Genomic DNA, 55,032 nt, shown 5'->3' on the forward strand with positions numbered 1-55,032 from the left:
ATCTCCCCCCTTGTGGGGGAGATGTCCGGCAGGACAGAGGGGGGCGCCGTAGAGCGCGAACGTGCATGATTATTTACCCGCGTACTTGTCCGTGGCCCGGATCAGCCGGTCCAGAATCCCCGGCTCCGAATAGGCATGGCCGGCACCCTCGATGAGGTGGAAATCGGCCTTCGGCCAGGCCTTGTGCAGCGCCCAGGCATAGCGCGCCGGGCACGGCATGTCGTAGCGGCCGTGGACGATGGTGCCGGGGATATCCTTGAGCTTCCAGGCATCGCGCAAAAGCTGCCCCTCTTCCAGCCAGCCGGCATGGACGAAATAGTGGTTTTCGATGCGGGCGAAGGCCACCGCATAGTCGTCCTGGCCGAACGGCGTGCTGGTCTCAGGCTCCGGCAGGAGCGTGATCGTCTCGCCTTCCCACAGGCTCCAGGCAAGGGCCGCCTCGACCTGAGCCTTGCGATCGGAGCCCACCAGCCGCTTGCGATAGGCGGCCATCATGTCGCCGCGCTCGGCTTGCGGGATCGGCGCGAGGAAGCGCTCCCACTTGTCGGGGAACATCTCGGAGACGCCGAACTGATAGTACCATTCGAGCTCGGCGCGGGTGAGCGTATAGATGCCGCGCACGACGAGCTCGCTGACGCGCTCGGGATGGGTTTCGGAATAGGCCAGCGCCAGCGTCGAACCCCACGAGCCGCCGAAGACCAACCACTTGTCGAAGCCGGCCATCTCGCGCAGCCGCTCGATGTCTGCGACGAGGTGCCAGGTGGTGTTGGCTTCCAGCGAGGCATTCGGCGTCGACTTCCCGCAGCCGCGCTGGTCGAACAGGATGACGTCGTAGAGTTTCGGATCGAACAGGCGCCGATGTTTCGGCGAAATCGTGCCGCCCGGGCCGCCATGCAGGAACACCGCGGGCTTGGCGCCCTTCGTGCCGCAGCGTTCCCAATAGACGGTATGGCCGTCGCCGACATCGAGCATGCCGCTCTCGAACGGTTCGATCTCGGGATAAAGCGTGCGCAAAGAACTGGCGTGCATCGTCATAGTTTCAGGCCCTGCTGCGGCCAGTTAGCCGTCTCGTGGTCGGGATGCTGGAAGGAGATGATCTGCTCCTGCCGTCGATAGTAGTCGGGGTCGTCGTGGACCGGCGCCTCGAATATCTTTTCCACCCAGGGCAGCCGCACCGCGTAGTTGACCTGGATCTGCGGCGCCAGATCCGAGCGGTCGTCGAAGGCGCCGATGGCGATCTCGAGCGCGCCCGGCTGGCGGTAGGTCAGCGGCGTGCCGCAGCGGCGGCAGAAGCCGCGGTCGATGTTGACCGAGGACTGGAAATAGCTCGGCTCTTCATGGGTCCATTCGACGCTGTCCTTCGGCACCGTCACCAGCGCGCCGAAGAAATTGCCAAACTGTTTCTGGCACATGCGGCAATGGCAGATGGATGGGCGTCCGAGCTTGCCCTTGATGCGGAAGCGCACGGCGCCGCACTGGCAGCCGCCGGTTCGAACTTGGTCGGTCATGGTTTTTCCTCCAGCGGCCATTGGTCGGTGTCGTGATCGGGATGCTGATAGGAGACGAGTTCGGCGAGATAGGGCGCCGAGCCGATATCCGCCATCGTGTCCTCGCCCGGCAATTGCGGAATGCTGTCGACGTAGGGGAGCTTGGCCTCGGTCCCCCACTGGATGGTCGGCGCGATGCCCGATGGGTCGTCGAAGGCGGCGATCGCCAGTGCCACGCCGTCGGGCGCCTCGAAGGTCAGCGGCGTGCCGCATTCGGCGCAGAAACCGCGCCATGCCGCGCTCGACGAACGGAAGCGCTTCGGCTCGCCGCGCGTCCAGTCGAGCCTGGCGCCACGCACCGAGACCAGCGGCAGATAGAAATTGCCGCTCGCCTTCTGGCACATGCGGCAATGACAGATCGAGGCGTCGCCGAGCGTGCCCTCGACGCGGAAGCGCACCGCCCCGCACTGGCAGCCGCCCGTATAGACCGGCCGGTTGTCGAGGCTCATGACTGACTCCTGGCCATGGGCTCACTCCGGATCATGGCAGACCGCCTCGACATTGTTGCCGTCGGGATCGAAGACGAAGGCGCCGTAGTAGTTCGGATGGTAATGCGGGCGCAGGCCCGGCCCGCCATTGTCCCTACCGCCGGCGGCAAGAGCGGCGGCATGGAAGGCGTCGACCTCGGCGCGGCTGCGCGCGGTGAAGGCGACATGCTGGCGGTCCTTCGGCTTCTCCCTGCCGGCACTCACCCAGAACACCGGCCGGTCGCGGCCATAGCCGCCGACCTTGGCGCCACCGGTATATTCCTGCGGCACCATGTAGAGCAGCGAAGCGCCCAGCGGCGCCATCGCCTTGTCGTAGAAGGCCTTGGACTTTTCGAAATCGGAAACGCTGATGCCGAGATGGTCGATCATGGAACGAGCTCCTGCGTTGCTTTCTCCGGCACGTCGGCGCCGGCCAAGCCGGCCGCAATCACGATGTGCTGGCAGACATTGTCGATATCGCGGATCACGTCGTCGTTCCAGAAGCGCAGGATCGCCGGCGCATGCGTCCTGCCATTCAGGATTGCGGAGATTGGCGCTCTACGGCGCCCCCCTCTGTCCTGCCGGACATCTCCCCCACTTGGGGGGAGATTAGCAGCCTCCGCGCCGCGCTCAATCCTGCGACGTCGGAGATTGGCGAAATCGCCAGCGACGTCCGATCTCCCCCCTTGTGGGGGAGATGCCCGGCAGGACAGAGGGGGGCATTGTCCCGCCATCCTCTCCATTCTCGCAATGGAAGCCACTATCCTCACCGCTTCACCTCCCAGGTCGTCACGCGCTCGCCGGTGACCGGGTCCTTACCGTCTTTCAGTTGCACGCCCTGCGCCAGGAGTTCCTCGCGGATGCGGTCGGCCTCTGCCCAGTTCTTGGCCGCGATCAGCGCCAGGCGGTCGGCTATCGCCTTGGCGATGGCTTCCTCATCCACCTTGGCCGCGCCGACGTCGAAGCCGAGGAAGGCGAGCGCGGCCTTAAGCGAAGCGGCAGGCGCATTCTCACCGCTGCCGCTGAATTCGATGGCCTCGCCGGCAAGCTGCGTCAGCCGCTGGAAGGCGGCGTAAGTCGCGAGGTCGTCGGACAATGCTTCGACCACATCGGCCGGCAGTTCCCTGGCCGCCGCGGGCGCCAAGTCCGCCGCACGCTTCCATTTGCGCAGCGTGTTTTCCGCCTCCTCCAGCTTGCGCACGGAAAAGTCGATCGGCTCGCGGTAATGCGTCATCAACATCGCCAGCCGCAGCACCTCGCCCGGCCATGTGCGACCGCCGAAGGTCTCGGTCTCCAGCAGCTCATGGATAGAGTAAAAATTGCCGAGGCTCTTCGACATCTTCTGGCCCTCGACCTGCAGGAAGCCATTGTGCATCCAGACATTGGCCATGACCTTGGTGCCGTGGGCGCAGCGCGACTGGGCGATCTCGTTCTCGTGGTGCGGGAAGATCAGGTCGAGGCCGCCGCCGTGGATGTCGAAAACCTCGCCGAGATAGGCGGCCGACATCGCCGAGCATTCGATATGCCAGCCCGGCCGGCCCCTGCCCCACGGGCTTTCCCAGCCGGGCTCTTCAGGTGTCGACAATTTCCACAGCACGAAGTCACCGGGGTTCTTCTTGTGCGCGTCGACGGCGATGCGGGCACCCGCCTGCTGCTCGTCGAGGTTGCGCTTCGACAGCTCGCCATAGTCCGGCATCGAGGCGGTGTCGAACAACACCTCGCCGCCGGCGACATAGGCATGGCCGCGCTCGATCAGTTGCCCGATCAGCGACAGCATGTCGGCCTTGCCGTCGGCGCGGGGCGCGACGAACTCGGTGGCGCGCGGCTCGAAGGTCGGCTCCAGGCAGCCGAGCGCCGCGACATCCTTGTGGTACTGGTCGGCGGTCTTTTCGGTGACCTTGCGGATGGCGTCGTTGAGCGACAGCTTCCCGGCCGCGATCTCGGCGCCGAAATCCCGGAGCGCGCGGGCATTTATCTTGTCGTCGACATCCGTGATGTTGCGCACATATGTGACGTGGCTTTCGCCGTAAAGTTGGCGCAACAGACGGAACAGCACGTCGAAGACGATAGCCGGCCTGGCATTGCCGATATGGGCAAAGTCGTAGACGGTCGGGCCGCAGACATACATGCGCACGTTTTTCGGATCGATCGGAACGAAACGCTCCTTCGCCCGCGTTAGCGTGTTGTAGAGGCTGAGGCCCTTCGATGCGTCAGACATGCGGTCCCGGTCCTTGATTTGGGTTCGCTGGAACCAGGCCTGCGCCAAGGCGTAAATCGGGCTCCAGCCTGCTGGCCGGGGCGTTTGTCCAATCTAGGGAAAGATGAGGCGAAAACGTCCGGACCAGCGAGAGGCTAGTCAATAATGCAAATGCCACAAATGGCGAAAGACGTTTTCATGGGCGGCTTTATCGCGCCCGCCGGTGTTGCCGTCAAGTCGCTCCGTTCGGGAAAGATGTCGTTGGATCACAGGTAAAGACCGGCCGAAACATTTTATTAAACATGTCGGCACAGTGATGAAACATTCGCCGGCTAGACCGCCAAGGCGTCACGATTTGGTCCGAATCGACCATCAAACGCCGACACGGAAATGTTACCAGGGAAGAGAACAATGCCTCGAAGCAAGCAGGAACAAAGCCGACCGCCGCAACAGCCGCTCACCAAGCACTACCGCGCGATCGGCCCGGCGGCCATCGTCGCGGCCCTTCTTCACACCGCGAAGAAGAAGAAGCCGGCGCAGAAGATCGTTTCGCCGCGCGCCGCCTGAAGCGGCAAGACCGGCGCAGTCTCCCATGATGGGAGCGCCGGCGATGAGGGCGCCTCCAATGCGCGCCCTGGAGATGAAGGCCTCCGCTAGCCGCCTTCGTCAGCTAGTAGCCTTCGTCAAAATAGGGTCATCTGGTTTTCGTCCGCGCCGGGCTTCTGGCGCCTGACCTTCTCGGGCTGAGGCCCGACAATGCCCCGCTCCTGAATCTCCGGCCCGGTGTTGGCGACCTTGTTGACAAGGTCGGAAACCGGGACAGCCTCGAAGAAATCGGGTTCGGCGGGCTTCAAAAGGTCGAGCACGTCGCGCGGCTCCTGCGTGCGGCAATCCAGCCAGCGGGCGAAGTCGCGCTCTTCGATCACCACCGGCATGCGGTCGTGGATATGGGCGATGCCGGCATTGGCGCGCGTCGTCAGGATGGCACCGGTATCCATCTCGGAGCCGCCCGGCTCAGAATAGGTCTCGACCAGGCCGGCGAAAGCGATCACCCCGCCCCGCTTCGGCCGGATCCAGTAGGGCTGGCCCTTGGCGCTGCCCGACTGCTGCCATTCATAGAAGCCGGAAGCCGGCACCAAGGCGCGGCGATGGCGCATGGCGGTCTTGAACGAGGCCTTGTCCAGTACCCCTTCCGAGCGGGCGTTGAAGAGCAGCGGAAATTCCTTCGTGTCCTTGACCCAGGCCGGGATCAGGCCCCAGCGCACCAGCATCGCCTGACGGTCCGGCAGGTTGGAGCCGGGCGCGCGCGGCGGACCGGCGAGCGCCATCAGCACGGGCTGTGTCGGGGCGATGTTGTAGCGGGCCGGAAATTCCTCCAGCTCCGCCAGGCCGAGAAAGGCGGCGGTCTGGTCCGGTGTGGCGGTCAGGGCAAAGCGTCCGCACATGAACTCGGCTCGTCGATTTGATTTCTCGTGAAAGTGGCGATGGAACAGCCACGCCGCAACCGCTAAAGCTGGATCCGGCCAATCGGTCCACAACAGGCTGCAGAAACGCATGGAAGCACGCAAGATAATCCCCGCCGTCTCCGTCGCCGTCGTGCGCGGCATGACGGTGTTGCTGGTCAAGCGTGCGCGGCCGCCCTCGCAAGGGCTCTACGCCTATCCCGGCGGCAAGGTCGAACCGGGCGAGACGCTGGAAAGAGCGGCGGCGCGCGAGCTCAAAGAGGAAACCGGGCTTGAGGCGAAGGATTACCAGCCGCTGCGCGACATCCATATCGACGGCAGCGGTGAGAACCATGCCGTCGACTATCTGCTGACGGTGTTCGGCGCGGCCTATGTCGGCGGCGAGCCGGTGGCCAGCGACGATGCCGAGACGGCGGCCTTCTATACGCTGGCGGAAATGGCGGATATGCCGCTCACCGATGAGGTGTTTTCGGTGGCCGAGGAGTTGCTTGGACCTGCGCAAGGCGCCAAGCGGTGACCATCCAAAATGGCCTTGCAGGCGACAAAATGTTTCGCCACAAAGCCTTGCTCTTCCATCGCAAGGCCCCCGATGAACCGCGCCTCACCCCTCCTCGCCGCGTGCCTCGCCGTCAGCATGGCCGTCACGGCGCGGCCGGTGCTCGCCGCCGAGGCGCCGTTCGAGCCCGGGCTGATGCGGCTCGCCGAGGTGCTCGGCTCGCTGCATTTCCTGCGCAACCTCTGCGGAGAGAAGGGCGACCAATGGCGGGTCGAAATGGAAAAGCTGCTCGAGTCTGAGAACCCCGATCCCGACCGGCGCGCCCGCTTCATCGCCTCCTTCAACCGCGGCTACCGCTCCTTCAGCGGCACCTACACGCGATGCACGCCTTCGGCCACCGAGGCCATTGCCCGCTACATGAAGGAAGGCGAGACGCTCTCGCGCGACATCGCTTCCCGCTACGGGAATTGAGGATCGGCCCAGGGCCTACTATCCGGCTTGAGCACAATTTTGGGGGAATCGACTCCAATGTGATCCGCCTTATTGTGCCAGGCCGCGCCTTGGTGCAATGATGTGTTGCGCTTGTGCAACAATGTTAATGAAACGTTAGTGCACAATTGCGGAATTAACTCAAACTGAAGGTTTTGGTGCCGCAAGCCGGTCTAATCGGCTAAGGTCGGCTTGGATTGAGCGCAGCCTTGCTCAGAATTTAGATTGCGACCGCAAAAATGTCGTATTTACAAATACTTATCCGAGGCTGCGGATGAACTGGCAGGTCAAGCCTGGTCCCTTGCGGGACCGTCGCTTGAAAAAGGTGGACATCGCAATGGAACATGGTGTCAGCGACATCGACGCGTTGGTCAGAGAAGAAAAGCGCCTGACCGCCGTGGAGAGCCACAGCGAAGCCTGGGCGGAAGGATTGTCGGCCGGCATCGAGCCCGAAATCATCGCTGAGGCGGCTCTGGAAACCGCCTTCGGCGAGATGCTGCGCGCCAATGGCGAGACGTCCGCGCTGGCCCTCCTCGACCGCATGCGCGAAAAGGTGATCGCCGGCGCTTTCGAGCCGGAACGGCTCAAGCACTAACCCGCCAGCTTTTGCGCCTTTTGACGGCGGCGTGCCGTTTGGGCATCATGCGCTGGTGCCTTAACAGCTCAAAACGCTGTCCGGACCGAGCGAGCCCGGGAACCATGGAGAGGCAAGGGGTGAGATTTTCGTTGGCAGGCCGGCCGCGTAGGCTGGCCCTCGGCATCTGGATTGCCGCTTCCTGCTGCGCTGTTCCGCTGGCAATCTGCCTTACCAGCACACCTTCCTACGCGCTGAGTGAGATCCAACGCCAGGATTTGCCTTCGCCGGTCACGCCGCCCGCCAACCATGACAACGCCGCGCCGGGAACCACCGTGCCGATGCCCGATCCGCCGGGCACGAAACCCTCCGACAACGGTCAGCCGGCCGACACGGACAAGAGCGAACCCGAGGCTCCCTCCGGCAGCGGCGGCATCACCAGCCCGCGCGCCGATCCGGACGCGCCGCCGCCACCGGTCGTCTATGACCTCGACAAGCTTCCCGAACCGGTCAAACGCATGCACGGCCTGATCATCGAAGCCTGCAAGAGCGGCGATATCGAGAAGCTCCGGTCGCTGATCGGCTCAGGCGATTCCATGACGCAGCTGTCGCTCGGCGACATCGACGGCGACCCGATCACCTTCCTCAAGGGGCTGTCCGGCGACGGCGACGGCCAGGAGATCCTCGCCATTCTGGAAGAGGTGCTCAGCGCCGGCTATGTCCATGTCGACACCGGCACGCCGCAGGAACTCTATGTCTGGCCGTATTTCTTCGCGCTGCCGCTCGACAAGCTCGACCCGAGGCAGCGCGTCGAGCTGTTCAAGCTCGTCACGGCGAGCGACTATGACGACATGAAGCAGTTCGGCGCCTACATCTTCTACCGCGTCGGCATCACGCCCACCGGTCAGTGGCTGTTCTTCGTCGCCGGGGATTGAGGCAGGAGATCATTCCTTGTCGATATCGGCCTCCGGCCATATGCGAGCGGCTTCCTCTCGCAAGGCCGAAATCGCATCGGTCCCCACCGTGACATCCATTTGCAAAACCTCGGCTGCGTCACGCAACTCGCCTTTGTCTTCAAGCCTGTCTACCACCCAGGCGACCTTGCGCCGGATGTCTGATCCGTAAGAAGTTTGAGCCTTATCGAGGCCATCGGTCGGGATTTTCCCATAGGCCTTGACCAACATCCCAAGATCGAAGGCATCTCGATAAGCGGTTGCGCGATCCTGGCATCGGTCGGCATTCGCCAACAGCTTCTCGGCAAACATGTCTGGGAGAACGAGGGCAGGTATCCCCAAATCCTCGTCGAAACGACCTCGCAAATCGATGCGGCCTTCGCGGACAACTTCGAACCGGATCGGTTGGCCTTTGAGGCGCACGACTGTCCTCAGGCCATACTGATCGATCTGAAAATCTCGAACGATTTCGACGGGTTCGGGGAAGAAGGCCCTGACACCAAGCTCCGAGGCTCGTGTCCGCAGTTCGCGATAGCCGTTGGTGTCCGCGCAAAGGAAATCCAGATCCAACGACCGTCGATATTCGCCAAGTTTCATGACAATGGCCGTCCCGCCGCCAAACCAGCATTGGGCGGCGGTCAGGAAGTCATGGTCCATCAGTCCAAGCGCTTCGGCAATGATCCTGTGTTCCGGTTTTCTGAACTCCTTCATAACCTCAACTCGCGGTGTTTCCTGTTTGATGTGTGGTAGCGAGAAGAAAATCGAGGAAAGGAAGGCCGGATTTCAGGACGTAGTCAGAAGGATGCCGCGGCCGAACTTTTCAGTCAGCTTCCTTATAAGCAGCTTCTCCCGCGCTGTAAGGCGCTTTTGATCGACAAAGCGCCAATTGCGTTCGTAAAGTGCGAATGCCTCTTCCGCCGGGATCGGGCGCGCGGCATCGCGGTTCCAAGCGAGTGCCTGGAGCTGCGGGAACTCTGCAGGAACAATCGGCGCAATGTTTGCGGGCATAGCCAGCCAAACATAATGCAGCGCGCTTAAGAAATCCAACGTGACCTAAGCCGGCAGCGCCTCTGAAAACTCCACCGCCCTGCCCTGGCCGGGCATGACGATCTCGCCTTCCCACATCACCCTGTTGCCGCGCACGATGGTGCCGACCGGCCAGCCGGTCACCTCTTTGCCATCATAGGGCGTCCAGCCGGCCTTGGAGCCGGCTTGCGCGTTGGTGATGGTCTCGCGGCGCTTGAGGTCGACGACGGTGAAGTCGGCGTCGTAGCCGGCGGCGATGCGGCCCTTCCGCGCCATGCCGAAGATGCGCTGCGGGCCGTGGCTGGAGAGATCGACGAAGCGCTGCAAGGTGAGCCGGCCGGCGTTCACATGGTCGAGCATGATCGGCACCAGCGTTTGCACGCCGGTCATGCCGGACGGCGAGGCCGGATAGGGTTTCGCCTTCTCGGCCAGCGTATGCGGCGCGTGGTCGGAGCCCAGCACGTCGACGATGCCTTGCGAAATGCCGTGCCAGACGCCGTCGCGATGGCGCGCCGCGCGCACCGGCGGGTTCATCTGGATCAGCGTGCCGAGCCGCGCATAGTCGTCCGCCGAAAGCGTCAGATGATGCGGCGTCGCCTCGCAGGTGGCGACATCCTTGTGCTGTTCGAGGAAGACGATCTCCTCGGCCGTCGAGATGTGCAGCACATGGATGCGCGCGCGTGTCTGTCTTGCAATGCGCACCAGGCGCTCCGTGCAGCGCAGCGCCGCGATCTCGTCGCGCCAGACGGGATGGGACGAGGGATCGCCTTCGACGCGCAGGCCCAGCCGTTCGCGCAGGCGGAACTCGTCCTCCGAATGGAAAGCGGCGCGGCGGCGCGTGTTCCTCAGGATCGAGGCGACACCCTCATCGTCCTCGACCAGCAGATCGCCGGTGGACGAGCCCATGAAAACCTTGATGCCGGCGGCTCCCGGCAGCCGTTCCAGATCGCCGACAACGCCGGCATTGTCCCGCGTGCCGCCGACCCAGAAGGCGAAGTCGCAATGCATGCGGCCAGTGGCGCGCCGCACTTTGTCGGCAAGGGCCGCCTCGCTGGTCGTCAGCGGGTTGGTGTTCGGCATCTCGAAGACCGCGGTGACGCCACCCAGCACCGCGGCGCGGGAGCCGGTCTCCAGGTCTTCCTTGTGCTCCAGCCCCGGCTCGCGGAAATGCACCTGGCTGTCGACGACGCCGGGCAGGATATGCAGGCCGCGGCAGTCGATCGTTTCGCCGGCGGAGGCTTGGCCTAAATCGCCGATCGCGGCAATGCGCCCTGCCCGCACGCCGACATCGCGTCGGCCTTCGCCGTCATGGTTGACCACCGTGCCGCCTGTCAGGATGAGGTCGAAGGTGGTTGCCATGGACGGGTCCAATCTCTTGCGGGGGGAGTGAGGCCGGCTTACGTAATGACCATCATTTTTGCAAGATCAGGCCGCTCATGCCCTTTGCCCTGCTGAAAGACCGCGCGCTCATTTCCGTATCGGGCCCGGATGCCGAGCATTTTTTGCAAAACATCCTCACCACCGATCTCGAAACGCTCAGCCCCGGCGAAGCGAAGCCTGGCGCGCTGCTTTCGCCGCAGGGCAAGATCCTGTTCGACTTCCTGATCTCGCGCGCCAGCGGCGACGGCTTCCTGTTGGAATGCCGGGCCGACATAGCGGACGATTTCGTGCGCCGGCTGATGCTTTACCGGCTAAGAGCCAAGGCCGAGATTGTCAAGCAGGATCAGGCGCTTGTCACGGTCGCGTGGGGCGACGATTCAACCGCCTCATATTCTGATTCAACATCGCTTGCAGACACCCGCTTCCGCGATGCGGTCGTGAGGCGCGCCTATGACGGCGCAGTAAAGGACGGCGGCGATGCCGACGCGTGGCAGGCGCTCCGCATTGGCCACGGTATCGCCGAAAGCGGTTCCGACTACCAGCTCGGCGACGCTTTCCCGCATGATGTCTTGCTCGACGAGACCGGCGGCGTCGGCTTCAAGAAAGGTTGCTATGTCGGCCAGGAGGTGGTCTCGCGCATGCAGCACCGCGGCACCGCCAGGCGTCGTGTGCTGATCGCCGTCGCCGCCGGGTCGCTGCCCCCAGCCGGCACGGAGGTGACTGTCAATGGCCGGCCGCTCGGCACCCTGGGTTCGGTAAGCGGCGGACGCGGCCTCGCCATAGCGCGCATCGACCGCGTCAAGGCGGCGCTCGATGCCTGCGATGCGATCATGGCCGGCGAGACAGCGATCATCCTTGCCATCCCGGCATGGGCAAAATTCACCTTTCCGCAGGACGCAGTCAGCGCGGAGGAGGCCTGATGGCGGCCGACCGCGCCGGGGCGCCGCCGCGTGCCTGGCAACGCATGCTGTCGGGCCGGCGGCTCGATCTGCTCGATCCCTCGCCGCTCGACATCGAGATTGCCGATATCGCGCACGGTCTCGCCCGCGTCGCCCGCTGGAACGGCCAGACCAGCGGCGAGCATGCCTTTTCGGTGGCGCAGCATTCGCTGCTGGTCGAGGCGTTGTATGGCGAGCTGGTGCCGGCGGCTTCGGCCGAGGCACGGCTGACGGCGCTGCTGCACGACGCGCCGGAATATGTCATCGGCGACATGATCTCGCCGTTCAAGTCGGTGATGGGCGGCTCCTACAAAGATTGCGAGCTGCGCCTGCAGCGCGCCATCCATCTGCGTTTCTCGCTGCCGGCCGAGCTCGGCGCCGCCTTGCGCAAGGACATCAAGCGCGCCGACCAGATCGCCGCCTACTACGAGGCGACACTGCTCGCCGGCTTCTCGACGGCGGAGGCGACCGAGTATTTCGGCCGGCCGCGCGGCTTTTCCGCCGACCGCTTCGACTTCACGCCGCGCTCGGTGACCTGGGCGCAGGCCGCATTTCTGAGGCGTTTCTCGGTGCTTGAGTCCAAACGGCAGGCTTTTCTTGCCGCCAATTCAACTGTGTAAAAGAACGCTAAATTAACCGGCGGCCGCGACAGTGACGTGTTCAGTCACGGTCAGCAGGCGCGCTCATGCCCGTCGCTCATGTCAAGACTGGTTCGGCCGCAGGCAAGCGGAAAGCAACCCGTATCGGCCCGGCTCGACGAATTGCCGAAGAACTCCGCGCGCAGAACGAGCGCTTTTCGGCCGCCGTCGAGAACATGTCGCATGGGCTGTGCATGTTCGACGCCGACGAGCGGATGATCATCTGCAACCGAAACTACATCGACCTCTTCCGCCTCGACGCCAGGGTGGTGAAGCCCGGCATCCGCTTCTTCGACATCCTGCAACATAGCGTCGATATCGGCATCGCTTCGCAAAGTGCCGCGGAGCTTTACGCCGTCCGCAAGCCCTATATCGACGGCGCCAGGCCCTCGACCTATGAGGAGACGCTGTCTGATGGACGCATCATCGTCATCTCGCACCGGCCGCTGGCTTCCGGCGGCTGGGTGTCGATCTACGAGGATGTGACGGAGCAGCGGCGCGCCGAAGAGGAGCTGAAGGAGCAGCATCGCCGTTTCGACGCCGCTTTAGCCAACATGTCGCAAGGTCTGCTGATGTACGACGCCGACGGCAAGATGATCGTGCGCAATCAGCGTTTCCTGGAGCTCTACAAGGTCACCGCGGCGGACTTCCCTTTTGGCACGACGCATCGCGACGCGCTCGAACGACTGCTGGAGCTCGGCATCTACACCCCGATCGACGTCGACAGCGAAGTCGCCAAGACCGAAGCCTGCCTGCGGGCGGGGCAGATGCAATCGACTTACCGCTATCTTGCCGATGGCAGGACGTTTCTGGTTGTACGCCAGCCGATGGCCGGCGGCTGGGTGGTGACCTTCGACGATGTCACCGAACGACGCCGCACCGAAGAGCGCATGACGCATCTCGCACATCACGACACGCTGACCAACCTGCCCAACCGCTCGATGTTCCGCGAGCGGCTCGACCAGGCGCTGAGCGAGGCCAAGGTCGCGCCGATGGCGATCTTCTCGCTCGATCTCGACCGCTTCAAGGCCGTCAACGACACGTTCGGGCATCCGGCAGGCGACTGGCTGCTGAAATGCGTGGCCGAGCGCCTGCGGCGCTGCCTGCGCAGCGAGAAGGACGTGGTGGCGCGTTTCGGCGGCGACGAATTCGCCATCATCCAGTCCAACGTCAGAGGCGCGGCCGATGCCGAAAAGCTTGCCAAACGCGTCGTAGAGGTGATCGGCAAGCCCTATCGCGACAAGGGCCGCGAGATGCATGTTGGCGTCAGCCTCGGCATCGCGCTCTACCCCGGCGACGGGCAGGACGCCGACACGCTTTTGACTAATGCCGACATGGCGCTTTACCGGGGCAAGAGCGAAGGACGCAATGTCTACCGCTTCTTCGAGCCCGGCATGGACGCCATGGTGCGTGAACGACGTGCACTTGAGATCGATCTCGAAGCGGCATTGCCTAAACGCGAGTTCGAGCTGGATTTCCAGCCGATCCTCGACATCGCTTCCAGCGACATCGTCGGCGCCGAGGCGCTGATGCGCTGGCGCTCGCCGTCGCGCGGGCGGGTAGCGCCGGAAGACTTCATCGCGGCGGCCGAGGAGACAGGGCTGATCGTGCAGCTCGGCGATTGGGCGCTGCGCAAGGCCTGCAGCGCGGCGGCGGGCTGGCCGAGGGACGTGCGCATGGCGGTCAATGTCTCGGCGGCCCAGATCAAGAGCGGTGGCTTTGCTCGCAGCGTGATCTCGGCGCTCGCCTTTTCCAGTCTGCCGGCCAGCCGGCTCGAGCTCGAAATCACCGAAACGGTGATGATGGACGAAAGCGATACGGTGCTGAGAACGCTCCGCCAGCTGCGCGGGCTCGGCGTGCGCATCGCGCTCGACGATTTCGGCACCGGCTATTCCTCGCTCGGCTATCTGCGGCGCTTCCCGGTCGACAAGATCAAGATCGACCGCTCCTTCATCCGCGACCTCGACAAGCGCGACACGGCGGCGATCGTCCGCACGGTGATCGGACTTGGCACCGAGCTCGGCATCACCGTCACCGCCGAAGGCGTCGAGACCGAAGCGCAGCTCGACATGCTGCGCAAGGCCGGCTGCGGGGAGGCGCAAGGTTTTCTGATCGGCGTGCCGGCCAAGGCATCCGAGATGAGCCGGCTGCTGCGCTCGCAAGCGTCGATGCGCCGATCCGGCTGACGCCGAACATTTCTGCCGGCGGTCAGCGCAGCGTCTCTAAAGCGCGTCGCGATCTTTCAGATTCGCTCCATGCGCTTTAGGTTTCTGATTACACGCATGTCTTTGTCCCGAAACCGGTTCCCACTTTCGGGAGACATGCTTTAAGTATTTCTCGTGGAAGCTCACATAGCCGGGCTCGACCACCTTGAGATGCCGCTCGATCAGCCGATGGAACGCCGGCAGCTGATGGAACGGCACGCCCGGGTAGGCGTGGTGCTCGGCATGGTAAGGCATGTTCCAGGCGAGCTTGCGCACCAGCCAGTTGGTGAGCGTCGTCCTGGTGTTTTCCAGCATGTTGGCGACGAAGGGGCAGCGGCCATGCTCGGCCAGCAGGTAGAGCCTGAGGAAAGGCTGCCCGAGCAGCGCCGGCACGATCCAGACATAAAGCAGCACCGTCGCCTTGAGCCAGACGGCTAGCGCCGCCACGACGACATAGAAGGCGATCATTACCCGCGCCTCGGTCTGCACCTTCGGCAGGCCCTTTGGCGGCACATAGCCGTCGCGGCAGCGGCCGCTGGCATTGGTGTAGAGCGTTTTGACGTGGCCCCACCACACCGGCAGGCCCGAGACATGGACGATGTACTGCCGCAGGGTCTCGGGCTTCGGGAAAGCCAATTCCGGATCGTTCTCGGGGTCCTGGGTGAAACGGTGATGGGCGAAATGAAAATAGCGGAACCAGTCGGCGGGCAGCGCGATCGCCAGGCTGCACAGCCGCGCGACGGCGTCGTTCAGCCACTGCGTTTCGAAGGCCGTCCTGTGCACCGTTTCATGCAGAAGGGTGAACAGGAACACGATCAATATGCCCTGTGGCAGCGTCAGCAGCGGCCAGAACGGCACCTTGGCCGCGATCAGCGCGCCGACAACAATGATCGCGCCGAGATGGACGGCGAACTGGATGAGGCCCGGCCCATCCGACTTGCCGGTCAGCCGGCTGCGCTCCTCATTGGTTAGCGAGGCGATGACATCGCGATGGTCGACGGATTCATTGCGGTCGATGGCGTTCATGAAGCTACCGTACCGCAGAAAGAAACCTTTCGAAAAATGAGGATTTCTGCAAAATAGATAAGCTAAACTTATCTTTCTAGGTTGCCATGGTCGCACTTCCATCGCTGCGGGGACTTCAGGCCTTCGAGGCTGCGGCGCGTACGGGCAGCTTCGCCGCGGCCGCGGAGGAGCTGTCGGTTTCGGCGGCGGCCGTCAGCCAGCTCATCCGCACCGTCGAGGAGCAGATGGGCCGCAAGCTGTTCCACCGCGTCAACCGGCGCGTCGTGCTCACCGAGGCCGGCATCGAGATGCTGCCCAGGCTCACCATGGCCTTCCAGGAGATCGGCAGCGTCGCGCGCGGTGGCGATGCGTTCCGGCCGAGGCTCGTCATCTCGGTGCCGCCGTCGATGGCGATGGGCTGGCTCTCCGAGCGTCTCGCCAGCTTTGTCGCAAGCCACGGCGCGGCGGATATTTCGCTCAGAGGCGACGACGACCCGGTGCCGTTCGAGCATGAGCTGATCGACATCCGGCTTTCCTACGGCCCGCACTATCGCGAGCACCCGACCGAGGAGATTGTCCGGGACGCCGTCTATCCGGTCTGCGCGCCGGGTCTCGCCGCAACCAAGTCCGAAAACCTCGCCGGCCTGCCGCTGATCCACACCGACTGGGGACCGACCGGCGCCTCGTTTCCGTCCTGGCGCAATTGGTTCGAGGCGGCGGGCATCGAGCCAGGCCGGGCGGCACGGCGCGGCCTTTCCGCCAACTCGTCGCGGGCAGCGCTCGACCTCGCCATATCGGGGCTGGGCGTGGCGCTGGCGCAAGGGATCTACTGTGCCCAGGCGCTGGAAGACGGCCGGCTGGTCCGGCCCGTCGCCCGCGCGCTGGAGCTGCGCCAGCCCTATTGCCTGACCATCCCCGAACGCAGCGCAAGGCGCGATGTGGTGACGGCATTCCGTGAATGGCTGGTCGAGGAATGCCGGCGCGCGGTCAGATCGCCGGCGCTTGGTGCAGATTGGAGATAGCCGCCTGATGAAACTCCCTCAGATATTGTGTACCCAGAAAATACAATCCGTTGACTTGCCCCGGCGCTGGTGCGATTCTCCGGCCATGGAATCGTTTGCTAGAAACACCGGAGGTGTGCCGTGAAGGGTAGCAAGGGTAGTCTTTACGACGATCTGAAGCGCCGGATCCTGACGATGGAACTCGACCCCGACGCGGATCTGGATGAGGTTGCGCTCAGTGAGCGCTACGGTTTGTCGCGTACCCCGGTCAGGGAAATCTTCCGCCGTCTGGAAGGCGAAGGCTACATCGAAATTCGCGCGAACCGGGGAGCGAGGGTCGTGCCGATGAACCATTCGACGCTTCGGCAATTCTTCCTGGTCGCGCCCATGGTCTACGCCGCCATCGGCCGACTGGCGGTGCAAAATTTCAAGCCTTCACAGATGACCGATTTGAAGGACACGCAGGAGCGTTTCCGGGACGCAAGCAAGTCTGGCGATGCGCTTGCCATGGTCGTCGAGAACAACAGGTTTCACGAGATCATCGGCGAGATGTCCGCCAATGTCTATCTTCAGCCAAGCCTCGGCAGGCTGCTGATCGACCACGCCCGTATCGGCCATACCTTCTTCCGCCCGCGCAACAACGACATGCGCAAGCGCCTCCAGACGGCGGTCGAACACCATGACGGCTTCATCTCGGCCATCGGCGCGCATGATGAAGACGCCGTTGTCGACCTGGTGTTCGAGCACTGGGAGCTGTCGCGCGAGAATATGGAGATGTTCATCGCGCCACAGGGAATGAAGGCGGACGCGCTGGTCGGCGATTCCTGACGGGGCCATTCGGGAAGCGATTGCGGCCGACACCAAGCAATGCTGGCCGCTAAGGCTCGGCAGCGGCCGCGAACCTTCCTCCGCGGCCGCCATTTCAGGCCGCCGATGCGTCAGGCCTGTTCCAGCCAGACCTTCTGCAGATCCATCTGGAAGGTCGGGTGGATGGCGTAATTCATCACCTTCTTGCTCATGTGATTGTAGAGCTTCTGCCAGTAGGGCTGAATGATGATGCCCGAGTCCTGGATGATGGTCTCGATATCCTTCATCACCTCACGCCGCTTTTCGGGGGCGCTCACCGACAGGGCCTCCTTGAGCTTCTTGTCGAACTCCGGATTGGAATAGCCCGTCTCGTTCCAGGCCTCGCCAGTGCGAAAGGCCAGCGCCAGAACCTGGACGCCCAGGGGGCGCATATACCAGACGGTCAGGGAGTAAGGATATTTCGTCCAGTCGTTCCAGAAGGTCGAGCCCGGCATTACCGTGCGCTTGACCTTGATGCCCGCGTCGCGAAGCTGGGCGGCAATCGCATCGCCGGTGCTCTTGTTCCAATCATCGTCGACGGTGATGAGCTCATGCTCGAAGTCCGCCTGGCCCGCCTCGGCCATGAGCTTCTTGGCCCCTGCCGCGTCGCGCGCTTTCTTGGGCAAGGGGTAGTATTCGGGGTGAATCGGGCTGACGAAATGATTTTCGCCCACCGTGCCGCGCCCGGCATAGCCGAGTTGCAGTACGACGTTGTTGTCGACAGCCATCTGGAGCGCGTTGCGCACACGCTTGTCGTCGTATGGTTTCTGCGTGACGTTGGTGCGCGCCACCAGCGTCGTCGCGGTCTGGATCTCTGTCTGGTGAAGCCCAAGCCCGTCCAAAATCTCGACGTAGTCCGCTCCGGTTTCATTGTTGAGATCGACCTCGCCAGCCTCGAAGGCGCTTACCATTGCGTTTGGATCGGTGCCGTAGTCGATGAACTCGATGCCATCCAGCATCGCCTCGCCGCCCCACCACTTGCCGCTCTCACGCCGCTTGACGACGGCCTTTTGGCCGACGTCGTAGGAGACGAGCTCGAATGCACCGGTGCCAATCGGCTTCGTGACCGGGTTGGCGCCGTCAGCATCAAAATTCCGGTGCACGATCAGGCCCGGATAGTCGGTGATGTTGGCGATGATGGCGATGTCCGGGTCGCTCGGCGAGAGCTTGACCGTGTAGTCATCGACTTTGGTAATGGCACCTTCGCGCGCCTTGCCGGTCTTCGGGTCGACCAGGCTGTTGACGCGTGCCGCCATGGAATTGCCCGACGCGCTCTTGTCGCACCAGCGGTTGAAGTTGTAGGCGACATCGTCGGCGTTGAATGTATCGCCGTTGTTCCAGGTCACGCCCTTGCGGACGTGGAGCAGGTATTCAGTGGCGTCGCCGTTGACTTCCCAGCTCTCCAGGAGCACCGGCTCGAAGGTGAATTCGCGGGTGTAGCGGACCAGCGGCTCCAGCCAGGTGCGGCTGATGTTGGCCATCTCCACCCAGTCGTAGGTACGCGGGTCCTTCTGTTGCTTCACGACCATGGCGACGCGGAGCGTTCCACCCTTCGTGCCTTCCTCGGCGAATGCCGGTGACGGCAATGCCAATCCAACCATGCCGTAGGCCAGCGCGGCCGATGCACCGAAGGTGCTGGCAAGCGCGAGGAATTCGCGTCGATCCACAAGACCCTTGCGAACGTCCTTGGCCATTCGCGTTATTGTCTTCGGCACGCGGGTTCCGCCACTTTTGAAAAACTTCATTTCGAGTGCTCCCTTTTTGATGATTGTTGGTCGTTCACGCATTGCAACCAACCGTTGAATTCGAGGTTCAACGGCCGATCAGATGGACTGGCCCAGGACCCTCCCCTCGTAGATTGCCGCCACGGCGAGCCGCGGCGCCAAGGCGTCGCCGATCACCTTCGGCTTCAGCGCGGGTAGCTGCTCATCGAGATCGTCCCGCAGCCAGGTATCCGAGACGTTGGTGGTCGCAAGGACGAGGGTATCGGCCTCGATCAAGCTTTCGGTGCCATCGAGATGGCACCTGACCGTGGCGCCGTCGCCATGCCATTTCGTGACAACCGCGTCTGTTACCCAGTTGCCGCCCGCACTTTTCAGCCGAGCCCGGCCAACGCCGTCGCTTTCCGTCCGCTGCAGGTAACGGCCGAGAACAGGCCATGCGGTGACAACGGTCACGCGATGCCCCCGCGCTACGATCTCGAGTGCCGTGCCAAGCCCGCGCCAGTCGCCCGTGTCGTCGATCAGAAGGACATGGTCGCCGAGACGCGCGGTCTTCGTCATCACGTCCTCGACGGACCAGACATTCGGCAGATCCACGCCTGGCAGGCGTTCCTGTCCCGGTAGACCGCGCTGGAACCCGGTTCCGGCCGGCTGCGAGCCAGTCGCCAGGACGATTTCGTCGGCGGCGTAGCCAGCGATCTCCGCGGCGTCGAGCGGCGTGTTGAACAGCACGCGAACGCCCAACCTGGAGAACTGTCGTTCATACCAGCCGATCAGCTCCAAGATTTGCGTTCGGCGCGGCTGCAACCCAGCCAGCCGGAACTGGCCTCCGAGCTGCGAGCCAGCTTCCGCGAGAGTGACGCTGTGACCGCGTTCCGCGGCGACGCGAGCCGCTTCGAGACCGGCCGGGCCGCCTCCCACGACCAGCACGCGCTTCGGCGTCTCGGTCGGCCCGAAGCGGTCGCCGCCCCATTCGAATTCGCGGCCGGCCGAAGGATTGACGAGACACGAGATCCAGTAGTCCCGCGAGCGTCTGCCCCAGCACATCTGGTTGCATGAGATGCATCCGCGAATGTCCGCGTCGCGGCCGCTGGCGACCTTGTTGACCCAATGCGGATCGGCGATCTGGCCGCGCACGATGCTGACCATGTCAGCCTGGCGCGACGAGATAACCTCGTTGGCATTCTCCGGCGTCCGGATGTGGCTTTCCGCCTGGACGCGGGTGTGTTTGCAGACCTCTTTCAGCGCCTGGGCGTTGGGGGCGCCCAGCTTGTCGGCAAACAGAAAGGTCGGCATGACGGACGAGTGGTCGAAATAGCTGCCCGTGCCGCAACTGATGTAATCGATCAGGGCGCGCGTATCGTGATAGGCGGCAATCTCCTGAAGGAGCTGCGTGTTCATGCCGACGTCGACGGAGGCGTCGATGCTGGAAGCGAGGCCGATGATAAAATCCTCGCCAACGGCCTCGCGAATGCGCGAGGTGATCTCGGTCGAGAAACGCATCCGGTTTTCGAACGAGCCACCCCAGCGGTCGTCACGCCGGTTCGACCATGGGAGCCAGAATTGCTCGATGAGGGAGTTGTAAGGGCCGAACAATTCCACGCCATCGAAACCGCACTTCTTCGCCCGGACGGCGGCGCGAACGAAGCTTTCGATTATCTCCTCGATCTCGGATTCCCGCATGCGGTGGCTGCCGTCCCCGTCGTGGTAAGACGGCAAGCCCGATGGCGACCAATTGGCCGAGTAGGAATTGTCGTAATCCCCATGCTGGCCGACATGGTAAAGCTGGTGAACCATCACCGCGCCTTCGGCCTTGCATGCATCGGTGATCGCCCTGAAGCCTGGGATCACCGCATCGTCGTCGTGGCGGAAATTGCCGCGCGTCAGCCGAGCCGTAGGATGGACCGGCATGGGCTCGACCACGATCATGGCCGCGCCTCCCCTGGCCCGCTCCAGGTAGTAGCCCAGGTGCCGCGCCCCAGGCAGACCATCTTCGGCCATGTTGGCGGTGTGAGCGCCGAAATTGATCCGGTTGCGCAGCGTCTTGTGGCGCAGTTGGAGCGGCTCGAGGATTCTCGGGAAAGCCGGCTTCAGCGTCATCTCAGTTGAGCGCTCACCTGATTGGGATGATCGAACATTAGCGGTTTGCGAAATTCACGAATTGTGATTTCGATACGTTTTTCATAAGAATTGGATAGACTTCGCGAACGAGGAGCTTGCTTTGACGGCTGCACTGAAGGCGCCTGATCGCGTAGGGCTTCCCTACCTGAAGATCGGCATCATCCTTTGCCCGAGCTTCACGCTGACGCCGATGGCGAGCTTCGTGGATGCCCTTCGGCTGGCCGCCGACAGGGAGGATCAGAGCCGGCAGGTCTATTTCGCCTGGGATTTCATTTCGGCAGGGCAGCATCCAGTGCGTGCGAGCTGCGGCCTTGAGATGGTTCCGACCGGAAATCTAGACGATCCAGGCGCGTACGACTGCGTAGCCGTTTGCGGCGGGCTGCTGCGGGATATGGAGAGCATCCCGACGGGGACGTATGACTATCTGCAAGCTGCGAACAAGCGTGGCATTCCGATCATCGGTTTGTGCACGGGCAGCTTCGTGTTGGCGCAGGCGGGCCTTCTCAAGCATCGGGAATGCGCTTTGCACTTCGATACATTGGGCGAGTTCGTGTCCAGATTCCAGAATGTCAGCCCGGTCACCAGCCAGAACTATGTCATCGACGGCAACATCGTCACCTGCCCGGGGAGCATCGTGGCCATTGAAGTCGCGGCCTTTCTTATTGCCCATTACAGCAATGCCGGCAGGGCTCAGAAGGCCCTCAACTATCTTCTCTTCAAACCCGAAGAGCCCAGGATTGTCCTCAGGACGAAACCTTACGAGGAGCCGCTCGGGGCGGCGTCGCGGCTGACCGTGGAGGCCGTGAAAGTGATGGAGACGCGCATCGACGCGCCGTGCTCGATCGATGAACTTGCGCGCACCCTCAACACCTCCAAGGCGCGCTTGACCCGAGCCTTCCTGGCGGACCTCCAATCTGCGCCAGCGGTGTTCTGGCGGCGGATACGTCTCCTCGCCGCGCGCGAACTCCTGGCCAGCCGGCGCCGCAGCGTCACCGAGATCGCCTATGAAACCGGGTTCAGCGACAGCGCGCATTTCTGCAGCACCTTCAAGAAGCACTTTTCGATGACGCCCAAGCAATTCAGACGGATTGGAAAGCCATGATCGGGCTCGCCTTTGCCGTGGAATCAATCAGCCGCCGCCGGAGCAGCACTAAGCCTTTCATCTGACTCACTGCTCGTGCTGGAGGTTCGGCGTCGACGATACGTTGTCGCGTTTGCGGCACGGGACGGCGTTGCGGTTCACGGTCTCGCAATGGCTATGTGTTATCTGATTATAAAATTTGTGTACGCAAATAATACAATCTGTTGACTCCGGCTCGCCGGTGTGCAATTTCTTGCGCCATCAAATCCGACCGACCGGCTCCGGCTGCTGAGAATTCTCGCACGAGATTTCGCAGAGGATCTCCCTTTGGCCGGATGGCGAGCTGGCAGAGAACGGCCACTCCAGGGACGGAGAACTGTCTTGAAATTCGAAGGCATTTACACGCCAGCGGTCACGCCGCTCGACCCGCACGGGCAGATCGACAATGCCGCTTTCGCCGAGGTTCTGGAGTCGCTCATCGAAGCCAAGGTGCACGGCATCATCGTCGGTGGATCGACGGGTGAATATTACGCCCAGACCACCCAGGAGCGCTTCGATCTCGGCGCCTACGCCAAGCAGGTGATCGGCACCCGCCTTCCGCTGATCATCGGCACAGGCGCCATCAGGACTGAAGACTCCGTCGAATACGCCAAGGCGGCGAAGGAGATCGGCGCCGACGCCATCCTCGTCTCGTCGCCCCCTTACGCGCTCCCGACCGAACGCGAGAATGCGGTTCACGCTCTCACGGTCGACCGCGCGGCGAACCTGCCGATCATGCTCTACAACTACCCTGCCCGCATGGGCGTCATGATGGGCGAGGAGTATTTCTCCCGCATCGGCAAGTCCCGGAATGTCGTCGCCATCAAGGAAAGCTCCGGCGACATGGGCAATTTGCACCGGCTGGCGCGAAAATTCCCGCACATCTCGCTTTCCTGCGGTTGGGACGACCAGGCGCTCGAGTTCTTCGCCTGGGGGGCCAGGAGTTGGGTCTGCGCCGGGTCCAACTTCCTGCCGCGCGAGCATGTCGCGCTCTACGAGGCCTGCGTGCTCGAAAAGAACTTCGACAAGGGCCGCGCCATCATGAGCGCGATGCTGCCGCTGATGGACTTCCTCGAATGCGGAAAGTTCGTCCAGTCGATCAAGCACGGATGCGAGCTGATTGGCCTGAAGACAGGCGGCGTGCGCGCGCCGCTGCGCCCGCTCAATTCGGAAGAAAAGCAATCCCTCCAGACTGTCGTCGCCACCTTGAAGCGCACGGTCGCCCAGATCACGTCGGGAGCCAACCAATGCATGACCCTTTGACCGCCGCCGAATACAAGGCCCTCGCCGCGGAGATTCGGTTTCCGACCAATGCCTTCATCGACGGGGCGTTTCGTCCGGCGAATTCCGGCAAGACCTTCACGTCGACCAATCCGGCCACGGGCGAGGTTCTTGCCGAGATCGCCGCATGCGACGCCAGCGATGTCGACTTCGCCGTCGCCAAGGCCAGGGAAGCTTTCGACGACGGCCGCTGGCAGCACCTCGCGCCCGGCGAGCGGAAGGCCGTGCTTTTGAAGTTCGCGAAGTTGCTCGAGCGCAACCGCCACGAGCTCGCGGTCATGGAGAGCCTCGACAGCGGCAAGCCCATTCGCGAATGCCAGACCGTCGACGTTCCGGACACCATCCACACCATCCGCTGGCATGCTGAACTGATCGACAAGCTCTACGACAACACCGCTCCCGTCGGCTCCAAGGCGCTGACTATGGTCGTGCGTGAACCGGTCGGTGTCGTCGGCTGCGTCCTGCCGTGGAACTTCCCGCTGCTGATGCTGGCCTGGAAGATCGGCCCGGCGCTGGCCGCCGGCTGCTCGGTGATCGTCAAGCCCGCTCAGGAGACGACGCTGACCACACTTCGCGTTGCCGAGCTGGCGCATGAGGCCGGCATCCCGGCGGGTGTCTTCAACGTCGTCCCGGGCGGCGGCAAGGAGGTCGGCGAGCCGATCGGCCTGCATTTGGGCGTCGACATGGTGGCCTTCACCGGATCGACGCCGACCGGCCGGCGCTTCCTGCGTTACGCGGCCGATTCCAACCTCAAGCGCGTCGTGCTGGAATGCGGCGGCAAGAACCCGGCGGTGGTCCTCGACGATGCCGAAGACCTCGACCTCGTCGCCGAGCAGGTGGTCAACGGCGCGTTCTGGAACATGGGCGAGAACTGCTCGGCCACGTCGCGGCTCATCGTCGATGCCAAGATCAAGGACGAGCTGCTGCAGCGCATCGGCGCCTATATGCGCGAGTGGAAGACCGGCGATCCGCTCGATCCGGAAAACCGCATCGGCGCGCTGGTCAGCAAGACCCATTTCGAGAAGGTGAAGTCCTTCCTGGGCGACGTGAAGACGGAGAAGCTCGCGGTCGCCCATGGCGGCGCCACGCACAAGGGCATCTATATCGAGCCGACCGTCGTCGAGGGCGTCGGGCCTTCAAGCCGTCTCTTCCGCGAAGAGATCTTCGGTCCGATCCTTTCGGTCACGACGTTCAACTCGCTTGCCGAAGCCGTGGCTCTCGCCAACGACACGAATTACGGTCTGACCGCGTCCATCTATACGGGGAGCCTGCGCAAGGCGATCAAGCTGTCGCGCGAAATCCGCGCCGGTGTCGTCACCGTCAACTGCTTTGGCGAAGGCGATGCGACCACGCCGTTCGGCGGCTATAAGGAGTCCGGTTTCGGCGGGCGCGACAAGTCGGTCTTCGCGCATGACAATTACTGCGAGCTGAAGACCGTCTGGATCGACGTCTCGGACCGTTCGGTCGACGAGACCGTGCGGTGAGCGACATCGTCGTCAAGCGGCTTCCGGCGGAATCCGGAACCTCGGGCTGGGAAGCGATCAGCAGACGCGGCTTCCCCGTCCGGACGCTCGACGGCGACATCACGGCCGACTGGCTGATCGTCGGCGCCGGCTTCGCCGGCCTCTCCGCCGCGCGACGTCTCGCTCAACTGCGGCCGGGTGACAAGATCGTGCTCTTGGAGGCAGGCGAGATCGCCAAAGGCCCCGCGGGCCGGAATTCCGGCTACATGATCGACACCCCGCATAACCTATCGTCGGGCGAATATTCCGTCGCCGGCGAGGCCGCGACACGAGCTGAGATCGCGCAGAACCGCTTCGCGATCGCTTTCGCCGCGGACGTGGCGGCGGAATACGGCATGCCGGCCGACACCTTCGACCCGTCGGGAAAGATCAATGCCGCGGCCACCGAGCGCGGATTAGAGCTCAATGCGAATTACGGCCGCTCGCTGGACGGTATCGGCGAGAAGCACCAATTCCTCGACGCCGCCGCGATGCGGCAGCTCACCGGATCGTCCTACTACCTGGGGGGTATCTTCACGCCGGGCGCGGTGATGATCCAGCCCGCCGACTATATCCGCGGGCTCGCCGCAGGGCTGGTATCGAAGGTCGACATATTCGAGCATTCCCCGGTCCTCAAGCTCGAGCGGGCCGGAGGAAACTGGAAGGCGTTGTCGCGGAACGGAAGCGTGACCGCTCCCAAGGTCATACTCGGCGTCAATGGCCACATCGACGACTTCGGTCACTTCCGTGGCCGTCTGATGCACATCTTCACCTACGCGGCGATGACCGCCGCCTTCACCGCGAAGTCGACAGGCCAGGACAGGTGGGCCTTGCTGCCGGCCGACCCGATGGGCGCGACCGTGAGGAAGATTTCGGCAGACGGATCTTCGCGCATCGTTATTCGCACCCGGTTCACCTACGACTGGCCCGTTCAGGTGAGCGAGAAGCGCCTGGCCGGCATCGCCGCCGAGCAGCGGGCTTCGCTCGATGCCAGGTTTCCCGACCTCGAGGACGTGCCGTTCGAATATGTCTGGGCTGGGCGGCTCTGCCTCAGCCGCAACCACGTGCCCGCCTTCGGCGAGATCGAGGAAGGCCTCTTTTCGGCGTGCTGCGAGAACGGTCTGGGCACCGTGAAGAGCACGCTTGCGGGCGTCATGGCCGCCGATCTGGCGACCGGCTCTCGCTCCGAGATGCTCGATGAATTTTCGGATCAACCGCAACCCGCAAGGCTACCTCCCGAGCCGCTTGCGTGGCTGGGCGTGAACGCCGTGATCCGACTGCAGGAATTGCGTGCTGGCCGCGAGGGATGAGCCCTCGCCGCGCAATGTGAAGGCCGAGGCGACCGCAGCGGTCTTCAGGGGAATAGAAGCGAAAAAACAGGAGTGAGGAACATGAAGACTTTGTGGAAAGCGCTCTGCGCTGCCGCGATGGTCGGTATGACCATGCTGTCCGCCCAGGCGGAGGAAAAGACCATCACCGTGGGCACGATGTCCTGGGAGGATTTAACCCCCATCACCGGCATCACCAAGAAGGTGCTGGAAGACGCCGGCTATACCGTCAAGGTGGTCGACTTTTCCGAATGGGGCATCGCCTATGCGGCGCTGAGCAAGGGCGACATCCAGATCCTTGCCTCGCAGACGGATTATGTCGCCCAGGACTACTGGAACAAGAACAAGAAGCGCCTGGAGAAGATCTCGCCGGTTTCGCACGGCCTCTACCAGGCGATCGCGGTGCCGAACTACGTGACCATCGATTCGACGGATCAGCTCAACGACAACGCCGACAAGTTCGGCGGCAAGATCGTCGGCATCGAGCCGGGCTCGGGCCTGATGCGCGACGCCGCCAACGCCGTCAAGGAATACGGCCTGAAACTCCAGCTGGTCGAAGGCAGCACCGCCGCGATGACCGCCGCGCTGAAGGCGGCCGTCGACCGCAAGGAATGGATCGCCGTCACCATCTGGGAACCGTCCTGGATGATGCAGAAATATCCGGTGAAGTTCCTCAAGGACCCCAAGGGCATCTTCCCGCCGCCGCAAAGCTACTACTGGATCGGCAAGAAGGGTTTTTCGGCCGACTATCCGCATGCGCGCGAGGTCATCGCCTCGGTCTATGTGCCTCTGGCCGACATCACCGCGATCAATGGCGCGGTCAGCGACGGCAAGAAGATGGATGAAGCCGTCAAGGACTGGACCGATGCCCATGCCGATCTCCTGAAGCGCTGGGAGAACATCAAGTCGGAATAGTCGTCGACAGTGCGGACCGCCGGCTTCGGCGGTCCGCACCGCCTTCCTGCAGGCATGAACGGCCGCATGAAGCGGCCCAAGGGGAACGACATGAACACCGCGATGAATGTTTCCAACGAAGTGCTGGTCGACTGCCAATCAGTATGGAAGATTTTCGGCGCCCGCGCCCCGGCCGCCGTCAAGGCCATCTCCGAACGTGGTTTGTCCAAGAGAGAGGTGCTGCAGGAATTCGACTGCGTGGTCGGCGTCTCCGATGCCAGCCTGCAAGTCCGTCGCGGCGAAATCTTCTGCGTCATGGGGCTCTCGGGCAGCGGGAAATCGACCCTGATCCGGCTGCTCAATCGCCTGATCGAGCCGAGCCTCGGCAAGATCACGGTCAAAGGCAAGGAGATCGCCAAGCTGAATGCGGCCGAGCTTCGCGACATGCGTGCCCGCAACATCGGCATGGTGTTTCAGAGCGTGGCGCTTCTCCCCAACCGGACGGTTCTCGAGAACGCCGCCTTCGGCCTCGAGGTGCGGGGCATCGCAAAGGAAGAGCGCAACAAGACCGCGCGAGCGGCCCTCGAAAAGGTCGGCCTTGCCGATTGGACGTCGAAATATCCCGGCCAGCTCTCCGGCGGCATGCAGCAGCGCGTTGGCTTGGCCAGGGCTTTGGCCGCTGACCCCGAAATCATCCTGATGGATGAGCCGTTCAGCGCGCTCGACCCGCTGATCCGCCGACAGTTGCAGGACGAATTCCGGCAATTGACGAAATCACTCGGCAAGTCCGCGATCTTCATCACGCACGATCTCGAGGAAGCGATCCGCATCGGCGACCGCATCGCCATCATGAAGGACGGCATCATCGTCCAGGTCGGAACGGCGGAGGAAATCGTGACCAGGCCAGCCGACGACTACGTCGCCGATTTCGTCGCCGGCATTTCCAGGATCCACCTGGTCAAGGCGCACTCGGTGATGCGGCCCGTCGCCGAGTTCAAGGGCTCGCAGCCGCATTATGACGTGAACGCGCTGCCTCGGACTTCGCCGGAGGCCGACATCGGCGAGCTTATCGACCTCACGATGCAGTCCGACCGCGATGCGGTCGCGGTGGCTGAGAACGGGGCGGTCGTCGGCGTCGTCACCATCCGCGGTCTGCTTCGCGGTGTTGCCGGCAAGCCTGCCGGGGAACTCGCGGCGGTGTAGCTCGGGAGGAGCAAATGGACATCTCGTTTATTGCCGATACGTTTGACGAGTGGACCGATGACGCCCTTGGCTGGATCAGCGACAATGGCGACTGGCTGTTCGATTCCGTCAGGGCGGTGCTTGAAGGGACCTATGACGGGGTCCTGTGGACGCTGCAGCTCGCGCCCTTCTATGTGATCGCGCTCATTGGGGCGCTGCTCGGATGGCGATTGATCAACGCGTTGGCCGGCGTGCTGGCCGGGCTCGCCTTGGTCGTCTGCGCTTTCATGGGGCTCTGGACCGAAACCATGAGCACGCTCGCTCTGGTGATCACCGCCACGCTGCTGGCGCTGGTCGTCGGAATTCCGGTCGGCATCCTGGCGGGCTTCGTCAGGTCGTTCGACCGGTTTCTCGAGCCTGTGCTCGACCTGATCCAGACCCTGCCGCCTTACATCTATCTTCTGCCGGCAATCGCGCTGCTCGGCTATGGGCCTGCCACAGCGCTTATCGCCACCTTCATCGTCGCCATGCCGCCTGCCATCCGGCTGACCTCGCTCGGCATCCGCATGACCCCGCATGAATTCATCGAGCTCGGCCAGGCAAGCGGTCTGACACCCTGGCAGATGTTCACCAAGATCAGGCTCCCTTTCGCCATTCCAAGCGTGATGGCCGGCATCAACCAGAGCCTGATGATGGCCTTCGGCATGGTCGTGATTGCGGGCATCGTCGGTTCAGGCGGCCTCGGCGAGACGATTTATTCGGCCGTGCGCACGCTCGACATCGCCACCTCGATCAACGCCGCGATCGCGATCGTCATCCTGACCATGGTGCTTGACAGGCTCACGCAGAGCGCGGCGCGCCGCGCCAAGGGAGGCGCAAGATGAATCTCGACCAGCTCAGGTTTTCGCCGGGGGCATATCTCGCCCCCGTGGTGGATTGGTTGAACACGAACTTCCACCCGTTCTTCGACGCGGTCGCCAAATTGATCGAGGCGGTCTTGAGCGGCATCGAAGCCGCCCTGCTCTATCCACCCGCCTACGCGACCATCATTGTGGCGGTGCTGCTCGCCGGCTTCTTCATCAGCATCCGCGTCGCCATTATCACGGCGATCGCGCTCACGTTCTGCCTGCTCGGTGGCTTCTGGGCCGCCTCGATGCAAACGCTGGCGCTGGTGACGGTGGCGGTGATCATCTCGGTGTCGATCGCGTTCCCGCTCGGCATCCTGGCGTCGCGTTACAGCAAGTTCGAGGCTGCGATCCGGCCCGTTCTCGACATCATGCAGACCGTGCCGCCGTGGGTCTATCTCATCCCGGCCGTCATGATCTTCAGCCTCGGCCGCGTGCCGGCGATCATCGCCACGATCGTCTACGGCATACCGCCGATGCTGCGACTGACGACGCTGGCCTTTAACCAGGTGCCGAAGGACCTTCTGGAGCTCGGCCATGCGACGGGGGCCTCGCCGCGCTCTATCCTGTTCAAGATCGAGATCCCTTCGGCGACGCCGACGCTGCTGGTCGGCCTCAACCAGTGCATCCTCCTCTCGCTCGCCATGGTCGTGCTGGCGGGCCTTGTCGGAGCGGGAGGTCTCGGCGCCGAGGTGACGCGGGGACTGACGCGCATGGAAATGGGCCTCGGCCTCCGCGCCGGGCTGTCGATCGTCGCCATTGCCATCTTCCTCGACAGGCTCACCAGAGGCGCGCTGCAACGGCGCCGGGCCACCTGAACCGCAGAAGGAAAAGACGATGCGTCGCAGTTTCTTCTGCATCGATTCCCACACATGCGGGAATCCGGTCCGGCTCGTCGCCGGCGGCGGTCCTATGCTGCCCCACCTTCCGATTGCCGAGCGGCGTGAGCTGTTCGTGCGCGAGCATGACTGGATCCGGCAGGCCCTGATGTTCGAGCCGCGCGGGCACGACATCATGTCGGGCGCGATCATCTATCCGGCATATCGGGAGGATTGCGATTTCGCCGTCATCTTCATCGAGGTCAGCGGCTGCCTGCCGATGTGCGGCGCCGGCACGATCGGCCTCGTGACGGCGGCAATCGAAGAGGGTCTCGTAAGTCCACGTGTCCCTGGCAAGCTCTCGATCGAGACACCGGCGGGAAGAGTCGACATCCAGTATGAAAAGCCGGGCGAGTTCGTCGATAGCGTGCGGATGTTCAACGTCGCGAGCTACCTGCATGCCGCGGACGTCAGCGTCGATGTCCCGGGTCTCGGCCGGCTCATTGTCGACATCGCCTATGGCGGCAACTTCTACGCGGTCGTCGAGCCGCAGGAGAACTGGCAGGGACTGGACGGCATGTCCGCAAGCGACATCGTGGACCTCAGCCGCAGCCTCTGCGATGCGCTCGGGCCTGTCTGCAACCCGATCCATCCCGAGGACGAGAGAATAAGCGGCGTGCATCACGCCATCTGGTGCGACAAACCATCGGGCAGTGATGCCGACGGCCGCGGCGCAGTGTTCTACGGCGACAAGGCGATCGACCGCTCGCCGGGCGGCACTGGAACATCAGCGCGCATGGCGCAAATCTTCGGGAAGGGCCGGCTGAAGGTTGGCGACACCTTCCGTCAGGAAAGCTTGATCGGCACGGTCTTCGAGGGCCGTGTCGAGGCGGAGGTCGAGGTTGGACCTTTCAAAGGGATTCGGCCGAGCGTCGGCGGCTGGGCACGGATCATCGGCCACAACACCATATTCGTGGACGACCGCGATCCCTTGGCTCACGGGTTCCAGATCAAGTAGGGGATGCTCTCTGCCCCCCAGAGAAGGTCACGTCGCTCGTTCAGAGGTGCCCGGCCAACGCCGCGACCATATCCTTGTTCGTCGCCACGGGCACAATCTCGAACTCCACTAGATCCGCCCATTCGATGACCCAGCGCTGCAGCAGCGTGACGTCATCGGCCTCCACCAGCAGGAAGCAGCGGCTCATATCCCCGGCGATCCAGCTATGGTGCACGACAAGCTCGTCGGGCTTCAGCCGGCCCCGGTCGCGGAAGCGGCGGTAGATCTCCTTGCGGTCGCAGCCGGTGAAATCCTCGATCACGAAAAACAGCATCTTTGTCCCTCAAACGGATGATTATCGACCCGGCCGCTCCAGGCGCTCCAGGAACCATTGCGTCAGCCGCACCCAGAGCTCATCCTTCTCGCCGGAATCCTCCCAGCCATGGTCGAGATTGGGATTGTCGTTGACCTCGATGACGAAGACGCCGTCCTTGGTCTCCTTGAGGTCGACGCCGTAAAGTCCGTCGCCGATGCAGCTCGCCGCCTTGACCGCGGTTTCGACGACATGCGGCGGCGTCGCCTTCAGCGTAAAAGTCTTGATGCCGCCCTGGTCCGGCTTGCCATTGGCCTTGTGGTTGACGATCTGCCAGTGCTTCTTCGCCATCAGGTAATGCACGGCAAACAGCGGCTGGCCGCCGAGCACGCCGACGCGCCAGTCATACTCGGTCGGGATGAATTTCTGCGCGATGAGGAGATCGGAATCCTCCAGCCACTCGGTCGCGAGCTTTGTCAGCTCGGCAAGGGTCTCGCATTTCTTGACGCCGCGCGAGAAGGATGAATCCGGGATCTTCAGCACCAGCGGGAAGCCCAGCGTCTGCGCGGCAAGCTCAAAATCAGAGGTGCCGGCGATCATCACCGTCGGCGGCACCGGCACTTTGTTATAGGTCATCAGCTCGTTGAGATAGACCTTGTTGGTGCAGCGGATCATCGACAGTGGATCGTCGATCACCGGCATGCCCTCCTGCTGGGCGCGTCGCGCGAAGCGGTAGGTGTGGTTGGAGATGGACGTCGTCTCGCGGATGAACAGCGCGTCGTAGTTGGCGAGCTTGGCCAGATCCTTCCTGGTGATCGGCTCGACCTCGACGCCCATCTTCTCGGCGATCCGCGCCCAGTAGCGCAGCGAGGAAATCTCCGACGGCGGCAGTTCCTCATGCGGATCGACCAGCGTCGCGAAAGTGTAGCGCGCAGGCGTGCGGCCCTTGGTGTCGCGCCATTCGCGGTTGGTATAGGTCTCCAGGCATTGCAGGAAGAAGGCTTCCTCCTCATCGGTCATGCGGGCGAGCGGCAGGAAGCCGATCTTGCGGATGGAGGCCCATTCGGCGCTGTCCTTGATGTGGACCTCGAGCGCCGGCGCGCGGAACCAGTCGAACAAGAGCTTGGTGAAGCGGTCCCACACTTTCGACGGCCCGATGCCGAAGAAGACGGCAACCTTGGACGGGAAGGTGCCGCCGAGGTCCTTGCGGCATTTGTTGAGCGCGAGCTCGAGCTCCGGCAGCGCGTGCTCGTAGAGCTTGCGCTCCGAAAGATCGATCATGGTCTCGACGGTCGGGATCACCTTGTGGCCGCGCGATCCGGCAAGCAGCGAGGCGTAGTAGCCGCGGCTCTGGTAGCCGTAATTGTTGGACAGGTTGATGACCTTCGGCCGCTGGCCGCGAAACAGCGCCGGATGCGCGAGATAGTCGCGGTTGGTGATGATCTTGTGCGGCGTCGCCACCTGGTCGAGGTCGTTCTGCCTGCCTGTAAGGATGACCCAGGTCATTTTTTCAGCGTTTTCCCAGAGTGATGGCGGCGCGCAACCCGTCGCGGCCGAACTGCGCCATGTTCATGAAGATGCCATAGGGCACTGGAATGTTGGCGGCATCGAGGATCGTTTCCTGCCTTTCGTCCTCGACCCAAGGATCATGGATCAGGATATGGTCGCCATCGTCGCCGATGGCGAGCACCCAGTGTGGCACCTTCTTGCCGAACATCAGGAAGCCGCTGATCAGCACCAGCACCAGCTTGCCCTCGGCAAGAGCCGAACGGACGTCGTCGATGCCGAACGAACGGTAATTCACCGGGATGCCGTAAAGTTCCGCACGGCGGCGGAAGTCGACCTGGGCGAGCTCCATCACCCGGCGCTTGTCCTCGCTGCGCACCGACTGCAGGAACAGCGCGCCGTGGAAGGACACGAAGATCTCGGCGGCCAGCCCACTTTCATAGCCGGCGACCGCCAGGCCGAAAGGTTCGCAGCCGCCCGGCCCCGACATCATGAAGACGGTGGTCGCCTCGCGCCACAGACGGATCTCCATGACCGGGTCGGGCACGAAGCCGCGATCGAAATTGGCCATCGCCATCATCAGGCAGCAGGGGCCGCAGGTGAATTCGCAGGTCTGCTGGTAGAACGGCACCCGGGTAGCGGTCGGGACATCGCCGCGCAGCGTCTTTTCGTAGCGCAGCGCGGTGGCGCCGTCCTCGTAATAGTCCGGCTCGCGGCCTATTTTGCGGTAACCGGCCTGCTCGTAGATGCGGATGGCGCGCTGATTGTCCTCGCGCACCTCGAGCCGCAGCATCATGCGGTCGTGCTCATAGGCCGCCTCCTCGGCCGCGGCCAGCAGCTGGCGGCCGATGCCGAGGCTGCCGAAGAAGGGGCCGACGGCGATGGAATAAAGCCGAGCCACGCCGCTGCCCTTGCGAAACAGCACCACCGCGTAGCCGGCGACATGCCTGTCATTCTCGGCCACCAGCATCTCGGCGGTCTCGCGCTCGATGAACTGACGGAAGGAGCGGCGGGAAAGCCGGTCGCCCGAGAAAACAGCCTTCTCGATGGCGGCGAGGTCATCGACGTCTGACGCGCGGGCCTTGCGGATCTCGGCAGGCATGCGGGCTTGGGAGAACCTCGATTGGGTTTAAGGAAACGGCCCCGGTCAAAAAGCAACACCAGCCGAAGCGCCGGTATTCATCAAGCGCTATCGCTCCTTGATTTGGGCTGAATTGTGACACTTTCGGCGGCGGCAAGGAAGCGCGAAGTGTTTGAACAAGATCGCTGTTTGGAAGGGCTGCCGGCTGCGGAAAAACGCAGCCGGTTTCAACTCGAAATACCGGCGAGAAGCTGGCCATAGGCGCTCTTGGCGACCGCCGACAGGCGCTCTCGCGGCAGCGAGCCGACCACGGCGCAGCCATAGCCTTTATCCAGCCAATAGACGGCTTCGGGGCCATCGGCCTCCGCCGAATAGGTGCCCTTGACGGTCTCAGACGATTCGGCGGTGACGAAGAGCGAGATGCGCTCGCCCTTGGCGTCCTCGTAAAGTAGCATCGCGGCCTTGCCCCGCTCGCCCGCGGGCAGCAGTCGGCCGCCAACGAGTTCGAAGCCTTCGGCCGCCAGGTCCGGCGCCACCAGCTTCAGCCCCACCCGGTTGGACAGCCAGGTCTGCAGATGGTCCTTGTCGCTCGCCGGCACCTCGACCGCATGGCGCTTCTCGGCGGCGTAGATGACATGGGCGGCGATAGCCTGCTCGGCGAGCTGGTCGTCTGCCCCGCCTTCCCGCCCGATGCCGCCGATGCCGGCCATGTAACCACCGAAGCCGCCGACCATCAGCACGGCGGCGGCCGCCGCCGAAAGCCACCAGCGCGAGCGCCAGGCAGGCGTCCGCGCCGGCGCTTCACCAAGCACCGCCTGCCTCAGCCGCGCCGGCACAGGTTCGTCCATGACGCCGGCCAAGGCGGCGCGGAGCGCCGCGCGGTCCGCGATATAGCGGGCGCTCTTTGCGCGCATCTCGGGATTGGCTTCGAGCCAGGCGTCATAGGCCATGCGCTCCTCGCCCGGCAGCTCGCCATCGAGGGCCATGTGGATATCGCGTTCGGAGAAATCGCGCCGGGTCATCGCTCAACGATCCTTATCGAACGGCGGCGCGAGGAGTCATCCAGCAGGCCGCGCAGTTCCTCGCGGCCGCGCGCGATGCGCGACATCAGCGTGCCGGCCGGCACGCCAAGGATGTTGGCGGCCTCAGCGTAGGAAAAGCCTTCGATGGCGACCATGACCAATGCCGCGCGGCGATCGGGGCTGATCGCCTGCAGGGCATCCATGATCTCGCGCGAGGCGATGCTTTCGACCTGATCGGCGGGCGCGGACTGGGCTTCGCCGGCTTCGAGAGGCAGCATCGCCGCCTCACCTCGCCGGTTCACCTTGCGCATCTGGTCGATGAACAAATGATGCATGATCGTAAACAGCCACCTCCTGGGGCTTTCTCCAGTCTGCCAATTGTCCAGGCGCACAAGCGCGCGCTCCAGACAGTCCTGGACAAGATCGTCGGCGGAATCGCGGTCGCGCAGCAGCGAGCGCGCGTAGCGGCGCAAGCGCGGTATTTCGCTCAGGATCGCTGCCTTCTTGTCGTCCATGACCGCTTGTTTCGAGGTCGTTTTCCATTCGATTGAACGCGCCTTCATGGCGCGGCGCAAGCAGCCAGCGCGAAGCGGCCAACCCGCTCCGGTACCCAAGCACCTTAACAACGCCGGCGGATGGCGGTTTATTCCCGGCTATCCGGTTGTTCCTACTTGTTATCGATCTTTTCCCTCGCAGCCCTTGTAAGCAGGCGCTGATAAAACAGCCCGATGCCGATCAGCACCGCACCGAGGCCGATGAAGGAGAGCGCGCGCAGCACGCCTTCCAGTTCCGACATGTCGAAGAGGAAGACCTTCAGCACCGCCACCGCGATCAGCACGGCCGAGGCAATGCGCAGCACCTGCGACCTCAGCCAGACGCCGACGGTGAGCAGCGCCACGCCGATGACCAGCCAGAGCGCCGAATAGGTGTAGGTCTCGAGCTGGCCGAGGCCGCTCCACAGGCCGATGAACTCGCCCTTGAACAAGCGCCGGACCGAGAGCGTGGCATAGGCGAAGGCAAGCAGCGCGGCGACCAGCGCCAGCATTGCCGCGTACCATCTCGGACGCTTGTCGCGGACATAGAGCGCCAGCGCGCCGGCGGCGATAGCCGGCAGCAGATAGGCGAGGAACAACAGGTTGAAGAACGGAATGGTGCCGGTCGATTCGTCGGTCGCCAGCGGGTTCAGCACCACGAAATGCCGGATGACGACCAAGGCCGCCGAAAACACGCCGGCGGCCATCGAGCCATAGCGCAGGACCGAGCTCGGCGAGCGCAGATCGATGGCGACGAGGATCGCGCCGGCGCCGAGCGCGATCAGCGTGTAGATCGCCTGCTCGGCAAGCGTGATGGGGCCGGTGTCGATGACGCCGCCATGCATGGCGTGACGCACCAGCATCGCAACGGTGAGCAGGCCAAACAGCGCCGACGCCGCTTCCATAGCGAGGCGCGGCCGTCCGTCGGTGGTGCGCGCCAGTTGCCAGGCGGCGAAGCCGAAGGCGAGCGCCGGCACGCCATAGCCGGGCAACAACCAGTTGAAGACCGGCGTTCTCGACAATGCCGCCGCGCCGACGATGGTCGGGTCGAAAGCGACGCGGCCAAGCACGGCGACCGCCGCGCCGACAGCGATCCAGCCCAGCACCGTATAGGAACGCCAGCGCGTCGCCAGCGCCGGCACGACAGCGGCGGCGCCGAGCAGAACGGTGGTCCAGCCGGAGCTGAAGGCCATGTGCAGCATCAGCAGCCCAGCGACGCCGGCGCCTCCTAGCGCGAAGGAGACGGCCGGGCCGCCGGCGAGCGGCGGCTCCTCGCTGCGCGCGATCCACTCGCCGCCAGCGGCAAAGACCAGCACCAGGAGCAGCGCCGGCAGCGCATAGCCTAGGTCACGGTCGATATCGCCGAAGGTGAGCCACAGCGCCGTCGGCACGACCAGCGGCGCAATCACGCCCCATGCCGCCCAGGACGCGGCGCGGACGGGTGTTGCGGCGGCAAAGCGGCGCGCGGCCCAGAAGCCGGCGGCGATGAAGACAAGGGCGAGCGCGATACCGAGGCGGAAGGTCAGCGTGTCGGAAGTCGCCAGCGGCTCGGCGCCAAGGCCGACATCCAGCGCATCGGCGCCGATCGTGGCGGGCGGGATGATGCCGAGATAGATCAGCACCGTCGCCAGGCCGGCGGCGAAAACCAGCGGCAGCGCGCGCGGCCGGTAGAGCGCCACCGCCACAAGCGCCGCCAGCAGCACCGCGCCGTGCAAGGCATAACCGGCCTTGGCGAAGACCGGATCGACCGACAACCCGAGCGCGGTCAGCGCAACGAAGAAGCCGGGCGCGATCGACGGCCAGTCGAAGCCGGATTCGGCGTCGTCCCGCCGGACAAGCCAGACGAAAGCGAGCACGGCGAGCGTGGCCAGGCTGATGAACATCACCGCGGCCAGGTTCACCTCAGGCGCATCGGTCATATAGAGGATGGTCCAGATGCCACAGCCGGCGAAGGCGGCCGCGGTCAGCGCCTTCCAGTCGCGGATGCGAGCGATGGCAGCCGCCGCGGCAAGCACGATCGCCAGATAGACGAACAAGGCCCACGGATTGGGCGCCTGAGAGGCAACGAGTGCCGGCGTGACCATGGCGCCGAGAAGACCGATGCCGGCCAGCGCCAGGCCGTGGACCAGCGAAGCGGCGATGGCCGCGATGCCGATGGCGCCGAGCAGCGTGAAGGCCGGCGCCGGGCCGATGAAGCCGTATATGCCATACGCGGCATAGACGGTGCCGAACAGGATGAAGGCGCCGGCCGCCGTCAGGATCGACGGGATATAGGCGCCGGCCGCCCCTTGCACCGGCACCCTGAAGCCAGTGCGGCGGATGAACTCGGCGCCTCCAATCAGCACCAGGCCGAGAATGCCGGCCATTGTGAGGCGCACCCCGGGACCGAAAATGCCGGCCTCGATCGTATAGCGGATGAGGAACAGGCCACCCAGCGCCAGCGCGATGCCGCCGACCCAGACAGCCCAGCGTGTGCCGAGCGCCGTCTCGACATCGGTCTGGCGCGCTGCCCTCGCAGGTGCCTCAGCCTCGGTCGGCGCGGCAGGCTGCGCCGCCTCGGCCGTCGGCTCGGTGGCTTCGGCGGGAGTCCCCTCGCCCGCTTCGGCTGGCGTCTCGGCTTTAGCAGCGTCGGGCGTCGCGGCTGCAGCTTCAGCCGGGGCGGGTTCACTGGCTGGCGGCGCGGCAATGATGCCCGCCGCGGCGGGCACTTCGTCCCGCGCGCCTTCCGCCTCCGCGGCCGTTTTGGGCGCGGCCTGCGGAATACCCGAAAGCACCAGGCTGCGCAGCGCGCCAAGCTCACGCTCGATCAGGCCGATGCGGGTTTGCTGGCGTGAAATGATGACGAATAAAGCGATGACCGCGGCAATGGCAATCAGGCTGAAAAACATGGCGGTTTCCCCTCAAAACCGGACCAATCGTGGCCGACAAATGCGGCAATGAGACGGCTATTGAAATCAGTGCCTTGCCGGCCCGCAAGATCGAGCATGTTTCGACGCCGATTGCCAGCAACTTGCAGCGTTATCCAATGCCGACAGGTCGAAACGTTTGGGACTTCAGGCCAAATTACCTGCCGCCTGCCTCGAAATACTCGTGTTATCCTCAGAAGCTTGCGGGAATTGCCAAGAGGACGACCGATGCCGCAACGAAGCGCCGGGCTACTGATCTACAGGCGAACCGCCGGCGTGTTCGAGTTCCTGCTGGTCCACCCCGGCGGACCATTCTGGGCAAAAAAGGATGAAGGCGCCTGGTCGATCCCGAAGGGGCTTATCGACGACGGCGAGGATGAACTCCAAGCTGCCCGGCGCGAGGCCGAAGAAGAACTCGGCGCCACTATCGCCGGCAACTTCCAGCCCGTCGGCAGCTACAAGCAGCCGGGCGGCAAGATCGTGACCGCGTGGAGTGTCGAAGCGGACATCGACGTGAATGCCGTCAGAAGCAACATGTTCACCATGGAATGGCCGCCGAAGTCGGGCAGCATGAAGGAGTTTCCCGAAGTGGACAGAGCCGGCTGGTTTTCACTTCCAGAAGCCGGGATCAAGATCCTGAAAGGCCAGCGTCCCATGCTCGACGATTTTCTCGAACGGCGGGGCGCCGATTAGGCTCTACTCGCCGCGATCGCCTTCACCGCCGCATGATGCCGGCGCAGCGCCGTGAGAAAGCCGGCACGCGCGTCGGGCGCCTCGATGCCGCGCGGCTCATAGACATGGCGGGTGAAGAAGAAGCCGGTCAGCCGGAAGGCATCCTCGAGCGCCGCCGCATCGGCGTGCAGGCCGGAGCCGCGCTGCAGGAAGGCGGGCAGAGCCAGCATCTTGTCGTGCCACGGCGCTCCAGCCTCGCGCGAGACGGCGCGTCCGGATTTCGGCGAGACATAGGCGAGATCCTGCCGCGCGCCGGTCGCCGCGCACTGGCTGAGGTCGAGGCCGAAGCCGAGTTCGTCGAGGATCAGCAGCTCGAAGCGCGCCACCAACTCGCCCGCGGCATCGGCATCGTCGAGATGGGAGATCATCACCGCAAGCGCCTCGTAGAGGCCGCCATGGGCATCGCGCTCCGGCAACAGCCTGAGATGCGCGGCCATGGTCTGCAGGCCGTAGACGGCGACCGCGCTGTCCATCAGCCGGGCGGCGTTCATCTCGATCGCCTCAGCCTGGAAGATGCCGAGATGCTCGTCGAGCCGCGCCCGCCACAGAAGATCAACGCGGTTGCCGGGCTGCAGCACCGGCTGCTGCTTGCGCGAGCGGCCGCCGCGCACCAGGCCGAGATGCCGGCCATGGGCGCGCGTCATCACCTCGAGGATGGCGCTGGTTTCGCCATGCTTTCGAGTGCCGAGAATAATTCCCTCGTCGCGCCATTCCATGGGTTGAGCTTTTCACCTGTTGAGGGGCGAAATCAAGATTGGCGCTCATATTGTACGCATTGTGTACGTACGCTATATAGGAGCAAAGGAACTCGTCATGCCGAAGCCAGCTACTGAGAAAACCGATCGCTTCAATATCCGTATCCGGCCCGCGCAAAAAGCGATGATCGCCCGCGCGGCAGCGCTATCGCATAAGGACATGACCGACTTCATCCTCGACAAGGTGCTGCCCGAGGCGGAAGCCGTGATCAAGGCCATCGAAAAGACCGAAGTGTCGGATCGCGACTTCAAACGCATACTCGAATTGCTCGAGCACCCCCCGAAGCCCAACGCGAAATTGCGGGCTGCCATTGCGGCTCTTCCCGATACCGTATGACCCTGCCGCGATGGCGAGAGGAGCCGATCGCGAAATCGCACGATCGCGTATCCTTTGATTGCGGCGACGAGCAGATGAATGATTTTCTGCGGCGGTTCGCCAGGCAGAGCCATGAACAGAATGCTTCGAAGACGTTTTGCGCTGTCGACGGTGCAAACCCAAGCCGCATTCTTGGCTTCTATACGATCGCACCCTCCGCCGTTGCTCATGAACAAGTGCCTGCGACCTTAACAAAAGGGCTGGCCCGCCATGAGGTGTCCGGGTTCAAGCTCGCCCGCCTGGCGACCGATCTGTCGGTGGCCGGGCAAGGGCTCGGCGGTCAGCTCCTCGCAGCGGCGGCCCTGCGCTGCCTGCGTGTCGCCGCTGAAGGCGGCGGCCTGTTGCTCATCATCGATGCCAAGAGCGAGCGTGCCGCGAACTGGTACCGTGGATATGGCGCCGAACCGCTCTCGGGAAAACCGCTGACTCTCGTGATGCCGCTGGCGACCTTCGCCGCCGATCTCAGGGCTAAAGGCCTGTTGTAATCCGCGTCATGCCCAGCGCTGGTGATCGGCGAGCACTTCGTCGATCACGCGGCGCTGCCTTCCGGCCTCGGCCTGGTTGGCGTCATGTCCGGCAACGGTGATCAGCGCCTTCCACAGGGTCCAGCCGCGGCCGCGCGCCCAGGTGGCGTCATCGACGGCGATGCGATCGCGAAACGCCTCGCGGCTTTCGCCCTCGAAGAAGGCCCAGGCGATCGCCAGATCACAGGACGGGTCGCCGACGCCGGAGGTGCCGAAGTCGATGACGGCGCTCAAGCGACCGTCTTCGACCAAGAGATTGCCCCAGGCAACATCGCCATGGAACCAGACGGGCGGGCCGTGCCATGTCGCGGCAAGGGCCGCTTCCCAGACGGTGGTGGCCGCTTGCGTATCGATCTCCCCATCGAGCGCGGCGATGGCCTGCCTCGCCTCGAGGTCATAGACCGTCAGCGGTCCGCCGCGATGAAAATTGTGCTGGCCAGGCTCCGGCCCGCCGGTCGGATCGATCCGCTTCAGGGCGACGAGGAAATCAGCGAGCGAGAGCGCGAATGCGCCGAGATCGGTGATGCGCCCGTTCTTGGCCGTCTCGCCACCGATCCAGCGATAGACGGACCAGTGCCAGGGATAGCCCGCCGCCGGCTCGCCCATGGCGAGCGGCACCGGGATCGACAGCGGCAGATGCGGCGCAAGCTGCGGCAGCCAGCGATGCTCCTTTTCAACCTGCAGCGAATAGGATGCCGCACTTGGCAGGCGCACGGTCATTTCGTCGCCGAGATGGAAGGTGCGGTTGTCCCAGCCGCCGAAGGCGACAGGGCTGACAGGCAGATGCCGCCATTGAGGAAACTGCACATCGACCAGCCGGCGCACCAGCTCCGCATCAATGTGGACCACGGGGTTATGCATGTCGTTACCCTAAAACCGCGCCGCACTTTTGGGCGACATGCATCAGCTGGGAAACTCCAGTCCCATCTCGCGGTAACGCTCGGGGTCGTCGCCCCAGTTCTCGCGCACCTTCACGAACAGGAAGAGGTGCACCTTCTGCTCGAGGATTTCGGCGATCTCGGCGCGCGCGGCCTGGCCGATGGCGCGGATCGTCTCGCCCTTGTGGCCAAGCACGATCTTCTTCTGGCTGTCGCGCTCGACATAGATGACCTGCTCGATGCGCACCGAGCCGTCCTTCTTCTCCTCCCATTTCTCGGTCTCGATATGCGAGGAATAGGGAAGCTCCTGATGCAGCCGCAGATAAAGTTTTTCGCGGGTGATCTCGGCCGCGAGCTGGCGCATCGGCAGGTCGGAGATCTGGTCTTCCGGGTAGTACCAGGGGCCGGCGGGAAGCGCCTCGGCGAGATAGTCGAGCAGGTCCTTGCAGCCAGAGCCGGTCAGCGCCGAGACCATGAAGGTGCGCTTGAACGGCACGCGTTCGTTCGCTGCCGCGGCCAGCGCAAGGAGCGTCTCCGGCTTGACCCGGTCGACCTTGTTGAGAACGAGCAGCATCGGCTGCTTGACGTCCTTCAGCCGGTCGAGAATGGCGTCGGCGTCGCCCCTGATGCCGCGCTCGGCATCGATCAAAAGCACCACGACATCGGCGTCCTTGGCGCCGCCCCAGGCGGTTGTGACCATCGCCGTGTCCAGCCGGCGCTTCGGCTTGAAGATGCCGGGCGTGTCGACGAAGACGATCTGCGCATTGTCATGCGTGGCGATGCCGCGCACGATCGCGCGCGTCGTCTGCACCTTGTGGGTGACGATGGAGACCTTGGCGCCGACCAGCTGGTTGACCAGCGTCGACTTGCCCGCATTGGGCGCGCCGATCAGCGCGACGAAGCCGGAGCGCGTGGCAGGCGTTTCGAAAGTTTCGGTACCGGTCATGCGGCGCTCCAGACGCCTTCGCGCAGCAAAAGGGCCGCGGCCGCCGCCTGTTCCGCCTCGCGCTTGGAACGGCCGCTGCCGATGGCCGGCGCGAAGTGGCCGACCTTGACGCTGACGGTGAACAGCGGATCGTGATCAGGTCCCTCGCGAGCATCAACCCGGTAGGCAGGCACCGCGCCTGACGCCGCCTGATGCGCCCATTCCTGCAATTCGGTCTTGGCGTCGCGGCGGGCAGCACCGATCGCCTGCGAGCGCGGCTGCCAATAGCGGTGGATGAACGCGCGGGCAGTCTCAAGGCCACCATCCAGGTAGAGCACGGCAATCAGCGACTCCAGCGCATCGGCGCGCAGATTGGTGCGCTTGCGGCCTTCGAGGTTGCGCACGTCGGAGCCGGCGCGGACCAGCTCCGGCAGGCCGATCTCCTCGGCGATCTCGGACAGCGCCTCGGCATTGACCAGCGCATTGAGGCGCAGCGACAACTCGCCCTCGGCCGCGTCGGGGAAGGCAGCGAGCAGCATATCGGCCACGACAAGGCCGAGAACGCGGTCGCCCAGGAACTCGAAGCGTTCATAGTCGACGCCGGCATGGGTCGAGCGCGCGCTGGCATGGGTCAGCGCGCGCTGCAGGCGCTGGCGGTCGGCGAAGGCGTGGCCGGTGCGCTCGACAAGCGCTTCGGCAAGGGCATCGGCGGTCAAACGCTTGGTGGCCGCCATCGCGCTAGTGGACGAAATGGAACAGGCGCCCGACGCGCATCAGCGACGGCCACTTCCAGACTTCCAACGGGCTGGCGCCATCGGCGATCGAGAAGAAGATGACGTTGGCGCGGCCGACAAGGTTCTCGGCCGGCACGAAACCGACGGTGAAACGGCTGTCGGAGGAATTGTCGCGGTTGTCGCCCATCATGAAATAGTGGCCGGGCGGCACGTCGAACTCACGGGTGTTGTCGCCGATCGAAGTGGGCGTCAGGTCGAGCGTGTCATAGGTGACGCCGTTGGGCAGCGTCTCGCGATAGACGTCGACCGGACGGTCGACCTCGGTGACGTCGGGGTTGTTGATCTCGCCGACCTTTTCGCGCGGCACGGCGGCGCCGTTGATGAAGAGCTGGCCGTCCTTGACCTGGATCTTGTCGCCAGGCAGGCCGACGACGCGCTTGATGTAGTCGACGGACGGATCCGGCGGGAACTTGAACACGACCACGTCACCGCGCTTGGGCTCAGAGCCCCAGATGCGGCCGGAGAAAATGTTGGGACCGAAGGGCAGCGAATAGCGCGAATAGCCATAGGACCATTTGGTGACGAAGAGATAGTCGCCCTCGAGCAGCGTCGGCCGCATCGAGCCGGACGGAATGGAGAAGGGCTGGAACAGCAGCGTGCGGATCACGAGCGCGAGCAGCAGAGCCTGGATAATGACGGAGAAGGTTTCACCAAGCCCGCCAGATTTCTTCTGCGATTTTTCAGCCACGCTCATGTCGTCCTCGATTGTGCGTTGGTTGGTATAGAGTCTCGGCGCGCGCTGGGCAACGTCATGCCGCCCGTGGTCAGATGGAATCAATGTGGCGCTTGTTCGGCGGGTACTGCCTCGATGATCACAAAGGCTTGAGCAAGCGGAAAATCATCGGTGATGGTGAGGTGGATCAGCGCACGGTGGCCCTTGGGCAGGATTTTCTCCAGCCTGGCGGCGGCGCCGCCGGTCAGCGCCATGGTCGGCGCGCCGCTGGGCATGTTGACCACGCCCATGTCGCGCCAGAACACGCCCTCAGCCATTCCGGTACCCAATGCCTTGGCGCAGGCCTCCTTGGCAGCGAAGCGCTTGGCGTAGGAGGCGGCACGCGCCGCGCGCTTCTCCGATTTGGCCTGCTCGACCTCGGTGTAGATGCGATGGATGAAGCGCCGGCCGTGCCGCTCCAGCGACTTCTCGATGCGTCTGATGTCGATCAGGTCGCTGCCGATGCCGATGATCATTCCGCGGGCACTTCCCGTCCGCCAGCGCGCTTGGCCTTCTCGGCCTTGTCGGCCTTCTCGGCCATGCGCTTCTTCCGCTGGTCGCGAAACACAGTCATGCCCCAGCGGGTGGCGCCGTAGAACAGAAGCCCGAAGACCAGGCCGAGCGGCACGGCGCCGATCAGCATCGGCTCCAGGATCGGGTGCCACAGCTTGGCGAAGGAAAGTGTGTGCATCATTTCGCCGAGATGCTCGGGCGGCCCGTGCTTGGGCAAGCGTTCATGCAGGATGAGCTTGCCGGTTTCCCAGGATGCGCCCCACAGCAGCGGGAAAGTCAGCGGGTTGCCGAAGAACACAGCGCCGAGAGCCGCTGCCACCAGATTGCCGGCGATGATCCAGCAGAGCACGGCGGCGATGACGAAATGGAAGCCAAGCGGGAAGAAGGAGGCGAAGACGCCAGCCGCGACGCCAGCCGCGACAGAATGTGGGGTCGCCTTCAGCCGCAGAATGCGCTTGGAGAAATACTGCACAGAGCGCGAGAACGAGCGGCGCGGCCACAGGTAAGTACGCACCCGCTCCAGGAGGCCATCAGGCTCTCGGCGTCGAAAAAGCACTCTGTTTCAGTTCCCGGTCCAACACACGCTCCCCTGCCACCCGGGTCGCGACTACATATCTTGCGCTTCGAGGGCGCAGGAAGGCAACAAAACTTTGATATAGCGACGGTCAGGCCACGGAACAACGAACGCGCCCGCGATGGTCTGCCGCAGGCCGTAACAAGAGCGCCATTCTGGCGAAACTGAGGAATGAACCGAGGAACGAGGCCGATGATCACCATTCGACCGGCGCAGGCCGACGATGCGGAAGCATTGCCGGACATCGAGCAGTCCGCCGGGTTGGCGTTCCGCGCCATCCCGGACCTCGCCTGGCTCGCCGACGGAGACAATGTCAGCGCCGAGCGGCACCGCGCGCTGATCACCGAAGGCGCATGCTGGGTTGCGGCCGACGAGCACGATCAGCCCGTCGGCTTCCTGAGCGCCGGGATCGAGGGCGATACGCTGCACATATGGGAGCTCGACGTGCGCCTCGACCGGCAGGGCGCAGGCATCGGCCGCGCCTTGCTCGAACGGGCGGTCGGGGACGCCAAGCGGCGCGGCCTGACCGCTGCAACGCTGACCACGTTTCGCGACGTCGCCTGGAATGCGCCCTTCTACCGGAAGTTCGGATTTCGCATTCTTGAGGGGGCAGAGGTCGACGGCCGGCTCTCCGGCCTGCTCGGCAGCGAGGCCGAGCACGGCATGCCGCTAAACCGTCGCTGCGCGATGAAGCTCGATCTCGGTTGAGTGGACCGGCAGCTATGCCGGATACTCGCTGACCTCGACCAGATTGCCGTCAGGATCGCGGAAATAGACCGACATCATCCTGCCACGGGCGCCGGTGCGCTCGACTGGGCCGACTTCGATCGTAACGCCGTTGGCCGCGAGACTGGCCTGGATTTCGGCAAGCGGCACCGCCGCAACGAGGCAGAAATCGCCGGAGCCCGGCGTCGCCATCTTGGCCTTGGGCTCGAAGGTGCGGCCGACCTCATGCAGGTTGATCTTCTGCGACCCGAACAAAAGCGCGGTCGGCCGGTTCGGCTCGTCCAGTCGGCGCAAGCCCAGAACCCGCTGGTAGAAATCGCAAGTCGCTTCCACCGAGCGGACCGTCAGCACGAAGTGGTCGATGCCGGCGATCATCGCGATCTCGACGCGCATCGCTGGCAAGGAGATTCAAACAGCGCGCTCAAGTGCTTGTGTTCACACATCGCGACTTCAGATGTTGCGGCTCCCAGGCTTGACGGCCGGGATGGCGGCAAGCTCCGGCGGCAGGCGGTCGGGCGGATAGGCCGGCACCTCATATTCGGCGAGCGCGATCAGCGGCACGCCGACATCGGTCTTGCCGGCAGAGCGGTCGATAATGCAGGCGGCCGCCACCACCTCGGCGCCGAGCTCGCGCAAGCATTCTATCGTCTCGCGAATCGACAGGCCGGTGGTGACGATGTCCTCGACGATGACGACACGCGACCCTGCAGCGATCTCGAAGCGGCGGAGCCTGAACTCGCCCCCTTCCCGCTCGACCCAGATCGCAGGCACGCCGAGATGGCGCGAGGTCTCGTAGGCCGGGATCAGGCCGCCGATCGCCGGGCCGACGACATAGTCGATCCCGCCCGGCACTCCTTCTCGGACCTTCTCGGCCAACGCCTTGCACAGACGCTCGGTCTTGTCGGCGTGCATGAAGACGCGCGCCTTCTGCAGGAAGATCGGGCTGCGCAGGCCCGACGTCAGGATGAAATGACCTTCGAGAACCGCGCCGGCCTCGCGGAATATGCCCAGCACTTCGTCGGTGTTCATTTCTTTCCCCGTCTATTTCTCGACCATGATCCTGTCCGCAAACCGGTTCCCACTTTGAGGGATCATGGTCAACCGTTCACTCGCCGCGCGTCGCTGACGCTCGAATTTTCCTTGAGCTGCGACAGCAGCCGGTTGAGATGCTTCAGGTCCCAGACTTCGAGGTCGATCAGCATCTCGGTGAAATCAGGCGCGGTGCACACCATCGACAGCGTGTGGATGTTGGCGTCGTTGGAGGCGACGACCTGCGCGATATCGGCGAGCGATCCGGGCGCATTGATGGCGGTGACCGAGATGCGCGCCGGGAAGCGCTCCTTGGTGCGCTCGTCGATGTCCCAGCGCACATCTATCCAGCGCTCGGGCTGGTCGTCGAAGGCCTGCAGCGCCGGCGACTGGATCGGATAGATGGTGATGCCGGTTCCCGGCTGGATGATGCCGACGATGCGGTCGCCGGGCACAGCCCCTTCCGGCGCGAAGCGCACCGGCAGGTCGCCGCGCACGCCGCGGATCGGCACCGCATCGTCGCGCTGCTGATCCTTGCCCTTTCGCGCGGCGCGGCCCGGCATCTGGAACAGCATGCCGGCGGCATTGCGAATCTTCGACCAGCCCTCCTCGCGTTGCTTGGGCGCCGCGACCGTGACGCGCTCGTCCTTATAGTCGGGGAAGACAGCTTTCATGACGTCGGTGGACGCAAGCTCGCCGCGCCCGACGGAGGCCAGCACGTCCTCGATATCCTTGCGCGCCAGCCGGTGCAGCACCGGCTTCAGGTTCTCCTTGGCGAAGCTCTTGCCCGCGCGCTCGAAGGCGCGTTCGAGGATGCGGGCGCCCAGCCCGGAATATTGCTTGCGGATGGCGTTCTTGGTGGCGCGGCGAATGGCGGCGCGCGCCTTGCCGGTGACGACGACCGATTCCCAGGCGGCGGGCGGCACCTGCGCTTTGGAACGGATGATCTCGACCTCGTCGCCATTCTTCAGTTCCGTCATCAGCGGCATGATGCGGCCATTGACCTTGGCGCCGACGCAGGTGTCGCCGACATCGGTGTGGACGGCGTACGCAAAGTCGATTGGGGTGGCGCCGCGCGGCAGCGCAATCAGCATGCCCTTGGGCGTGAAGCAGAACACCTGGTCCTGGAACAGCTCCAGCTTGGTGTTTTCCAGGAAATCCTCGGGGTTATCGCCCTCGGCCAGCTGCTCGATGGTGCGGCGCAGCCAGGCATAGGCGTTGGTCTCCTTGGAGATCGCGTGCGCAGCGCCATTCGCCTTGCCGCCCGTGTCCTTGTAGATCGAATGCGCGGCGACGCCGTATTCGGCGATCTTGTTCATCTCGCGGGTGCGGATCTGCAGTTCGACGCGCTGGCGCGACGGGCCGACGATGGTGGTATGGATCGAGCGATAGTCGTTCTGCTTCGGTGTCGAGATGTAGTCCTTGAAGCGGCCGGGTACCATCGACCAGGTCGTATGGATGGCGCCGAGCGCGCGATAGCAATCCTCGACCGTGTCGACGACGACGCGGAAGCCGAAGATGTCGGAGAGTTGCTCGAAGGACAGCGCCTTGGCTTCCATCTTGCGGAACACCGACCACGGCTTCTTCTGCCGGCTTTTGACGCTGGCCTTGATCGCATGCTTTTCGAACAGGCCCGACAGCGCCTTCTCGATCTCGTCCAGCACGCCCTTGTTGCGCTCGAAGATTTCGGCCAGCCTTGCAGTGACGGCGCGATAGGCTTCCGGATTGATGTAGCGGAAGGCAATCTCTTCCAGCTCCTCGCGCATGCCTTGCATGCCCATGCGCCCCGCGAGCGGCGCATAGATGTCCATCGTCTCCTCGGCGATGCGCAGGCGCTTGGACTCCGGCATATGGTCGAGCGTGCGCATGTTGTGCAGGCGGTCGGCGAGCTTGACCAGCAGAACGCGAATGTCCTCTGAGATCGCCAGCAGCAGCTTGCGCAGATTCTCGGCCTGCTCGGCCTTCTTGGAGACGAGATCGAGCTTCTTCAGCTTGGTCAGGCCCTCGACCAGCTTGCCCATTTCGGGGCCGAACAGCTCGTCGATCTCGGCCCGGGTCGCGGTCGTGTCCTCGATCGTATCGTGCAAAAGGGCAACGGCGATCGTCGCCTCGTCCATGTGCATCTCGGTGAGGATGGCGGCGACTTCCAGCGGATGCGAGAAATAGGGATCGCCCGAGGCACGCTTCTGATGGCCATGCTTCTGCATGGCGTAGACATAGGCCTTGTTGAGCAGCGCCTCGTTTACGTCTGGCTTGTAGCGCTGCACGCGCTCGACAAGCTCATACTGACGCATCATGGGCGGGATCTCGCGGTGCTGAAATGAATCATGCGCCGCAGTTGCTTGCGGCGCATGTCATAGATAGCCACGAAAGTGACGATACGGAAGTGCCGGATGCTTGATCCAGGCGACCTCCGAAGCTTTTCAGAATCCGCTCAACGATCGGCTGAGCGGAATTGTCAAAAGCTCTTAGTAGTCGTCGCTCTTTTCCGGCGGCACCAGACCCTCGATGCCGGCGAGCAGGTCTTCCTCGCTCATCCGGTCGAAGGCGATGTTCTCTTCGGCATCGTCGGTATCGGCCGTCGCGGCGGCGGCGCCGGTCTGGTCGGCGATCGCCTCGCCATCGGCCTCCGGTTCGTCGACCTCGACATGCTTCTGCAGCGAATGGATCAGGTCTTCCTTGAGGTCGTCGGGCGACAGCGTCTCCTCGGCGATCTCGCGCAGCGCGATGACCGGGTTCTTGTCATTGTCGCGAGGAACGGTGATCTGCGCGCCCTGGCTGATCTGGCGGGCACGGTGGCCGGCGAGCAGTACGAGCTCGAAACGGTTATCGACCTTGTCGATGCAATCTTCAACGGTTACGCGGGCCATGGACTGCCCCTTTCATGCGTGGATTTGATGGAAAACTGGCGGGCTCCATAACAAGGACGCCGCCGAAATACAAGCTTTATGGCGGCAGCGACCATACACGAACCCTTGCCCCGCTCAACAACCGGACATCGTCCTGCCGTTCACATAGTGCCGATCACAATTGCTTGCAATCCGCGTCCGCGCCCTTGGATATCCATAAATCTGGCGTTATCTCGAATGGGACGGCAAAGAGGGACCATTACCGGGCCCGCCCGTCATGCGCATTTAGACGACAGCAATTTTCGAAAAGGGATGTTTTTCAATGTTCGATCCTCGTGAAAAGATCGCTCTTTTCATCGACGGCGCCAATCTTTACGCCACCTCGCGGGCGCTGGGCTTCGACATCGACTACCGCAAGCTTCTGTCGAGCTTCCAGAAGCGCGGTTATCTGCTCCGGGCCTATTACTACACCGCGCTGGTCGAGGATCAGGAATATTCCTCGATCCGGCCGCTGATCGACTGGCTGGACTACAACGGCTTCAAGGTGGTGACCAAGCCCGCCAAGGAGTTCACCGACTCGACCGGCCGCCGCAAGATCAAGGGCAACATGGACATCGAGCTCACCGTCGATGCGCTGGAGCTTGCCGATGTCGTCGACCACTATGTCATCTTCTCCGGCGACGGCGACTTCCGCACCCTGGTCGAGGCGCTGCAGCGGCGCGGCCGCAAAGTGTCGATCATCTCGACCATGGCCTCGCAACCGCCGATGATCTCCGACGATTTGCGCCGCCAGGCCGACCACTTCATCGACCTGATGACATTGAAGAGCGAGGTCGGTCGCGATCCGTCCGAGCGGCCGGTGCGCCGGCCAGAGCCGGCTGAAGTCGACGAGGACGACTATTGAGAGCGGCGGCCTTGAGCGCCGCGCCCTCCCCCGAGCCTGACCGCGACTGTCCGCTCTGCCCGCGGCTGCACGACTTCATCGCCGCCTGGCGCGAGCGCGAGCCGGGCTGGTTCAACGCACCGGTGCCGACCTTCATGCCGCCGGAGGGCGAGGGAACGGTCAAGCTTCTCATCGTCGGCCTGGCGCCCGGCCTGCGCGGCGCCAACCGAACGGGGCGTCCGTTCACCGGCGACTATGCCGGCGACCTGCTCTACGGCACGCTGATCGCGCAAGGCCTGGCGCGCGGGGAATTCAAGGCGAGGCCGGATGACGGGTTGCAACTGGTCGGCACCGCGATCACCAATGCGGTGCGCTGCGTGCCGCCGGAGAACAAGCCGGTCGGCGCCGAAATTTCCACCTGCCGCACCTTCCTCAAGCCGACCATCGCGCGCTTCCCCAATTTGCGCGCCATCCTGACGCTGGGCTCGATCGCGCATCAGTCGACGGTGCGGGCGCTGGGTGGACGTGTCGCCGCCCTTCCGTTTCGCCATGGCGGCCGGCAGGAGGCCGGCGGCATCACGCTGTTTTCCAGCTACCACTGCTCGCGCTACAACACCAACACCGGGGTGCTGACGGAAGAGATGTTCGTCAACGTCTTCAAGGAGATCGCGGCGTTCCTGAAAAGCTAGATTCAGGCGCCGGCACGAAGAGTTCGGTGAGCCTCGCGGGGCCACCGTTCATGACATTCAGATCGACATCGCCGGCGATGCCGTCGACACGACCTTTGTCGAGATATTGCCAATAGACCCAGTCGTCTTCTTTCGGGGGCATCGCAATCGAGCGCAGCCAGCGCTGGCGAACCGCGATATGAGCGGTATAGGTCGGCGCCGCCTCATCGGTGATGTAGATGATGGCCGGCTTGCCGTAAGCCGCCTCGACCGGACCCAGGAATGCAAGGAGTTCCGCGCTCAGCTCGGCAGGCGAAGGTCGATGCGGACAATTGCCGTGGAACTCGATATCGACGACCGGCGGCAAAAGCTGCTCGCCGGGCGGCACGGTGGAGATGAAGTTCTTTGCCTGATCGGCGCCCGGGCGGCAGAAGGTGAAGAAATGATAGGCGCCAACCGCGAGGCCCGCCGCGCGGGCCGCACGCAAATTGTCGGCAAAAGTATCGTCGACGTAGTCGCCGCCCTCGGTCGCCTTGATGATGGCGAAGGCGACATCGTCGGCCGCGACGCGCTGCCAGTCGATCCTGCCCTGGTGGTGCGAAACGTCGATGCCCCTGATGGGGAATTCGGCGCGATCCGGCGGGAAAGCGCGAGGCCGGAAGAAGCTTTCCGCCCAGACGGCAAGCGCCAGAACGACGAGAGCCAGGGCCAGGACAATCAAGCGGTTCCTCAAGCCTTGGCTCCCCTGCCCCCTGCCTGGAATAGCCGGCGGTTTTACCCGCGCTCCTTGAGGAGCCGCCCCTTCTCGCGCGACCAGTCGCGCTGCTTCTCGGTCTCGCGCTTGTCGTGAAGCTTCTTGCCGCGGGCAATGGCGAGCAACAGCTTGGCGCGGCCGCGATCGTTGAAATAAATTTTCAGCGGCACCAGCGTCATACCCTCACGCTCGACGCTTTGCGCAAGCTTCGCCATCTCGCGCTTGCTGACGAGCAGCTTGCGGCGCCGGCGCGGCTCGTGGTTGAAGCGGTTGGCCTGCAGATATTCCGGCAGATAGGAATTGATCAGCCAGATCTCGCCGCCTTCGGCCGAGGCGTAGCTTTCCTGGATGTTGGCCTGGCCCTGGCGCAGCGACTTGACCTCGGTGCCGGTCAGCACCAGGCCGGTCTCGATCGTGTCGAGCACCTCGTAGGAAAAGCGCGCCTTGCGGTTTTCGGCGACCGTCCTGTTGTTGGGGTCGGCTTTCTTGACTTGATTCATGACGTCTAGAGTCCGTTTCGAAACTCGCTCCTGCGAGTCAGATGATGGCGTCATCGAGAACCGGAGCGGAGCGTACATATAGTACGTGAGCACCGGAAACGCAGGTGACGCCTTCAGATGGCCGCAGGAGTAGAGTTTCCAAACGGGCTCGCTAGTTTATCAAGCCGGCATGCTTCATGGCCGCGTCGAGCTTCTCCGCGGTCGAGGCTTCGACCGTCACCAACGGAGAGCGGACCACGTTCTCGACCTTGCCCAGCTTCGACAGCGCGTATTTGGCGCCGGACACGCCAGGCTCCATGAAGATCGCCTTGTGCAGCGGCAGGAGCCGGTCCTGCAGCTCGAGCGCCTTGGCGCTGTCGCCGGACAGCGTCGCTTCCTGGAATTCGGCGCAAAGGCGCGGGGCGACATTCGAGGTCACCGAGATGCAGCCGACGCCGCCATGCGCGTTGAAGCCGAGCGCCGAGGCATCCTCGCCGGAGAGCTGGATAAAATCCTTGCCGCAGGTCAAGCGCTGCTCGGAGACGCGCTCGACCTTGCCGGTCGCATCCTTGACACCGGCGATGTTCTTGAAGTCGTGACGCAGCCTGCCCATCGTCTCCGGTGTCATGTCGATCACCGAACGCGGCGGGATGTTGTAGATGATGATCGGCAGCTTGGTTGCCCTGGCGACAGCGGCGAAATGCTCGTAGAGGCCGCGCTGCGTCGGCTTATTATAATAGGGCGTGACGACCAGGGCTGCATCGGCGCCGGCCTTCTCGGCGTATTGCACCAGACCGACGGCTTCCTCGGTGTTGTTGGATCCGGCCCCGGCCACCACCGGCACCCTGCCCTTGGCCACCTCGATGCAGACCTTCACGACATTGCGGTGCTCGTCATGCGACAACGTCGGCGACTCGCCGGTGGTGCCGACCGGAACGAGGCCCTTGGTGCCCTCGGCGATCTGCCATTCGACAAACGCGCGAAAGGCTTTCTCGTCGAAACGCCCGCTCTTCTCGAACGGTGTGACGAGCGCAGTCAGCGAGCCTCTCAGCATGTCGTCCAAACTCCTTTGGATTTTTTGGGGTTGTTGATCCGTTAATTTGCGCGCCTTCTAACCGAAAGCGAAGCCGCGCACCATAGTCTCGACATGGTTCAGCGGCAAGCATCGCAATAATGCCAGCAGGGGGAATTCGAACGGCCTCCATAACCTTTTGTTTACGAGCCTTTGACGACCTAAGTCTAGGCTGCGGACCGAGCCTTCAGGGTCCGTGCCTGCCGACAATGCGCTTGGGTAGAAACAATGCCGACTAGGCGGCCTCATCTCTTCGCGCTTCTCAGCGCGGTCGTCGCGCTGATGCCGGGGATGGCGATCGGCGGCAGCGTTGATGCGCGCGCGACGGCGGCGATCCCCGCTCACGAAGCGCCTGAGGTTCCGGGGCAGGCGCAGCCGTCTCAGCCTTCGGCCGGGATCGCGCAACTGAAGAGCGGGCTCGACGCGCTCGCCGCCAACGACATCGCCGGCGCGCGCAGTGCCCGCGACTCATTGCCCGCCACCTCGCTCGATCGGCACATCCTGGCCTGGGCGATCGCGCTCTATGGCGGCGACCAGGTGCCGAGCGGCGAGATCGCCGACGCTGCAAAAATGCTGCCTGGATGGCCGGGCACGATCGCGTTGCGCAAGAACAGCGAGCGCGCGCTCTACCACGAGAACCCGACGCCGCAGGTGGTGGTGCAGGCCTTCGGCCGCAGCCAGCCGCTGACGCCGGAAGGCGTGATGATCCTTGCCCGTTCGCAGGTGGCGCTGGGCAATCAAGCGGCGGCGCGCGCCGTGCTGGTGCCTTTCTGGCGCAGCGAGAAGCTGGAAGCGAAGGACGAAACCGCCTTCATCGAGGAGTTCGGCACGCTGATCCCGGCAGCCGACCACCGCTATCGGATGGAACGCATGTTCTATGCCGATCGGCCGTCCTCGGCGCTGCGTGTCGCAGGCCTCGCCGGGGCGCAACAGCTGGCGGACGCCTGGGCGGCGGCTGACAAGGGAGACAAGAACGCGGCGAAGCTGCTCAAAGCCGTGCCGGCCGCGCAGCGTTCTGCCGGCTATTTCTTTGCCCAGGCCGAATATCTGCGCAAGCAGCAGAAGTTTGCCGACGCCGCTGCCATTGTGATGAAGGCGCCGACCGATCGCGAAGCTCTGGTCGACCCTGACGCCTGGTGGGTGGAGCGCCGCGTTCTTTCGCGCGAATTGGTCGACCAGGGCGACATGAAGACCGCCTATAAAATTGTCTCCATGCATGCGGCCGAGAGCCCGGCAAGTGCTGCCGAAGCCGAGTTCCATGCCGGCTGGTATGCGTTGCGCGGCCTCAACGACCCGACCACGGCCGCCGCGCATTTTTCGCGCATCGCCGACCTC

58 protein-coding genes and 1 pseudogene (1 of these 59 only partly in view) are annotated in these 55,032 nt (G+C 63.9%); 26 read left to right on the forward strand and 33 right to left on the reverse strand.

The features are described 5' to 3' along the window. Positions 1–69 precede the first annotated feature (69 nt). The 6 genes and pseudogenes from pip to cysS form a co-directional block, all read right to left on the reverse strand. Positions 70–1,035, reverse strand: coding sequence for a prolyl aminopeptidase (pip, locus tag AC4FWB_RS03870; RefSeq protein ID WP_491024453.1), 966 nt, complete (start codon positions 1,033–1,035; stop codon positions 70–72). After that, positions 1,032–1,508, reverse strand: coding sequence for a GFA family protein (locus AC4FWB_RS03875; protein ID WP_491024454.1), 477 nt, complete (start codon positions 1,506–1,508; stop codon positions 1,032–1,034). Before AC4FWB_RS03875 ends, pip begins: the two co-directional genes overlap by 4 nt. Then, positions 1,505–1,996, reverse strand: coding sequence for a GFA family protein (locus tag AC4FWB_RS03880; protein WP_491024455.1), 492 nt, complete (start codon positions 1,994–1,996; stop codon positions 1,505–1,507). The genes AC4FWB_RS03875 and AC4FWB_RS03880 overlap by 4 nt, the downstream gene beginning before the upstream one ends. Positions 1,997–2,017: 21 nt before the next feature. Then, positions 2,018–2,404, reverse strand: coding sequence for a VOC family protein (locus AC4FWB_RS03885; RefSeq protein ID WP_491024457.1), 387 nt, complete (start codon positions 2,402–2,404; stop codon positions 2,018–2,020). Next, positions 2,401–2,526 (reverse strand): annotated as a pseudogene (locus tag AC4FWB_RS03890) (endonuclease domain-containing protein); the annotation flags it as partial. The pseudogene AC4FWB_RS03890 and the gene AC4FWB_RS03885, both read right to left, overlap by 4 nt. A 254-nt stretch (positions 2,527–2,780) precedes the next feature. After that, the gene (gene cysS / locus AC4FWB_RS03895; RefSeq protein ID WP_491024458.1) at positions 2,781–4,232 is read right to left on the reverse strand and encodes a cysteine--tRNA ligase; all 1,452 of its coding nucleotides are present in this window, start codon (positions 4,230–4,232) and stop codon (positions 2,781–2,783) included. Positions 4,233–4,622: 390 nt separating this feature from the next. Between cysS and AC4FWB_RS03900 the strand changes: the two genes are divergently transcribed. Continuing rightward, positions 4,623–4,778 (forward strand): hypothetical protein, encoded by a 156-nt coding sequence (locus AC4FWB_RS03900; protein ID WP_096874974.1) that lies wholly within the window; start codon positions 4,623–4,625, stop codon positions 4,776–4,778. Between the two features lie 116 nt (positions 4,779–4,894). Here AC4FWB_RS03900 and AC4FWB_RS03905 read toward each other — a convergent pair whose 3' ends face one another. After that, a complete protein-coding gene (locus tag AC4FWB_RS03905) occupies positions 4,895–5,656 on the reverse strand; it encodes an SOS response-associated peptidase (protein ID WP_491024459.1) in 762 nt (253 codons plus the stop codon). 109 nt (positions 5,657–5,765) lie between these two features. Between AC4FWB_RS03905 and AC4FWB_RS03910 the strand changes: the two genes are divergently transcribed. The 4 genes from AC4FWB_RS03910 to AC4FWB_RS03925 all read left to right on the forward strand — a co-directional run bounded on the left by AC4FWB_RS03910 (position 5,766) and on the right by AC4FWB_RS03925 (position 8,168). Further along, positions 5,766–6,191, forward strand: a complete 426-nt coding sequence (locus tag AC4FWB_RS03910; protein ID WP_491024460.1) for an NUDIX hydrolase — start codon at positions 5,766–5,768, stop codon at positions 6,189–6,191. Between the two features lie 72 nt (positions 6,192–6,263). Next, on the forward strand, positions 6,264–6,641 hold the full coding sequence (locus AC4FWB_RS03915; protein WP_491024462.1) for a TIGR02301 family protein: 378 nt from the start codon (positions 6,264–6,266) through the stop codon (positions 6,639–6,641). A 355-nt stretch (positions 6,642–6,996) separates the two neighbouring features. After that, positions 6,997–7,254 (forward strand): hypothetical protein, encoded by a 258-nt coding sequence (locus AC4FWB_RS03920; RefSeq protein WP_040984202.1) that lies wholly within the window; start codon positions 6,997–6,999, stop codon positions 7,252–7,254. Between the two features lie 104 nt (positions 7,255–7,358). Beyond that, positions 7,359–8,168, forward strand: a complete 810-nt coding sequence (locus tag AC4FWB_RS03925) for a hypothetical protein (RefSeq protein WP_491024463.1) — start codon at positions 7,359–7,361, stop codon at positions 8,166–8,168. Between the two features lie 9 nt (positions 8,169–8,177). On the opposite strand, the gene AC4FWB_RS03930 is transcribed toward AC4FWB_RS03925, so the two are convergent. From AC4FWB_RS03930 to AC4FWB_RS03940, 3 genes are all read right to left on the reverse strand, one after another. Continuing rightward, complete coding sequence (locus tag AC4FWB_RS03930) at positions 8,178–8,897, reverse strand: nucleotidyl transferase AbiEii/AbiGii toxin family protein (RefSeq protein WP_491024464.1); 720 nt, start codon at positions 8,895–8,897, stop codon at positions 8,178–8,180. Positions 8,898–8,969: 72 nt separating this feature from the next. Continuing rightward, the gene (locus AC4FWB_RS03935) at positions 8,970–9,194 is read right to left on the reverse strand and encodes a hypothetical protein (protein WP_491024838.1); all 225 of its coding nucleotides are present in this window, start codon (positions 9,192–9,194) and stop codon (positions 8,970–8,972) included. Positions 9,195–9,239: 45 nt separating this feature from the next. After that, positions 9,240–10,571 carry a dihydroorotase gene (locus tag AC4FWB_RS03940; protein ID WP_491024465.1) on the reverse strand — a complete coding sequence of 444 codons (1,332 nt, stop codon included), beginning with the start codon at positions 10,569–10,571 and terminating at the stop codon, positions 9,240–9,242. 77 nt (positions 10,572–10,648) lie between these two features. On the opposite strand from AC4FWB_RS03940, the gene ygfZ reads away from it, so the two are divergent. From ygfZ to AC4FWB_RS03955, 3 genes are all read left to right on the forward strand, one after another. After that, positions 10,649–11,512, forward strand: a complete 864-nt coding sequence (gene ygfZ, locus AC4FWB_RS03945; protein ID WP_491024466.1) for a CAF17-like 4Fe-4S cluster assembly/insertion protein YgfZ — start codon at positions 10,649–10,651, stop codon at positions 11,510–11,512. Further along, positions 11,512–12,150: a YfbR-like 5'-deoxynucleotidase gene (locus AC4FWB_RS03950; RefSeq protein WP_491024467.1), complete on the forward strand. Its 639-nt coding sequence runs from the start codon at positions 11,512–11,514 to the stop codon at positions 12,148–12,150. Before ygfZ ends, AC4FWB_RS03950 begins: the two co-directional genes overlap by 1 nt. Before the next feature lie 65 nt (positions 12,151–12,215). Beyond that, positions 12,216–14,354, forward strand: a complete 2,139-nt coding sequence (locus AC4FWB_RS03955; RefSeq protein ID WP_491024468.1) for a putative bifunctional diguanylate cyclase/phosphodiesterase — start codon at positions 12,216–12,218, stop codon at positions 14,352–14,354. Between the two features lie 36 nt (positions 14,355–14,390). On the opposite strand, the gene AC4FWB_RS03960 is transcribed toward AC4FWB_RS03955, so the two are convergent. Next, positions 14,391–15,398: a fatty acid desaturase family protein gene (locus tag AC4FWB_RS03960; RefSeq protein WP_491024469.1), complete on the reverse strand. Its 1,008-nt coding sequence runs from the start codon at positions 15,396–15,398 to the stop codon at positions 14,391–14,393. Between the two features lie 86 nt (positions 15,399–15,484). On the opposite strand from AC4FWB_RS03960, the gene AC4FWB_RS03965 reads away from it, so the two are divergent. Beyond that, a complete protein-coding gene (locus AC4FWB_RS03965; RefSeq protein WP_491024470.1) occupies positions 15,485–16,399 on the forward strand; it encodes a LysR substrate-binding domain-containing protein in 915 nt (304 codons plus the stop codon). Positions 16,400–16,519: 120 nt separating this feature from the next. Beyond that, entirely contained in the window at positions 16,520–17,206 is a 687-nt protein-coding gene (locus AC4FWB_RS03970) for a GntR family transcriptional regulator (protein WP_491024471.1), read from the forward strand. A gap of 110 nt (positions 17,207–17,316) precedes the next feature. On the opposite strand, the gene AC4FWB_RS03975 is transcribed toward AC4FWB_RS03970, so the two are convergent. Then, on the reverse strand, positions 17,317–18,969 hold the full coding sequence (locus AC4FWB_RS03975) for an ABC transporter substrate-binding protein (protein ID WP_491024472.1): 1,653 nt from the start codon (positions 18,967–18,969) through the stop codon (positions 17,317–17,319). 78 nt (positions 18,970–19,047) lie between these two features. After that, entirely contained in the window at positions 19,048–21,045 is a 1,998-nt protein-coding gene (locus AC4FWB_RS03980) for an oxidoreductase (protein WP_491024473.1), read from the reverse strand. A 121-nt stretch (positions 21,046–21,166) separates the two neighbouring features. Between AC4FWB_RS03980 and AC4FWB_RS03985 the strand changes: the two genes are divergently transcribed. The 9 genes from AC4FWB_RS03985 to AC4FWB_RS04025 all read left to right on the forward strand — a co-directional run bounded on the left by AC4FWB_RS03985 (position 21,167) and on the right by AC4FWB_RS04025 (position 31,114). Continuing rightward, positions 21,167–22,168, forward strand: a complete 1,002-nt coding sequence (locus tag AC4FWB_RS03985) for a GlxA family transcriptional regulator (RefSeq protein WP_491024474.1) — start codon at positions 21,167–21,169, stop codon at positions 22,166–22,168. A 360-nt stretch (positions 22,169–22,528) separates the two neighbouring features. Then, positions 22,529–23,449 carry a dihydrodipicolinate synthase family protein gene (locus AC4FWB_RS03990; RefSeq protein WP_491024475.1) on the forward strand — a complete coding sequence of 307 codons (921 nt, stop codon included), beginning with the start codon at positions 22,529–22,531 and terminating at the stop codon, positions 23,447–23,449. Then, complete coding sequence (locus AC4FWB_RS03995; RefSeq protein WP_491024476.1) at positions 23,434–24,951, forward strand: aldehyde dehydrogenase; 1,518 nt, start codon at positions 23,434–23,436, stop codon at positions 24,949–24,951. The genes AC4FWB_RS03990 and AC4FWB_RS03995 overlap by 16 nt, the downstream gene beginning before the upstream one ends. Continuing rightward, positions 24,948–26,279: an NAD(P)/FAD-dependent oxidoreductase gene (locus tag AC4FWB_RS04000; protein WP_491024477.1), complete on the forward strand. Its 1,332-nt coding sequence runs from the start codon at positions 24,948–24,950 to the stop codon at positions 26,277–26,279. The genes AC4FWB_RS03995 and AC4FWB_RS04000 overlap by 4 nt, the downstream gene beginning before the upstream one ends. An 81-nt stretch (positions 26,280–26,360) precedes the next feature. Then, a complete protein-coding gene (locus AC4FWB_RS04005) occupies positions 26,361–27,212 on the forward strand; it encodes a glycine betaine ABC transporter substrate-binding protein (RefSeq protein WP_491024479.1) in 852 nt (283 codons plus the stop codon). A gap of 90 nt (positions 27,213–27,302) precedes the next feature. Then, positions 27,303–28,394 carry a quaternary amine ABC transporter ATP-binding protein gene (locus AC4FWB_RS04010; RefSeq protein ID WP_491024481.1) on the forward strand — a complete coding sequence of 364 codons (1,092 nt, stop codon included), beginning with the start codon at positions 27,303–27,305 and terminating at the stop codon, positions 28,392–28,394. Between the two features lie 14 nt (positions 28,395–28,408). Continuing rightward, positions 28,409–29,257, forward strand: a complete 849-nt coding sequence (locus tag AC4FWB_RS04015) for an ABC transporter permease (protein WP_491024482.1) — start codon at positions 28,409–28,411, stop codon at positions 29,255–29,257. Then, positions 29,254–30,096: an ABC transporter permease gene (locus AC4FWB_RS04020; protein ID WP_491024483.1), complete on the forward strand. Its 843-nt coding sequence runs from the start codon at positions 29,254–29,256 to the stop codon at positions 30,094–30,096. Before AC4FWB_RS04015 ends, AC4FWB_RS04020 begins: the two co-directional genes overlap by 4 nt. Positions 30,097–30,115: 19 nt before the next feature. Further along, the gene (locus AC4FWB_RS04025; RefSeq protein ID WP_491024484.1) at positions 30,116–31,114 is read left to right on the forward strand and encodes a 4-hydroxyproline epimerase; all 999 of its coding nucleotides are present in this window, start codon (positions 30,116–30,118) and stop codon (positions 31,112–31,114) included. A gap of 40 nt (positions 31,115–31,154) precedes the next feature. Here AC4FWB_RS04025 and AC4FWB_RS04030 read toward each other — a convergent pair whose 3' ends face one another. The 6 genes from AC4FWB_RS04030 to AC4FWB_RS04055 all read right to left on the reverse strand — a co-directional run bounded on the left by AC4FWB_RS04030 (position 31,155) and on the right by AC4FWB_RS04055 (position 38,436). Continuing rightward, positions 31,155–31,427, reverse strand: coding sequence for a DUF3303 domain-containing protein (locus AC4FWB_RS04030; RefSeq protein WP_491024485.1), 273 nt, complete (start codon positions 31,425–31,427; stop codon positions 31,155–31,157). A gap of 21 nt (positions 31,428–31,448) precedes the next feature. Continuing rightward, positions 31,449–32,912, reverse strand: coding sequence for a RimK family ATP-grasp domain-containing protein (locus tag AC4FWB_RS04035; protein WP_491024487.1), 1,464 nt, complete (start codon positions 32,910–32,912; stop codon positions 31,449–31,451). A 4-nt stretch (positions 32,913–32,916) separates the two neighbouring features. After that, positions 32,917–34,014 carry a peptidase C39 family protein gene (locus AC4FWB_RS04040; protein WP_491024488.1) on the reverse strand — a complete coding sequence of 366 codons (1,098 nt, stop codon included), beginning with the start codon at positions 34,012–34,014 and terminating at the stop codon, positions 32,917–32,919. A gap of 206 nt (positions 34,015–34,220) precedes the next feature. After that, the gene (locus tag AC4FWB_RS04045; protein WP_491024489.1) at positions 34,221–35,015 is read right to left on the reverse strand and encodes an anti-sigma factor family protein; all 795 of its coding nucleotides are present in this window, start codon (positions 35,013–35,015) and stop codon (positions 34,221–34,223) included. Further along, complete coding sequence (locus AC4FWB_RS04050; RefSeq protein ID WP_491024490.1) at positions 35,012–35,530, reverse strand: sigma-70 family RNA polymerase sigma factor; 519 nt, start codon at positions 35,528–35,530, stop codon at positions 35,012–35,014. Before AC4FWB_RS04050 ends, AC4FWB_RS04045 begins: the two co-directional genes overlap by 4 nt. A gap of 152 nt (positions 35,531–35,682) precedes the next feature. Beyond that, positions 35,683–38,436, reverse strand: a complete 2,754-nt coding sequence (locus tag AC4FWB_RS04055; RefSeq protein WP_491024491.1) for a DUF2339 domain-containing protein — start codon at positions 38,434–38,436, stop codon at positions 35,683–35,685. 246 nt (positions 38,437–38,682) lie between these two features. On the opposite strand from AC4FWB_RS04055, the gene AC4FWB_RS04060 reads away from it, so the two are divergent. Further along, positions 38,683–39,147, forward strand: a complete 465-nt coding sequence (locus AC4FWB_RS04060; protein ID WP_491024492.1) for an NUDIX hydrolase — start codon at positions 38,683–38,685, stop codon at positions 39,145–39,147. On the opposite strand, the gene recO is transcribed toward AC4FWB_RS04060, so the two are convergent. Next, positions 39,144–39,902, reverse strand: coding sequence for a DNA repair protein RecO (recO, locus tag AC4FWB_RS04065; protein ID WP_491024493.1), 759 nt, complete (start codon positions 39,900–39,902; stop codon positions 39,144–39,146). The two genes, AC4FWB_RS04060 and recO, sit on opposite strands and share 4 nt — an antisense overlap. 97 nt (positions 39,903–39,999) lie before the next feature. On the opposite strand from recO, the gene AC4FWB_RS04070 reads away from it, so the two are divergent. Beyond that, positions 40,000–40,278, forward strand: coding sequence for a type II toxin-antitoxin system TacA family antitoxin (locus tag AC4FWB_RS04070; protein WP_491024839.1), 279 nt, complete (start codon positions 40,000–40,002; stop codon positions 40,276–40,278). After that, complete coding sequence (locus AC4FWB_RS04075; protein WP_491024494.1) at positions 40,275–40,802, forward strand: GNAT family N-acetyltransferase; 528 nt, start codon at positions 40,275–40,277, stop codon at positions 40,800–40,802. Before AC4FWB_RS04070 ends, AC4FWB_RS04075 begins: the two co-directional genes overlap by 4 nt. A gap of 6 nt (positions 40,803–40,808) precedes the next feature. Here the strand turns inward: AC4FWB_RS04075 and AC4FWB_RS04080 are convergent, their stop codons facing one another. The 6 genes from AC4FWB_RS04080 to AC4FWB_RS04105 form a co-directional block, all read right to left on the reverse strand. Continuing rightward, the gene (locus AC4FWB_RS04080; RefSeq protein WP_491024496.1) at positions 40,809–41,702 is read right to left on the reverse strand and encodes an aminoglycoside phosphotransferase family protein; all 894 of its coding nucleotides are present in this window, start codon (positions 41,700–41,702) and stop codon (positions 40,809–40,811) included. 42 nt (positions 41,703–41,744) lie between these two features. Further along, on the reverse strand, positions 41,745–42,677 hold the full coding sequence (gene era, locus AC4FWB_RS04085) for a GTPase Era (protein WP_491024840.1): 933 nt from the start codon (positions 42,675–42,677) through the stop codon (positions 41,745–41,747). After that, the gene (gene rnc, locus AC4FWB_RS04090; RefSeq protein ID WP_126101216.1) at positions 42,662–43,378 is read right to left on the reverse strand and encodes a ribonuclease III; all 717 of its coding nucleotides are present in this window, start codon (positions 43,376–43,378) and stop codon (positions 42,662–42,664) included. Before rnc ends, era begins: the two co-directional genes overlap by 16 nt. Before the next feature lie 4 nt (positions 43,379–43,382). Continuing rightward, positions 43,383–44,132, reverse strand: a complete 750-nt coding sequence (lepB, locus tag AC4FWB_RS04095; RefSeq protein WP_491024497.1) for a signal peptidase I — start codon at positions 44,130–44,132, stop codon at positions 43,383–43,385. 80 nt (positions 44,133–44,212) lie between these two features. Continuing rightward, entirely contained in the window at positions 44,213–44,626 is a 414-nt protein-coding gene (gene acpS / locus AC4FWB_RS04100) for a holo-ACP synthase (protein ID WP_491024498.1), read from the reverse strand. Beyond that, positions 44,623–45,219 carry a DUF2062 domain-containing protein gene (locus AC4FWB_RS04105; RefSeq protein WP_491024499.1) on the reverse strand — a complete coding sequence of 199 codons (597 nt, stop codon included), beginning with the start codon at positions 45,217–45,219 and terminating at the stop codon, positions 44,623–44,625. Before AC4FWB_RS04105 ends, acpS begins: the two co-directional genes overlap by 4 nt. A gap of 210 nt (positions 45,220–45,429) precedes the next feature. On the opposite strand from AC4FWB_RS04105, the gene AC4FWB_RS04110 reads away from it, so the two are divergent. Then, positions 45,430–45,945: a GNAT family N-acetyltransferase gene (locus tag AC4FWB_RS04110; protein WP_491024500.1), complete on the forward strand. Its 516-nt coding sequence runs from the start codon at positions 45,430–45,432 to the stop codon at positions 45,943–45,945. 12 nt (positions 45,946–45,957) lie between these two features. Here AC4FWB_RS04110 and AC4FWB_RS04115 read toward each other — a convergent pair whose 3' ends face one another. From AC4FWB_RS04115 to rpoZ, 4 genes are all read right to left on the reverse strand, one after another. Continuing rightward, complete coding sequence (locus tag AC4FWB_RS04115; protein ID WP_491024841.1) at positions 45,958–46,338, reverse strand: VOC family protein; 381 nt, start codon at positions 46,336–46,338, stop codon at positions 45,958–45,960. Positions 46,339–46,413: 75 nt separating this feature from the next. Next, positions 46,414–46,992, reverse strand: a complete 579-nt coding sequence (gene pyrE / locus AC4FWB_RS04120) for an orotate phosphoribosyltransferase (protein WP_491024501.1) — start codon at positions 46,990–46,992, stop codon at positions 46,414–46,416. Positions 46,993–47,060: 68 nt separating this feature from the next. After that, complete coding sequence (locus AC4FWB_RS04125; RefSeq protein WP_491024502.1) at positions 47,061–49,289, reverse strand: RelA/SpoT family protein; 2,229 nt, start codon at positions 49,287–49,289, stop codon at positions 47,061–47,063. Positions 49,290–49,460: 171 nt separating this feature from the next. Next, the gene (rpoZ, locus tag AC4FWB_RS04130; protein WP_491024503.1) at positions 49,461–49,862 is read right to left on the reverse strand and encodes a DNA-directed RNA polymerase subunit omega; all 402 of its coding nucleotides are present in this window, start codon (positions 49,860–49,862) and stop codon (positions 49,461–49,463) included. A 301-nt stretch (positions 49,863–50,163) separates the two neighbouring features. Between rpoZ and AC4FWB_RS04135 the strand changes: the two genes are divergently transcribed. After that, positions 50,164–50,745: a LabA-like NYN domain-containing protein gene (locus tag AC4FWB_RS04135; protein ID WP_040984251.1), complete on the forward strand. Its 582-nt coding sequence runs from the start codon at positions 50,164–50,166 to the stop codon at positions 50,743–50,745. Next, positions 50,742–51,413: a uracil-DNA glycosylase gene (locus AC4FWB_RS04140; RefSeq protein ID WP_491024504.1), complete on the forward strand. Its 672-nt coding sequence runs from the start codon at positions 50,742–50,744 to the stop codon at positions 51,411–51,413. Before AC4FWB_RS04135 ends, AC4FWB_RS04140 begins: the two co-directional genes overlap by 4 nt. Here AC4FWB_RS04140 and AC4FWB_RS04145 read toward each other — a convergent pair. The 3 genes from AC4FWB_RS04145 to dapA form a co-directional block, all read right to left on the reverse strand. Then, positions 51,382–52,125, reverse strand: a complete 744-nt coding sequence (locus tag AC4FWB_RS04145; RefSeq protein WP_491024506.1) for a GH25 family lysozyme — start codon at positions 52,123–52,125, stop codon at positions 51,382–51,384. The two genes, AC4FWB_RS04140 and AC4FWB_RS04145, sit on opposite strands and share 32 nt — an antisense overlap. 41 nt (positions 52,126–52,166) lie before the next feature. Then, positions 52,167–52,646, reverse strand: coding sequence for an SsrA-binding protein SmpB (smpB, locus tag AC4FWB_RS04150; RefSeq protein ID WP_067321086.1), 480 nt, complete (start codon positions 52,644–52,646; stop codon positions 52,167–52,169). A 151-nt stretch (positions 52,647–52,797) separates the two neighbouring features. Beyond that, the gene (gene dapA, locus AC4FWB_RS04155; RefSeq protein ID WP_491024507.1) at positions 52,798–53,679 is read right to left on the reverse strand and encodes a 4-hydroxy-tetrahydrodipicolinate synthase; all 882 of its coding nucleotides are present in this window, start codon (positions 53,677–53,679) and stop codon (positions 52,798–52,800) included. A gap of 246 nt (positions 53,680–53,925) precedes the next feature. Between dapA and AC4FWB_RS04160 the strand changes: the two genes are divergently transcribed. Beyond that, positions 53,926–55,032, forward strand: the 5' portion of a protein-coding gene (locus AC4FWB_RS04160; RefSeq protein WP_491024508.1) for a lytic transglycosylase domain-containing protein. Its footprint extends 936 nt past the window's final position; the window shows 1,107 of its 2,043 coding nt (coding positions 1–1,107); the start codon lies at positions 53,926–53,928; its stop codon lies off the right edge, out of view.

It is taken from the genome of Mesorhizobium sp. LEGMi-168a (assembly GCF_058312955.1).

Coding starts and splice junctions, on each gene's coding strand:
- pip (WP_491024453.1), bottom strand. CDS start 1,035: ATGACGATGCACGCCAGTTCTTTGCGCACGCTTTATCCCGAGATCGAA.
- AC4FWB_RS03875 (WP_491024454.1), bottom strand. CDS start 1,508: ATGACCGACCAAGTTCGAACCGGCGGCTGCCAGTGCGGCGCCGTGCGC.
- AC4FWB_RS03880 (WP_491024455.1), bottom strand. CDS start 1,996: ATGAGCCTCGACAACCGGCCGGTCTATACGGGCGGCTGCCAGTGCGGG.
- AC4FWB_RS03885 (WP_491024457.1), bottom strand. CDS start 2,404: ATGATCGACCATCTCGGCATCAGCGTTTCCGATTTCGAAAAGTCCAAG.
- cysS (WP_491024458.1), bottom strand. CDS start 4,232: ATGTCTGACGCATCGAAGGGCCTCAGCCTCTACAACACGCTAACGCGG.
- AC4FWB_RS03900 (WP_096874974.1), top strand. CDS start 4,623: ATGCCTCGAAGCAAGCAGGAACAAAGCCGACCGCCGCAACAGCCGCTC.
- AC4FWB_RS03905 (WP_491024459.1), bottom strand. CDS start 5,656: ATGTGCGGACGCTTTGCCCTGACCGCCACACCGGACCAGACCGCCGCC.
- AC4FWB_RS03910 (WP_491024460.1), top strand. CDS start 5,766: ATGGAAGCACGCAAGATAATCCCCGCCGTCTCCGTCGCCGTCGTGCGC.
- AC4FWB_RS03915 (WP_491024462.1), top strand. CDS start 6,264: ATGAACCGCGCCTCACCCCTCCTCGCCGCGTGCCTCGCCGTCAGCATG.
- AC4FWB_RS03920 (WP_040984202.1), top strand. CDS start 6,997: ATGGAACATGGTGTCAGCGACATCGACGCGTTGGTCAGAGAAGAAAAG.
- AC4FWB_RS03925 (WP_491024463.1), top strand. CDS start 7,359: ATGGAGAGGCAAGGGGTGAGATTTTCGTTGGCAGGCCGGCCGCGTAGG.
- AC4FWB_RS03930 (WP_491024464.1), bottom strand. CDS start 8,897: ATGAAGGAGTTCAGAAAACCGGAACACAGGATCATTGCCGAAGCGCTT.
- AC4FWB_RS03935 (WP_491024838.1), bottom strand. CDS start 9,194: ATGCCCGCAAACATTGCGCCGATTGTTCCTGCAGAGTTCCCGCAGCTC.
- AC4FWB_RS03940 (WP_491024465.1), bottom strand. CDS start 10,571: ATGGCAACCACCTTCGACCTCATCCTGACAGGCGGCACGGTGGTCAAC.
- ygfZ (WP_491024466.1), top strand. CDS start 10,649: ATGCCCTTTGCCCTGCTGAAAGACCGCGCGCTCATTTCCGTATCGGGC.
- AC4FWB_RS03950 (WP_491024467.1), top strand. CDS start 11,512: ATGGCGGCCGACCGCGCCGGGGCGCCGCCGCGTGCCTGGCAACGCATG.
- AC4FWB_RS03955 (WP_491024468.1), top strand. CDS start 12,216: ATGCCCGTCGCTCATGTCAAGACTGGTTCGGCCGCAGGCAAGCGGAAA.
- AC4FWB_RS03960 (WP_491024469.1), bottom strand. CDS start 15,398: ATGAACGCCATCGACCGCAATGAATCCGTCGACCATCGCGATGTCATC.
- AC4FWB_RS03965 (WP_491024470.1), top strand. CDS start 15,485: ATGGTCGCACTTCCATCGCTGCGGGGACTTCAGGCCTTCGAGGCTGCG.
- AC4FWB_RS03975 (WP_491024472.1), bottom strand. CDS start 18,969: ATGAAGTTTTTCAAAAGTGGCGGAACCCGCGTGCCGAAGACAATAACG.
- AC4FWB_RS03980 (WP_491024473.1), bottom strand. CDS start 21,045: ATGACGCTGAAGCCGGCTTTCCCGAGAATCCTCGAGCCGCTCCAACTG.
- AC4FWB_RS03995 (WP_491024476.1), top strand. CDS start 23,434: ATGCATGACCCTTTGACCGCCGCCGAATACAAGGCCCTCGCCGCGGAG.
- AC4FWB_RS04005 (WP_491024479.1), top strand. CDS start 26,361: ATGAAGACTTTGTGGAAAGCGCTCTGCGCTGCCGCGATGGTCGGTATG.
- AC4FWB_RS04010 (WP_491024481.1), top strand. CDS start 27,303: ATGAACACCGCGATGAATGTTTCCAACGAAGTGCTGGTCGACTGCCAA.
- AC4FWB_RS04015 (WP_491024482.1), top strand. CDS start 28,409: ATGGACATCTCGTTTATTGCCGATACGTTTGACGAGTGGACCGATGAC.
- AC4FWB_RS04020 (WP_491024483.1), top strand. CDS start 29,254: ATGAATCTCGACCAGCTCAGGTTTTCGCCGGGGGCATATCTCGCCCCC.
- AC4FWB_RS04025 (WP_491024484.1), top strand. CDS start 30,116: ATGCGTCGCAGTTTCTTCTGCATCGATTCCCACACATGCGGGAATCCG.
- AC4FWB_RS04030 (WP_491024485.1), bottom strand. CDS start 31,427: ATGCTGTTTTTCGTGATCGAGGATTTCACCGGCTGCGACCGCAAGGAG.
- AC4FWB_RS04035 (WP_491024487.1), bottom strand. CDS start 32,912: ATGACCTGGGTCATCCTTACAGGCAGGCAGAACGACCTCGACCAGGTG.
- AC4FWB_RS04040 (WP_491024488.1), bottom strand. CDS start 34,014: ATGCCTGCCGAGATCCGCAAGGCCCGCGCGTCAGACGTCGATGACCTC.
- AC4FWB_RS04045 (WP_491024489.1), bottom strand. CDS start 35,015: ATGACCCGGCGCGATTTCTCCGAACGCGATATCCACATGGCCCTCGAT.
- AC4FWB_RS04050 (WP_491024490.1), bottom strand. CDS start 35,530: ATGGACGACAAGAAGGCAGCGATCCTGAGCGAAATACCGCGCTTGCGC.
- AC4FWB_RS04055 (WP_491024491.1), bottom strand. CDS start 38,436: ATGTTTTTCAGCCTGATTGCCATTGCCGCGGTCATCGCTTTATTCGTC.
- AC4FWB_RS04060 (WP_491024492.1), top strand. CDS start 38,683: ATGCCGCAACGAAGCGCCGGGCTACTGATCTACAGGCGAACCGCCGGC.
- recO (WP_491024493.1), bottom strand. CDS start 39,902: ATGGAATGGCGCGACGAGGGAATTATTCTCGGCACTCGAAAGCATGGC.
- AC4FWB_RS04070 (WP_491024839.1), top strand. CDS start 40,000: ATGCCGAAGCCAGCTACTGAGAAAACCGATCGCTTCAATATCCGTATC.
- AC4FWB_RS04075 (WP_491024494.1), top strand. CDS start 40,275: ATGACCCTGCCGCGATGGCGAGAGGAGCCGATCGCGAAATCGCACGAT.
- AC4FWB_RS04080 (WP_491024496.1), bottom strand. CDS start 41,702: ATGCATAACCCCGTGGTCCACATTGATGCGGAGCTGGTGCGCCGGCTG.
- rnc (WP_126101216.1), bottom strand. CDS start 43,378: ATGGCGGCCACCAAGCGTTTGACCGCCGATGCCCTTGCCGAAGCGCTT.
- lepB (WP_491024497.1), bottom strand. CDS start 44,132: ATGAGCGTGGCTGAAAAATCGCAGAAGAAATCTGGCGGGCTTGGTGAA.
- acpS (WP_491024498.1), bottom strand. CDS start 44,626: ATGATCATCGGCATCGGCAGCGACCTGATCGACATCAGACGCATCGAG.
- AC4FWB_RS04110 (WP_491024500.1), top strand. CDS start 45,430: ATGATCACCATTCGACCGGCGCAGGCCGACGATGCGGAAGCATTGCCG.
- AC4FWB_RS04115 (WP_491024841.1), bottom strand. CDS start 46,338: ATGATCGCCGGCATCGACCACTTCGTGCTGACGGTCCGCTCGGTGGAA.
- pyrE (WP_491024501.1), bottom strand. CDS start 46,992: ATGAACACCGACGAAGTGCTGGGCATATTCCGCGAGGCCGGCGCGGTT.
- AC4FWB_RS04125 (WP_491024502.1), bottom strand. CDS start 49,289: ATGATGCGTCAGTATGAGCTTGTCGAGCGCGTGCAGCGCTACAAGCCA.
- rpoZ (WP_491024503.1), bottom strand. CDS start 49,862: ATGGCCCGCGTAACCGTTGAAGATTGCATCGACAAGGTCGATAACCGT.
- AC4FWB_RS04135 (WP_040984251.1), top strand. CDS start 50,164: ATGTTCGATCCTCGTGAAAAGATCGCTCTTTTCATCGACGGCGCCAAT.
- smpB (WP_067321086.1), bottom strand. CDS start 52,646: ATGAATCAAGTCAAGAAAGCCGACCCCAACAACAGGACGGTCGCCGAA.
- dapA (WP_491024507.1), bottom strand. CDS start 53,679: ATGCTGAGAGGCTCGCTGACTGCGCTCGTCACACCGTTCGAGAAGAGC.